Raw genomic sequence first — 55,591 nt, forward strand, 5'->3', positions numbered from 1 at the left:
AGTTACGAAAGTGGCGGGGGAACTCCGTCACTCAAAAAAGCCTTTGAAAAAAAGGAAAAAGAAGCCTGCGGTCTAACTGTACCCAGTTGACCGTCAGGTTAGTTCACGCTAACTTATTTACATCCCATTCTCGATTTTAGTATTTGCCCTCAATGAACAAATTCTCGTTCTTGAGGGGAGCGAATCCACAAAGTACAAAATCCTTTTTGTGCAGGTTTACCCTCTACAGTCAGCGTCACCCCCAATCGATTTATTTCAGTTTCACACAATTTTTTGCCACCTTTCTCGCTCAACAAAGCTTGATTCCAGCTCATTAGTTGGCGAGCATATTTCCCTTCATTGCTTGTTGCCCACTGAATTGTATCCGCGTTCTTGCGAGCAAACTGACCCTCTTTGCTCAGCCCCCATTCGAGAGCTACAGCTTGTTCTAAAGTGAGCTGGCGCGGCCCTTTTGGGTCGAGTTCAGGCGGTGGAATGAACCGGGGCAGCGCTAACCCGATAAACGCGCCGATCGCCATTGCCCCTAACACTACCCCGCTCCCAAAAATCACCGACCAAATATCGTGAGCAACTTTCTCTAAAGCTGCTTGTCGCACTAGGGTGTAAACTGAGTTAGAAATGTGGCGATGTTGCACCTTAACAGCCGCTTTTCCCTGCCGTTCTAAAAACTCCCTGCTTTCTTTTTCCCAATTTTCAGTAAGCTGCCGAACTTGTTCCAGTTCTTGAGAAATAACAGCTTGAGAATCTTTCAAATCACCTTGCCATTGAGATTGCCAATTCTTAAAAAACTGGTCAATCTCTTGCGGTTTTTTTTCTAACAGCAGTTCTAGTTGACCTGTCGCCAGCAATACGATAAAAAGTGGGTCATTTTTATTGAGACCGTATCGGTAAGCTGTCTGAATGACATGAGAGCGAAATTTGGAGTCTTTGCCCTTGAGTACCTGGCTGATTAGTGACTCAGTATCTCTCTCGTACATGGGAGGGGCAGATAAAGGATCTCTGTTCAGAGCTTCTCTTTCCCTCGAATCATCGTCTATGAGTTCCCAAAACTCCTCTTCATTTAGCTTACTCCCATCTGATTTCAACTTTTCTTCTACTGCATCTTCTGGGACTGTATCTGGAGAATCGGGCAAACTTTGCGATTTTTCAGCGGATTGTATGGAATTATTTTTGGTATTATTAAGTCTGCCCTGTTCCCTTGGCGTTTCCAATATCTCGCCAAACTCTTCAGAGTCAACTTCGGAAAGTTCTTCTAAAAGTCGATCGGACATTTAACCTCCTACCTAATCAAAATCCTAATCTTTATGCTGTTCTGCATCGCGCATTCTATAGTGTGAACTCATATTTTGTCCGTCTCCTAACGAGTTCATCACCCATTGATCTCGTTTCCGGCTGCATCGTCAGGTGATAAATTAGAGGGCAATTTATGAATGATTGTTACAAGTCGCCACCTATCTCGGCGCAATTTTCAGTTGTTCGATTCACAGTCAACAGCGTCGCCCTGCCCTTCGACTACGCTCAGGAACCGCGGAGCGTTGCCCTGCCCTTCGACTACGCTCAGGAACCGCGTAGCCGAAGGGTCGAAGGGTCAACAGTCAACATCATGTCTGAGTGCAACCGGAATTGATATGACTGTAAAATTTACACGAATACCCGCAAATTATCGGTTTAGACACTATCTGTAGTATTAAGATGTGTTTCGGCACACCCACCCCGCTGGCCCAGTGGTGAAGAAGTTTTTGAAACCCTGGAAATCTCGTAGCGGGCGATCGATCAATCTTCTTACTTTCAGAGTTTAAACGCAATAAACAACGTTTATTGCTAATATCCAACGCCTAGGATAACACAACTGCGTTGATTGTCCTCAGCCAGCGGGCTGGTTTCGGCACACCCTATCAGTAGAGTGTGTGCGTAAGCCTTAATTTAGATTCTTAAAAGCTTACGATACCTTTTTTACAAATTACAGCCTCCTGAGACTTTACAACCTGTTGCTTATTTGGTTACTCATTTTGTTGCTCATTTTCTATCTGCATTTCCTCATTTTTTTTTTGTTCATGGGGCGCGATGGCTTCTTTTTTATTGCGATTGGGTACGTTGTTAAACAAACCTACATCTTCTATCAGACGGAAACAGTCTTCCAGAAAAGTATGCAATCGCTGCTGACTAATCAAGAAGAATTCAGAGTGTTTCATTGCTTGAGAAAATGACAACCGCTTCGTATCAATAAACTTGCGCTCTCTTGCACTCAGAGCCGGCAAATCTACCACAGGAATTCGGTAATTATTAATGAGCTTGTTCATTTCTTTATGGCTTTGTACGTGCGACCAATCTTTGCAAACTCCAAAATTGCGGACAAAAATGTGATTGAGCTGACCTTCAAAGTAGTTGAAAGAGTCAATAAACATTTCAATGCTGTCCGTCGTGCCCCCGCAAATAAACCACTTGCATACATCAACTCCTGACTGCTCTTTAAAATCGGGAGAAGTTAAATTAGCTTCATCAATCCATTTGTTGATAATGCCGTAAACCCGAGCTGGTAAATTGACAATTACAGGAGTTTCTACTGCTGTTTCAAAAATAATATCGATATCGAAAAACTTCTCTTCATCCTCAACTAAAGCTACGATTTTTGCATTGTGTTCAGGATAGCGCTGCTGCACGTCAGGATTTTGAAAATCGCCATCAATTAACGTGTACAGCAGTTCATACTTCTGATTGAATTCAACCAGAATCCGAGTTAGCATCGACTTGCCAACGCCACCTTTCTCGCCGTCAACCAAGTGAATCATGTTAGTCATTTCATTCCTCCTTGCTGGATGTCGATTTCTATTCAAGACTTAATAATTTTTAACTAAAGCTAGGCCCGACCATTGCTGGATCGAAACCAGCTAAGTTAAACGCGCTGTTTTCAAACTCAACTTCTCCCGAAAATTCCTCTGCTTCTTTTTCTTCGGGCAAACTTGCGGGATTTGAACTCTCAGGGGCAGTTAATTCCGTAGCAATAGATGTACTTGGATTCGACAAGTGAGAGAAAGTAGCTAAAGGAATTAAACCCGAAGAAATACCAGGGGCAATTACTCCTAACTCGGTACAGTTAAATCCCGCATCTCGGCAAACTTCATCTATCTGCCTAAGCAAAAAATTAATGCTTTCTCGCCTCAAATACTCTAACTCTGTACTAGAATGACTACCGCTATTGCGTAAAGCTGCTAACAGCCACCGCGCTTTTATCAGAGGTAAAATCGTTTCTTTGAAGCTAAAAAAAGGATGATTTTGTAGGTAAGACAGCAAGATAGCGTCTTCGGAATCTGGCAAAACTTGACAGCGCCAGCAAAATTCCTTGTAGCGTTTTCTAGGCATAATTCCTCACCTTCTTTCCAGCACCTCGGTAGGGCCCTCCCAATAAGAGAGCTGCATCTAAGTTTGCTTCTGATTCCTCTAATGAAGGTTCTGTATTGGACGACGGCTCATCACTCAATTTGTTAGAATCATCTAAGCAGCTATGTTTGATACTTGAATCAGCCTTTTGTTGAGCGCCAATTTCAGTGTTTTGTTCAGTAATATCTTCAGTCTTTTGTTCAGCGGGTTCCTCAAATTTTTGTTCAGCGGGTTCCTCAAATTTTTGTTCAGTAATATCTTCAGTCTTTTGTTCAGTAGATTCCTCAAATTTTTGTTCAGTAGATTGCTCGGATTGAGCGTGAGTAAATTGCTCAAGTTTTAATTTAGTAGGTGGCTCGGATTTGGGGTGAGTAGGTTGTTCAGATTTTGGCTTGGTAGATTGTTCAGATTTTGGCTTGGTAAATTGTTCAGATTTTGGCTTGGTAGATTGTTCAGATTTTGGCTTGGTAGATTGTTCAGCGCCTTCTTTTACACTCTGTAGATCGGTTGGAGGGAGTGGAGCATCTCCTGAAGTGGAAGTTGTATCTTCTGCCCTCTGAGAAGTTGCCGCAACAGACCTTTGCCTCAGTACCTCACACTGAGATTTGAAGTAAGAAAATAGTCCGTAAACATCAGCTATGCGGCAACCTAAACCATCAGGGTCAAGTGTTTTTGGCACTGTTATACCTGCGTGCCAAGATAGCGAATAATGAGAAAACTGATTTCGCAGTTCTGGCTTCATATATTCAGAAGTCCCCCCGCAAAATACAATTTCATCTAAATCGGGCGGCAGCACTTCATTAATCCAATGAGATAGCATTCGAGCGTAGTCGAAGCGAGACAGCTTGACTGCTTCAATCAATTGGTCAACTTCTCGATCTTTAGCTGTTTCCTCTCGATTCCGAGCAATTCGGTAAAAGTAAGGGCGGTTGTAGCTTACGCCCGCTTGAGCGATTGATAAAGCCAAACGGGAAGCATCGTAGTTAGAGGTTCGCTCTTGAACTAGATCCACCAACCTTACCATTCCTAAGTCTGAAGTTTTGCCCTTACCGACAGCACCGCGTGCCGAAACTATTACCGAAGCATTGCGAAATCCTACCATAACAAAGGCAGTTACCCGCTGCTTGAAGGCTGAACCTAAATTACTGTTGTGGATCAAAGCAATGCCGCCACCTTCTTGCAAAGCTTGGGTTTTGTCCAGGGTGACGGATAGCTTGCCGGTGGGTGTTTCAAATGAAGCAGAGTATTGACTTAATAGCTCAAAAAATTGCTTGGAGTCATTAAATTCGCCTGGGGGCAAGAAAACGGAGATCGCAGCGCTAAATTGATTGCCTAAATCTAACTTCCGCGACACTACCCACAAAGCTGCTAGAGCTTTGTACAAAGCGCTACTGTACTTCAGTCCCGCTAAACCGATGTGAGCATTGAATTGCGCTGCTGCTAGGTAGCCAACGGCTCGGCATTCATTACCAATTGCCACCCAAGCAATATTTTCGGGAGATGCTGATGCGAGGTTGGGTTGTGTGAAACAATTGGCTATGTCTTGGCTCACTGGCCCCACCTGCGATTCCATTACAAAGGAGTTTGCTTTACTGCCTGCTTGCGAGCTTTGGCAGAAAACTCTAGTAGATAAGCCGCCAAAATCTATAGCCAGAATCGCATCTGGTATTGAGGATTTTTTCTTCATAAACGCTGGCTTTTATTACGTTATAAAATGATAGTATTGGCTTCAGTTTAAGTCTGACCTCACCAAATCCGGTGGTTTTGGATAATTAAAATAGCCCCCTCCAAATGGCGGGGACAGGCTGCCTTTCAAGGAAAAAATCTTGGGTAGATTATCAGGGAAAGAGCTTTAGAGTTGTAAGAAACGGTGTAGGTATTGTGAGTGAGATACCGAGCAGGTACGCCCAAAGTATTTTCAATAAAGTGTTTGAGTTCGGTGTGGGAGTAGCACTTATCGAACGTACCCCACTTGGTAATTACGCCATCGTTATAAGCAATACCCGCATATCAAGAGTAATTTTAAATATACGAAAAATTTAAAGTAAAGGGCTACCGCTAGGGTGTAAAAAATAGGGAGTAAGCTATGCTCTACGCTTTGATTAATTCAACAGGAATCCACCGGCTGGAAGTAGAAAAAAAGTTGGAACTTGCAGATTTGCAAAACCGAGTGGGCATTGCAGGTAAACCTGCGTTCATAGAATATGTCCCGAATCAATTTCCAGATCCCGCGATAGACCTAATCTGTGATGAGGAATTCTTATACAAGGAATTGCCCTTAACCTGCATTACCCGTCGCAGTATTGCACTTGGCGGTCAAGTGATTGCTACTGCCTGTACGGATGATGGTGAAACAATAGGGTTGACCGAAGCTCAGTTTCAATTAGTCGCGACAAATCTGATTATTGCGAGCAGGATCTAATCTATCATGCCTCAAGTTTGCGCTTGGGGCAACTTCCTTATTTAAAATTTTATAATAATAACGTCTTACTAATAGCTAATAATTATAAAATTAATACCTAAAATAACTTCAAGAAAATGGCTATCGCAATGGTTGTAAATCACAATTAGAACAATTGCGACACCATGCCCAGAAAGAAGACACAATTACCCGCATCTCAAGAACCTGTCACATCGAGTGAATCTACGGCTAATACGCCCAATACGTCCTTATTGGATGTTATTTGCGCTCAATTACTAGCAACCTCAGAGCAGGGAATAGAAGCACTGACCGCCCTCAAAGCTCAACTAAAAGCACAATACGACACCCCCGAAACTCCTGAAGCCGACTCAATTGTGCAGCAAGCATGGCAACACATGAACCCAGACCAACGTGCTCTGATTTCCAATCGCTGTGAGGCTCACCGAGGGCGCACTAAGTCATTGCATTTACTCACTGTAGAACTGGAGGACTTGGATGAACTAATCGACAACATCGAAGGTGAAGAAATCACACCCGAATTAGAAGTAGCGGTGCAACAACTCTTAGAACAACGGGGTAGTGCCTACGAGCAATGGCTTTCCAAGGTTGATAACTACTGCGCTGCCATTACCAACCGCCATGCCCTGAGCCAACAACGTAAATCTGAAGCAGAACGCCTGAATAAACTCGCAGCTACCGACAGCAAACGAGTGAATTGGATGAAAGCGCAGCTCAAAAAGTGTCTCAAATCTCAGGGTGTCAAGAAACTAAGCCTGCATCGCTTCCACTTAACTATCAGCAACAATGGCGGAGTTTTACCCCTCAAACTCCCTTGTGAAGTAAATCAACTTCCTCCCCAGTTTCAACGGATTGAAGTATCGCCCGATAATTCAGTCATCCGACAAGCCTTGGAAGCGGGAGATATCGAAGCTCAGAAAGTTGCACAATTCGGAGAACGCGAAACTCATTTGAGAGTTCTATAGATTGCCATTAAGCAGGAAATAATCACTTTTTACAAAGGACTCTTTTCTGCTTAATGTTAACCTCAAAACAAAAGCAATTTTAATAAGATAGCTGTCGCTAGTGTAGAAAAAATAGTAAGTTAGAGGTACACAATGCACTGCTGTTTAGGGTTAGATTGTACTCAAATGGGTTTAGATGAAGGCGGAGAGTGCATCAACGAAGAAAGTTGCTACCGTTACACAGAAGCTTGGAATTTGTACGAAATAGTGCTACTCAAAGGATTCCCAGGTGCGGTGTATATTTGCTGGCATAGCAAGGATAATGCGAACACCGAATGGACTGATGAAAAGTGGGGTTCAAGCACCTCAACAACTGCGATTGGTTGCTGCACAGCAGCGCATCATTGAATGCCTTTGCAGAATGGCAACACGCCTATTACAAACTAAGCTCTAGAAACAACACCAAGTACGTTCGGAGTGAGTTATTTGATGAGTTTGAAGCGTTGAGAAAGCAGGTAGACCCAGACTACGGGAAACGCCAAGAAAGCAGCGCTCTCATCCTATTTGAATAACAGAACACATAAAAATGACCAGAAACATTCACACATTCCTCAGAACGGCTTGCTTCGTGAGATGCCGTCACCCTTCCCATCACGAACGAGGATACACCTTAAAGCATCATAAACTTGAGGGCATCATTCAAGTTTGGTTCAACTCTTTTGAGCTGTTGGATGAGGCAGAAAAAGTTTTGAGAACAGAAGGGCTTGAACTAAAGATAACTTTGGCTTATCAATCTAACGGCTGTTTTCTTTCGCTCGATTGTTAGATAACTACTACACTCTTGGATTAATGGAGTCATAAAATATGCAGATTTTCTCCGAAGAGAAAGTACAATCCCATGTCTCATTCCAATCGGATGGTATCGCGCTATGAGTATCCCTACTGCTATCACGACAATGTGTATAACTTCAAAAAAATGATTTATCCAATCAACCCGTTTGATGATGGGGTATGGATTGAAGCTAGTCGGGTTCCGCCTGAAGTGTTCGTGCAGTCTATTAAAGTAGAGTTTATTCTGAGAGATGCGAAAAATCCTTGGCTGAATGCCATCAAAAATGATTCATCAGAAATGATGGTTCGTGTTGATGCCCAATGGATTCAAACATTTAAAACACCCCGATATCTGGGAGGTAACTCAAATGAAATAACAACAAAATAAAGAGCAATTCGTTGTTGAGCATTGACTGAAACAACGGTAGATATTGAATACACGAAAGGGCAAAAAACCAGCGTTTCCATACCCTTTTACTTGAACAAGGAGGAATCATGTTAGGAACACACTTCATCGAATTACCCGTAGCGATGCCACCCATGTTACCGGGGATGGTGGGAGTCAACAACACTCAATACTTTGCTCTTTATTACCAAGGAAGCAAAGCCACATGGAGTAATGGCAGAGCAATGGCTACATTTAGCTACTACGCCGTGTATGCGCCACTGATAGAACACATAACTCTAGCAATTCACTTAGAGCCTTACAACTTAGGCTCTGATGATGAATTGCCCGAACACGCAATTTTATGTGACACTGTTCGCCATAAAATGTATGTCGGCGCGTACAAAGAAATTGATTATTTCCTGTTACAGCAGCATCCTCATGAGCCGTCCCAGTTGACCGCCCAAGAGTTTGAAGAAGCCGTGAAAGCGGTGGAAAGTATGACCTTAGAGCAAATGCAGCGTTTGGGAATGTTCGAGATGTTCGGCAACACCAATCCCCAAGCGCGCCTCGCAACCGCAGAATTGGTGCAGTGGCTAGACCAACAAATCACCGAAGAATTGATACAGCAATATATCCAATTAGCTAATCGGGGTAATTGGACAGCGATAATGGCATTAGACACTCTCAAACGTAGAATCTCGGAAGCTAAGGAACACCAACAGCAATTAGAGAATAACTAAATAACCTATGCCGGGAAAGTATCAATATTACAGCCCCGGCATGGGTACAAAACACCCATAGTGTAGCAAACGCGGAGTTAGCCCTTAAACAAAAATACGAAATTTCCTCTTCAACGGCGAACACGCTCGCGCTGGAAAACTGTAAAGCTACCTTTAAACAAAGTAAACGGACACCAGCGGATTCGGAGCGGATACATTGTTTCATGCCGATTCCAGAGAGCACTCCATAATATCCCAGTCAATGCCATCATCGGGGAACAAGGATAATTGCCCTGGCGATACGTTTGATTGACCGCGATTGTGATAGGACAGGTGACACGCGGTACACAGAGCGATTAAGTTTTCTGGGCGATTGTCCTCCGGTATCCGATTGCGATGATGCACCGCTAAAGTTAAAGCACACCGTTCAGATTTGGTTAAGCCGCTTTGTTTACCGGGTCGGAGTTTACCGGGTCGGAGGCATTGTTGATGGCACTTTGCACAACGCCACCCTGCGTTTTCTTTCACCGAGAGTGCAATCTCTTGCCAATTGTCGGGATACCTCTTTGGTTTAGGCATAGCGGTAAAAGCTCATCTTTTCAAAATATGGCGATCGCTTTGTTATCGAAGTGAAAGTAAATTCTAAGTTGTCAGCAGTCAAGGTCAACTTCAACGCTGCCTTGATTCTCCCACAGGAATTCGGCTAATAAGCGAAAATCGGCTCGCGGGCTGCACCGACGCGGCCCTTACCAACTTTTTATACACTGCAACAAACCGCCAGCGGTAACCCTCATAATGTAGGCTCCACTGCCAGAGCGATGTTCTACGACTTCGACTTGTGTCAGGTCGTGCCCCAAAACCCGCACTCGGCAAATCTTCCGAGTGCGGGTTTTGATGGCTCACACAGATGCCGAGTCAATCTCACAGGTGTTTGCGGCTGGCGCGGGTGACTTTATTAGCCTTGCCAGCCGATAAGGATAACGCGGAGCTGGAGTCAGAAAGTCTCCACGTAGAGCTTAATGCTCAAACTTTAGGGTTTCTAATGCTCGTTCGCGCCAATATAAAAATAAAGGCAAAGCACAAGATACACCAATGCCAAAAGTAGCGACAACGTAAACAAACAACCAGCGACGAGACAAACCTAATCGCTTCAGCTCAATAAATGAAAAACAGAAGAAGACATCTGCACAAATGAGCAAATCTATTGCTACGGCAGAAGCGACATGATTGGCGAACGCATTCTGGAAAAACAAATCGAGCTCAAGACCATTCTGGAGAAAGAACTTCAGCAGAAAGCTCCAAGGCGCGATCGCACCAATAATCGTTAGCAGCAGATAAAGCGATTGGGTTGACAGAATTTTTTTGGATGTAGGTACTTGCCGGTGTAGATAAGTTGCATTGGACATAGGTTCACTTTCCTTTTGTTATCAGCACTTCAACAGGGACTTGGTTTGGCGAAGCGTAAAAGTTCGTCATCAACCCTGTTGCTCTGATTGTCACCCTCCGAGATAATATAAACAATTACCTACGAGGTAATAAGGATAGTAAAATGGCGATCGCTTCAACCTCAACGCAATCAACTCCAAACCGAGACGCATCCTTTGGGAATCTGCTCAAACACTGGCGCAATCAACGCGGTTTGAGTCAACTCGATTTGGCTTTAGCTGGTAATGTCTCTCAGCGGCATATCAGCTTCTTAGAATCAGGCAGAGCTAATCCCAGCCGGGATATGGTACTGCAACTGGCGGCTGTGCTAGATGTTCCTCTGCGCGACCAAAACATCATGCTCACGGCGGCGGGCTTTGCGCCAATTTATTCCCAAAGCGATTTATCAGCGCCTGAAGTTGAACCGATCCGCAAAGCCATAGAGTTTATCTTGCGCCAGCAAGAACCCTATCCGGCATTAGTAATGGATCGTTATTGGAATTTAATCCAGAGCAATACAGCCGCGCAACAGCTCACCAATTGGTTAGTTCATCCAGAGAAGCTGCAACACCATTTCTGCATCAACGGCAGGATTAATTTGATGCGGCTGATGTTTCATCCTCAAGGGTTCAAGCCGTTTGTGGGGAATTGGGAAGAAATTGCTAGCCATCTGATGCAACGGGTGTATCGAGAAGCGTTCGTCGATGGACATAGCGACGAATCTATGGCTCTTTTTCAAGAACTACAAGCTTATCCAGATGCCCCCCGCTTGTGGCAGCAATCCCTACCCCGCACCTGGCAACTACCCTTGTTGACGGTACAGTTTGTCAAAGACGGACTGAGCCTTAATTTATTTTCGGCGATCGCCACGTTAGGTACTCCTCATGACATCACGTTGCAGGAACTGCGGATTGAAAGCCTGTTTCCGGCAGATGAGGCGGCGCAAACCAATCTTGCAAACTTTTACAGGGATACACCGGCACCCCACTAGAGATGGGTACTCCCCAGAAAGCCGGGGCCGGTGGGCTAATATGGGCACAGATATCGTTAGCGCACTCAATGCCGAAGTATTCCCCTGAAACAGTCGAGGCCATCTTAGAAACCATCCGCACAACGGGCAGCGCGAGGGTCGGTCGCCCAATGAGTGTCTGGTTGCTCGCGCGTCGCTTCGATATTAGGAAAAAGCCTTAGCCTGATAAATCTTTGTTGGGTGTTGCTGAATCACAGTATGAAAATAGATAAGTTGGAAATTCCGAAGATGTTCTGACGCGCTTGTTTCATTTTTTGCAGATTGAGTCGTTCATACCATAAATGAGCAACGCCCGAAAATCTTCAACGGTGGGCTCATACTCGCAAGCTACTTCCCATGCTTCGGTTAAAGGAGTCCATTGTTCGGGAGTTTCAGGTTTTTGGCGTACCAGTGTCAGGAAATTGGTTTTGATGGGGGCTTCTGCGGTATCAATCCCCGACCTCACCAGTTGCAGCTCGAATGGGGGATGGCTGCTGCTGGCAAGGATGTCGGCGTAGTCGGTGTCCAGCAAATCGAGCGGTTCGAGCGGTGAGTCGGTCATCAGTCAGGCTTCAATATCGGGGACTGTTCCTCTATTCCAACACAACATCCACTCTTAGCGATCGTTTTTCACATCAAAATTCTGCTACTTTATCAGATTTGCCTTCCCCGAAATTCGAGGAGTTTGTCCTCTGGTCGTGAGGAGTTGCCGGAGGGTCTTCTGGGGCTGATTTCTTCTGACTTCGTTCGCTTGACTTGGGGTTGTGGGATGTATTGTCTTTGTTTTGGTTGGATGGCTGATTCTGTGGGTCCGACATTGAAAACCTCCAGCTTATAACATTGAAAGTACAGAAGCTAAGATAACACTACCTGTTGCACAAAAGGCGGCAACACATAACGTATGGATTGCCTGATCGGCCACCTTAGCTTTTTGATCTCGCAACATCTCAAGCTCCTTTAAGGCTTCTATCCAGGTTTTAGTAATAATTAATCGGCAGTCCTCATCAGAATCGTAGTAGTTTTCTTTCATCAACAGGTCGGGTGGGGTCATGCCTCCCGCTGCCCTAGGTCGAAATCCAAGAACGCTTAGATATATTGTTAGAGCTAGGAAAACGCATACTACAATCTTTAGCCACAAGCAGCAATAGCAGATATACTGATGACTTGGACTAGCTATAAATGCTTGGTTAGGTAGGTTAATCGAAAAAATGATTGAGGTGGCGCTAAAAGCCAAAATAGAACTCAATTTTGTATTGAGTGCATTGATACTATCATTAGTAAGTTTAAGTCGATACTCGGTGTAGCTGTATATTAAGCTAATATTGGTATGTTCGCTTTGTTCATCTTCTATTTGAAAATTTTCCATGTCCGATCCTCAACAAGAACCACCTAAGCCACAACGACAGAAAAAAAGTGCTCCCGACGAGCCTCCGGTTACTCATCCACAACACAAAACAGTTTCTAGGAGAGACGGTGCAGATCGCTAGGGAAGCTTGACTGGTAAAAGAAAACCACGAAGAGCGATCGTCAAACGCTGACCCTCCTAAAACCCCCATTATCGCATTCAACCACCGCTCCCTGGGTTTTTTAGTTTGTGACTCCTGGGCTGATGACCGTTGGTGAGGAAACTTGAAAAGCAGCGACCACACAACTTCTGTTAAGCTTGCTAGATTGGGGAGTAGTCTAAAAAATCACCCCTATGAATTCACTAACTTTTTTGCAGAACATCGACAGCAACATCAACAGCGCCATCATCAGCGTTTTGAACTTGGTGCTGTTTATTGAATTTACGATCGCCTGTTGCCAGGGAATCTACCGGGGTTGGACGATCGGTGAAGCAACTGTTGGCAAAATATTCTTACTAACCACGCTCGCTGCAATCATGTTTCGCTTGTGGAAATCGTGGCCGCATGAGTTTGGGGTGTTAAGTGTGTGGCCTCAAGGCGCGTTTTGGGTGTTTGTTGGGGGAGTAGTCGGCTGCACTTCCAAGTGGGGTGTCGAGCGAGTGTTTTCCCGTTGCTGATAATTATCGTTGCGAACCATCGCCTCAAACCGAATCATTCATCCATCCGCATTCTGGGCAATCCCAATGCACCGGAGGGATGTCGGGCGTTGCTGAATACAAGTATGAATTCAAGATTTCCCAATTGCTATAAGCCAAGTATGGTGAGTTCTGTAACATCAAGCGAAAAGTTGATTCATACCCTGATTCAGCAACGCCGTTTTTAGCTTATGGGGCGGTTATTCCGGCGTGGGAAGGGGGTCTAGTCGATCGCCCGATCGCAATAACTGTCTATCTGGAGGGGTTGCTTTGATTTCCTGTCATCCCAGGCATATTTTTCATCATATCCTTGCAACAGCTACATCCGCCTTCAGTAGGCTGCTGCGGAGCTTGATTGGTTTGCGCTATTGTTTGACTAGCAGTCTGGTTGTGAGTGTCTGCAAACGAGGAATTAGCTGTCAAAGCTAACAACGTTAAGCCAGCTATAGTTCCACCGATTACTGTTTTAGCAAGTGTGAGCATACTCATCTTTATCCTCAATTTAGTGACTAATTTTCTTAAAACTAAGTCCATACTAAACTCTCCACCTGACTAGAGAGTCAAGACCTAAATTCAAAAATTCGAGTAAATATGCCTGAAGAATGATGTTGACTTTTCTACTTGACTCTCTACTCGATTTCCGGGAGCTGGGTTTGGTCAGCCTACAATTTCCCTCCCTTCAAGCATATATTTTTATGCGGGTATGGGCATATAGAGCGTTTATAAACAATTCACTTTTTGCTAGCGCTGTAAAAAAAGTTTCCCATCCCCTTGACATTGAAGTCAGGTTCAAGGTTTAAGCTACTCTTATAAGTAGTAGGACACAATTAATTACACAAAACTTTGGGCGATAAGCCTTGTCTAGTAAAGAACAGCAAAAAATCAGTGTGTAATTAATTCTGTCCAATTACTTAACTCTTCAAAAAAGGTTAAGAGAATGGCCAAACGTATAGTCGAAGTCTTCACTGCTGGGTGTCCCTTGTGTGATGAAGCCGTTAAGTTGGTGAGGGAGTTAGCCTGCTCAAACTGTGAGGTGCAGGTTTACGATCTGCGTGAGGGTTGCGCTACCAATGAGTGTCGCGAGAAAGCAAACCAGTACGGCATTAATCGTGTCCCTGCTGTTGTTATAAATGGCAAGCTTGCTGAGTGCTGCTCAAACCAACAGCCAGTGTCCCGCGAAGTGCTTATAGCTGCTGGGATTGGGCAAGGATAAATTACTGAAGGGGGAGGGCAACTCCCCCTGCTGAATTAAAGAGGGGGTAAGAAAGTGAAACAGGGATTGTTTATCAGCCAGTTAAGCCGTCAACTGGGTATACCAGTTCCGACAATTCGCTATTACGAACGCTTGGGACTACTCAAGCCACCTGAGCGAACACAGTCACAATATCGTATCTATTCAGAAGAAGCGTTAGAACGTCTGCGGTTTATTCAAAAAGCTAAGCACTTCGGACTTTCCCTAGATGAGATCAAAAAGCTCATTGACATCAGCGCCCAAGGTATTCCTCCCTGTGCAAGCCTTAAGGCAATGGTAAAGCAGCATCTAGATGAGTTGGAGTGCCGTATTGAGGAAATGGTTGAATTTCGCCAGGATTTGGCTAATCGGTATTCAAAGATTGAGGCTTTGGTTGAAGAAGAGTCAACCACACCGAACAATGTCATCTGTGGTAGCACAATCTGTCGGCTGATTGAGCAAGAAAACGATACCCCCCGAAACATTACCAGCGAAACAGTTGTTAAAGAGCGTCTTAAGCGTTGATATGCGATCGCACTCATGGATTTTGGGCATGGCGGAGGTTTTGAGGTTTTGGTTTGGTGCGATTCGTTGAAACGTGAATCACGGTAATCAACCCGTACATAACGTTTCCAGCCACAAGGCTGAACTCTCGGTCTGATAAGGGTGTAAGTCCCTTCTGCCAGACTCAGGTATGACTCCCTATCTGCCCACACCGACCAAGCTCGATTCTTGGAGAGTGAAGCTGGGAACAGGACGCAATCAGACATCTAATGTGAGATGACACTGGCGTTAACGGGGAGTTCCGATGGTGAAAACAGAGCCTAGAAAAGTAACTAAAAACCAAGCGGGACACAGACCATTAATCCCGACTTCACTGGAGATTATTCCCGCCGAATTTTCTGACCAATATCGGCAAGAGTCCAGGGAATCCAGCAGTTAAGCGCGACCTGAACTGGTCGTTTAGTACGGGAAGCCTACTTCCCTAGAGGATTCACACTCTCTACCCCTACGTAAAAGACTCTTAAACGAGTCCGGTCACGTACCGAGTAAGCAATGAAAGGACGGAGTGCAGACCACGAACGTAGCCGAAACTGGCAGCCCAAACTGGTTAGGAGCAAAGGGGAGTTCTTGAATGGTAAACGCAAGTGAACTATCACTTAAACTGCGTTACTGGATAAGAAGCCAAATAAGGCTGATAGGCTTCGACCAAAAGGTAAGTGAGTAGATTTATGATTTTAACCTTCATAAATCGTGTGAATATAACCCTCACCGCAGAATAGATAGTACCTAAACGAGAACAGACAACTAAGCGATACAACAGGATAAACCCTACTGAGTCTATCGGAGGTCGATACCGATAGTAAGCCAAGGGCAACCGAAGCAGAATTCTTAGGAGGGTAGAGGATGGAAGAAAAAGCGAATGCTGGCTTGTAATGAGCCAGATAGGGGTTGAAACATAATCCCTGACCGAAAGGAAAGCAGACTTCTTCTGGGTCTTATACGAAAGTAAACCCGACAAAGGAATCAAATCCGAGGACAAGTTAGATGATGTCAACTACGACAACAAACGGACTGAAGAAACGACTTGAAGACTGGAACCAGGTTAACTGGAAGAAGGTTAGCAAACTCGTTAGAAACCTACGTCAGAGAATCTTTCGTGCGAGAAAACTTGGTAACTTCCGTAAGCTACGAAGCTTACAAAAATTGATGCTACGAAGCAACGCAAATTTACTGTTGTCTGTGCGACGTATCACCCAGACCAATCAAGGCAAAGCAACGGCAGGAATTGATAAAGAAATTGTCAATACCCCTCAGCAGCGAGTGATTCTGGTAAATAACTGGAATGGGGGAAACCTCAAACCGACTCGGAGGGTGGAAATACCGAAGCCTAACGGGAAGAAACGACCGCTCGGTATCCCGACCGTGCGCGACAGAATCGAACAAGCAATAGTAAAGAATTCTCTAGAACCCGAATGGGAAGCCGTATTCGAGCAACACTCGTATGGTTTTCGACCAGGAAGAAGCTGTCAAGATGCCATAGAACAAGGCTTCATACGAACCTGTATGAGCAAAACAGGCAGGGACACCTGGGTTCTAGAAGCTGACATCAAGGGATTCTTTGACAACATCGCCCATGAATCCATCCTGTCCATGATGAGTAATTTCCCCAAAAGAGAACTGGTCAAAGGATGGTTAAAAGCGGGTTTTGTGTTCCAAGGTAAACTAAATCCTACGGAACAAGGCACACCACAAGGCGGGGTTATTTCACCCCTATTAGCCAATATTGGATTGCATGGCTTAGAAACTTACATAAAAGCCACCAACTCAAAACTTGGTGTGGTGCGATATGCCGATGACTTTATTGTTACGGCTAGAGACAAGGAAAGTCTCGAAATTGCCCAAAATCTGATACAAGCATGGATGTCAAAACGAGGTCTTGAACTAAGCGCTGAGAAGACGGCTATCACGTCAATGGAAGATGGTTTTGACTTCTTGGGATTCAACTCCCGACACTACGATGGAAAACTTCTCATCAAGCCGTCCAAAAAGAAGGTATTAGCCTTCTGTAAGCGCCTAGGAGAAGAAATCAAAAACCTCAGCAGTGTAGAACAAGAAGTTTTAATCAAAAAGCTTAATCCAATTCTCAGGGGTTTTGCTTACTATTACAAAGGGGTGGTAAGCAAAGAAACCTTCGGTTATATCCATCATCGGATATGGCAATACCTTTGGCGTTGGGCGAAGCGTCGGCATCCCAACAAAAACTCAAAATGGATACGCAAACGTTACTTCAAGACTATTAAAGGCAATCGATGGACATTCGCTTGCACCACAAGCGACAGACGGGTAAAGGACAAGGAACTTATCCTTTACCAAATTGCATCTACTTCTATCGTGCGCCATATAAAAGTCAAGGGTGACGCTAGCCCCGACGACCCCTCGTTAAAAGAATATTGGGAAAAACGCCACCAGAAGCTTGGAAAAACCCGCTTTGATAAAGGGACTAAACTTTATACGATAGCAGAAAACCAAAACTGGAAGTGTCCAGAATGTGGCGAACCTTTACTCAATGGGGAAGAAATCGAAACCCATCACATATTACCTGTCGCTGAGGGGGGAACTGACGACGTGGAAAATCTTCAGCACTTGCATAAACCATGCCATAAACAGGTACATAAAACCCAAGTCAAATCTCGCTTGAAATAAGGCTTGAGCGCAGTGAGCTGGAAACTCTCATGCTGCGTTCTTAGGGGAGGGGAGAGAGGTGACTCTCGAACCTCACCCGACACTGGCTCCACCTAAAGGAACGAACAATCTAACCGAGGGAACGAAGAAAAACGAACTGAGGGTCAAAGGGAAGTCGAACCCTTTCGTAGGCTAGACGAGCAGCGGAACCCCCTTAGTTCGGGTAGGACAGACCGTAATTGGTCTGAGGTGTTCAGAGTACACAAACGGGAGCAGAGCATGATTAGACACAACAGCAATGTTAGTGAATCTTGGAAAACGTTACCGTGGAAGAAATTCCGCCGTGACTTATTCCGCCTACAAAAGCGCGTGTATAAAGCGATTCAGGTTGGAGACAAGCAGAAAGCAAAGTCCCTTCAAAAGCTAATTCTGAAATCTCGGGCTGCAAGAATGCTGGCGATACGTCAAGTAACTCAACTAAACGCTGGCAAAAAGACTGCGGGAATCGATGGGAAAGCCTCACTCACAATTGAGGAAAGGCTTACTCTGAGTGAAGAACTCAGAGTCAAAAGTAACAACTGGAAACACCAGAAATTACGTTCAATACCAATCCCTAAAAAGGATGGGAGTACCCGCCTCCTCAAGATACCGACTATCGCCGATAGAGCGTGGCAATGCCTCGCGAAATACGCGCTAGAGCCAGCACACGAAGCAACTTTCCACGCTATGAGTTATGGATTTAGAACAGGAGTGCGATTCGTTGGGTAGAAACTAACCCTGAAATGGGTAGAGGATTACCCGCAAGCTACACAAGAATCTTCTCCCAAAGGGAGAGGCTTCGCCAAGACAATTTGATAGTCATGTGGGTGAGGTAAGTATCCTAGAAAACTAAGTCCCACCCTCCAGGTGCAGGAGTGAAAGCACACAGAGCGCAGTCAAGAATTGCGTCCCCCAGGGTAGCGACTAGCCATCAATCCCTGAAGCGGGGGTGAAAGGTGTCAATACTGGAAGCCTAACCTGGTAAACACCGAGCAAGAGTTCATGAGTAGGAATACAAAGGTACATTTGAACCATCGTCATGAATAACCAGCGAAATCAGGCTGTTTACGTTGGGAGTCCCAAAATGGGCAAGGATAATGGGGAGTTGGCAAGTTCCTGGTTGACCAACAAGCACTTCCTCTAAACCCGGTGGATAGTACCGCTCTAAAAACTCAAACAATGACTATCAGAAACGAAGTAACCTCTCGTCTGTTCTCAGTCTTCAATGATTGAGTAGGTGCTAACTAATACGAAGAGTAGGCAAGATTGATTCAAAAGCAAAACGCCTGACTGTAATGGTGAGGATAGGCAGACAGAATCACGGTGATTTGGAAGATGAAGTTTCCAGTAGCAGTAAATATGTCTAATACGAGTTTAAAGACTACGGTGGAATGGCGTTCTATTAACTGGCGAAAGCTAGAACGTAGAGTGTATAAGCTGCAACAGAGAATTTATCAAGCCTCTCAACGTGGCGATGTAAAAACATATCGCAGACTCCAAAAAACGTTGATGAATTCTTGGTCAGCAAGAGCCATTTCGGTTCGTAGAGTTACCCAGGATAATTGCGGCAAAAAGACGGCAGGTGTAGACGGCGTTAAATCGCTGACTCCTAATCTCCGTCTTGCCTTGATAAATCAAATAAAACTGGGTTCTAAGGTCAGCCCGACCAGGCGTGTATGGATTCCCAAGCCTGGACGTGACGAGAAGCGACCTTTAGGAATACCTACAATGGATGACCGCGCCTTGCAAACGCTTGTCAAACTGGCATTAGAACCAGAATGGGAAGCGCGATTTGAACCAAACTCATACGGGTTCAGAGCCGGAAGGTCATGTCATGATGCAATCGAAGCAATCTTTAACTCCATCAGGTATAAACAAAAGTTTGTACTTGATGCTGACATATCGAAGTGTTTCGACTGTATCGACCATGAAACACTGCTTTTAAAACTGAATACATCTCCCACCATTCGCCGTCAAATTCGTGCATGGTTAAAAGCGGGGGTGATGGATGGTAAGCAGTTGTTTCCTACATCTGAGGGAACGCCACAAGGCGGATGTCTTTCGCCGCTTTTGGCAAATATAGCCCTCCACGGGATGGAAAACCGGATAAAAAGCGCCTTTCCTAGTGGCACAATTGTCAAGAAAGGTCAATACGCTGGCTATCAGCCAGGAGCTACTTTAATCAGGTACGCCGATGACTTCGTGATTCTCCATGAAGACATAACCGTTGTTCAAAGATGCCGGGAAATAATCTCGGAATGGTTAATGGGCATAGGCTTGGAATTAAAACCCAGTAAAACTCGGCTGACGCACACTCTTTCAACTTTTGTTGAGGAAAAGCCAGGATTCAACTTCCTTGGATTTAATATACGTCAGTTCCCCAAAGGGAAACACCATACAGGTAAAAATACGAAAGGGGAATTACTCGGTTTTAAGACCATCATTACCCCAAGTCAAGAAAAAGTGAAGGCACATTATGACCGTCTGTCAGATGTAATTGACTCCCATAAGTCAGCACCGCAAGCGGCGCTAATTAAGCGACTAAACCCTATCAGTAGGGGTTGGGCTAACTTCTATTCGACTGTCATAAGTAAGGAAATCTACGCTCAGTTAGATGACCTAGTGTATCAAAAGCTTGTCTCTTGGGCACAATTCCGCCACCCAAAGAAATCAAAGGGATGGGTGTCAAAGAAATATTGGCACTCCATAGGCGATGATAACTGGGTATTTGCAACCACTGAAGTTGGGAAAAACCCACTTCGGTTACTTGACCATGCCCGCATTAAAATAGTGCGTCATGTAAAAGTCAAAGGCAAATTGTCCCCATTTGACGGGAATCTGGTTTATTGGAGTACAAGAATGGGCAACAACCCAGAAATGCCTACAAGAGTCTCATCACTCTTGAAATGGCAAAAGGGAAAATGCGCCCACTGTGGATTGTTTTTCCGTGAAAACGATGTGATGGAAATTGACCATATTATCCCCAAATCGCAAGGTGGAAAGGATGATTATAAAAATTGGCAACTTCTACACAGACATTGCCACGACACAAAGACTACCAGTGATGGCAGTCCTGGCAGAAAATCTGGCTGTAACAGTGCCGAGCCTAAACCACCCTCCGAACTGAATTGGTTTTGGGATGAGGATATGTTGGTAATGAGGAATGCGTGACAAGCACCAAGTCACTGAGGAGCCGTGTGAAGAGAAATTTTCACGCACGGTTTTGGAGAGCGGCGGCTCTCGTGAGAGGGTCGCCGACTTTAATAGGTCGGCGCACGACGCACAAAAAATTCTGTTCAACAATCTACGCTCTTACTGCAATGGAATAGAGAAGCGAGTTATCGAACTCGATATCGAAAAATGCTTCGACAGGATAAGCCACACTAGCATAATGGAACGACTCATCGCCCCAAAAGGCGTCAAGACCGGAATATTCCGCTGTCTAAAAGCAGGAGTCAATCCAGAATTTCCAGAACAAGGAACCCCGCAAGGGGGCGTGGTAAGTCCATTATTAGCCAATATCGCTCTCAATGGGATTGAGGAAATACATCAATCAGTCCGTTACGCGGACGACATGGTAATAATTCTGAAGCCTAAAGATGACGCAGTGGCAATACTTGATAAAGTCAGCGAATTTCTGGCAGAACGAGGCATGAAGGTTAGTGAAAAGAAAACTAAGCTAACAGCTACGACAGATGGATTTGACTTCCTCGGTTGGCATTTCAAAGTGCAAAACAACGGGAAATTTAGATGCGTTCCATCAGCGGACAATTTTAAAGCATTTCGTCAGAAGGTAAAATACATCGTTAACAACTCGAATTATGGTGCCACGGTCAAAGCTGAGAAATTAGCCCCTGTGGTTAGAGGTTGGAGAAATTACCATCGCTACTGTAAGTTAGATGGGTCACGGTTCTCGCTGTGGTTCCTCAACAATAGAGCCTTCAAGGTATTCAATAAGGAATCGAAACAGAACCGTTATACTGTCACGAAATTGATAGAAAAAGCTTTCCCGGCGGTTCCTTACTCCGAACACAAATTTGTCAATGTCAAAGGGGAGAAATCTCCCTACGACGGAGATATAGCCTACTGGAGTGAGCGTAACAGCAAGCTCTATGACGGCGCAACCTCTAAAGCTTTAAAACGGCAAAACCATAAATGTGGAAAATGTGGCTTAAAAACGCTAGGCGATGAAAAGGTACATCTGCATCATGTAGATGGTTGCCATAGTAATTGGAAAATAAATAACCTTCTAGCGGTTCACTCTCATCTGCCACGATTATCTCCACATGAGCAAAGGCGCAAGCCAAGAACATCGGGAGCCGGATGCGGGGAAACCAGCACGTCCGGATCTAATTGAGAGGTGCGGAGAATAATATCTCCCATCGACTCAACCGGTTTAGTTTCCCAAAAATTGAGGTGTTGGTGGCGATCGCGGAACCATGATTGCAATCTTCGAGATTTCACAACAAATCCCCTCTGATTGTTTGCAGCTTAAATTCCCTAGCATTCCGCATCTGCCAAGTTAAAAAATTCAAATGCTTCAAATTGGTAGACGATTTGATCGTATTTTAGTAAGCAGTTCTAAAACTTTCCTCTCTCTACAGGAATAAGTTGAAGGATAGGATGCGATCGCTTGCATCAGATTTCAGACTATAAATCTAGCGGTACACTTCACTCTCCAAGCATTGGTCTTACCTGCAATCTCTAGAAGTTCTAATTAGAACTGCTATAAATAGATATCCGAACAGGACTATACTGCTCTTTTTACCGCTCGGCTTGTTCACGTGTTAATAACAAAGCTTTTTGGATGGCTGCTTTTCCTTCTTCCGTTCTGTCTACAGCATTGAGTACAAATCCCAGGTTATAGTAAGCTGCCGCATAGCTTGGATCGAGGTCGATCGCTTCTTCAAATGCTGCAATTGCTGCATCAAATCGACCTTGATTACCAAGTATTTGTCCGAGGTATTGATATACAACAGCCGAATTGGGTGCCAGTTCTGTGGTGCGCTCAAGTACGGTGATAGCATCTTCGTATCTGCCCTGCTTATTCAAAGCAATACCTAAATGGTAATGTGCAGCAGCAGATTGAGGAGCAACCTGAATTGCCTGTTGAAAATTAGTAATTGCCTCGCCGTATCTCTCTAGATTTACAAGTACCATACCAAGACCAACAAAAGACTGTGGTTGGCTCGAATCAATCTCGATCGCTTTTTGATAGACTGTCATAGCCTCGGAAAATCTTTGCCGCTCGGCTAGTGTGGCAGCCATATTCAGGTAAGCTGCTGAATAATTAGGGGCAATCCTAATAGCGTTTTGGTAGGCCCAGATAGCTTTCTCACCTTGACCTTGATAATCCAAAGCCATTCCTAGCTTGAGGTAGACATACGCATTATCAGGATCGTGCTTCAGAAAACGCCTCCATATTGACTCAGCCTCAACATATTCACCAGCTTGCTGTGCTAAATCTCCGGCTTGAAATAGTTTTTCCCAATCCATAAATTTTCTCCCCCATGCAAAAGACCAATAACAGCATCAAGGTGGTGAGGGTCGTAGGGTTCAATTTGCATTCCCACATGAACTCCTGTTAAATCTGAAAGCTTTATCGAGCATACTACAATACTCTACAATGTCTGATAGCTTGGCTTTGAGTGCTTACAGATAACTTTTAGGCTACTTTCGCTGATTAACTAGCAATGACCCCTGTGGAGGGCGTGATGAAAAAAACAGGATTAGGTATTCAAGAATTACTGTATTATGAGCGATCGCAAATTCTCGCCATTGCCCAAAAGCACGGAGCCTACAATGTGCGCGTATTCGGTTCAGTAGCACGGGGCGAAGCGACCCCAGAAAGTGATATTGATTTGTTAGTGGATTACGATTTAGAGAAAATTACGCCTTGGTTTCCAGGTGGGCTTTTGCTTGATTTAGAACAACTGCTCAATCGCAAGGTCGATATCGCCACAGTAGATATGTTGAAAGAACGCATTCGCGAGCGCGTTTTGCAGGAAGCTGTACCACTTTGACACTCTCAGGGCTAAAGCCACTGAGATTCTGCTGACAGAATAACTCTAGTTATTACTAAAGTCTAATTCTCGCTACGGTGGCCAAACACCGTCTACCCAGTCGGTCAAGTTTTACACCTAACTTACTGGCTACTTTTCTTAGAATATTGCCCGCGCCATTCAGATCCGCGTTAATTATAGTTCCATCGGCAGAGCAATACAGCCCACGTTTAATGCGCTTTCCAGATGCTTTCCACCCAGACGGTTTTTCACCGTATTTGGGTAGGGAATCTCCATCAATAAAGCTAGCCTTGGACGTATACGCTTCTTCTGTTTCAGTGAACTTGATACCGTGCAAATTGCAAAGTTGCTTTAAGCGATCTTTCAATTTTCCCAAAGGCATTTGAACAAACTTTTGATTATTTAGTTTGCCCATATCAACATTGGACTTAAACCCTTGGTTCCATCCGATTACTAGATTGCCGATACCGTGTTTCAAACAATGGTCAACGATCAACTTTGCAGCTTTGTTGATACCATCGCGCATCTGGTGATTGCGCTTGCGGGTTACGCGGTCTAACCAACTGTCCCAATAACCCGTGGGCTTTCCTTCTTTTCTAGTCGCTACTTTCTTATTCCAAAGTTGATTCCTTGCCTTCATGGCGCGAGCATCAATCAAGAAAGAATTTCCGAGCGTGTCAATACAAGCTGCTAAGTTGTCAGCCGTCCCCAAGTCAATTGATAGAGCTTGATTGTAATCTAAATTATGTTGCTTACATTCTATTTCGTAAGACATTTCTAAGTAGAAAGCGCCATTCTTAGGGAGAATCGTGAACTCTTTAACCTTTGTGTAGTCAATATTTGACGGCATAGGTAAAAGGAAATCCGAAATTTCAAACCAGCGTCTAACTGTCAAGCCCAAGGAAAATCGCAACTGATTGCCAATTAATGCTGGTTTTAATCCTCCAGAATTTGGGTATGCCACTTTGAACAATTTAGATCCTGTTAGATAGCCCGGAGGTTTAGGTCTAAAGTGCAATTGACCTTCGTTATACAAGGATCTTAACTCTTTGAAACCTTTAAAAGCCTCTGCAACCGACATTAAAGTTTGTTGCATGGGTGTCGAAGGCAGAGACTTGGCAACCATCGACTTAGAAATTGATGGCTCAAAAGACAAGTCAAATTTTCCAGTCAACAGTTTTCCTGTTTTGAAAAGTGTTTGACGAGCGAAGTAAACAGCACTATTGTACAGCTTGCCGGATTGCCGACAAAGATATTGTAATACGGCTTCAACTTCTTTGGTGGGAGACAGCAATACTTGCTGCACTCCCATTGTTTTTTTGACTTTAGTCACCTCTTTTTCCCGAAATTTAGTTGATTTATTTAGTTTAGGTGAGTATAGTGGATAAGTCAATTCATAACAACAAAACTTTATGTTGCTACTTCCTGAGTACCAGACTCACAACCACGTCAAATTCCTACTTAATTACCATTTTGTGTTTATCCCCAACGCCGGAAAAAAGTTCTGGTTGGCAGTGTAGCAACTAAGCTGCGTGAAATATTTTTAGCACTTTCAATCGAGAAAGGTTGGGATATTTTAGCTCTGGAAGTAGCGCCAGATCACGTACACTTATTTGTGGCAGTTAAGCCGATGGACACACCCGCATTGGTTGTTAAAGCCTTTAAGGGACGTTCTAGTCACAATTTAAGGGCTGAATTTCCCGAATTAAAAAAGCTGCCATCTTTATGGACGAGCAGCTATTTTGTTAGTACCGCAGGCAATATTAGTAGTGAAGTTGTTAGGAAATACATCGAAGATCCGCATCACTCTGCTAATTAAGAAAGACACGGGGACTGAAGTCCCCCGAGTCGCTTCCCACGAGCGGGCTGAAGCCACTGAGTTTCCCGCATCCCGTATTAATTTTTATGAGGCGGGAAGCGGAACGGCTGCAAGATATATTAGATGCAATAGCCGCAATTGAGCGATATGCTAGCCTTGGCAGGCAGGCATTTGACAACCAAGAATTAATCCAAATTTGGATTGTTCATCACCTGCAAATTATTGGAGAAGCAACAAATGCGTTATCCTCCGAGTTAACAGGTCGATATTCGTCCGTGCCTTGGGCGCAAATTGTAGCGTTTAGAAACCTTGTAGTGCATGAATATTTCAGAGTCTCGCTAAACCTAGTTTGGGCGATCGTACAGAATAATTTACCTCCGTTGAAGGTAACAGTAGAACAGATTTTACAGGAGTTGCTAGATACGTGAGTTTAGCACTATTGTATTGTAGGGAACGAGCGCTCTCGCAGTGTTTGGTCGTTCAAGCTCCTATTAATTTTCTCACTCCTTCAAGATAGAAAAGCCGGAGACGTTCGCTAAAAGTAGTAAAGTCAGGCTCGCCGTTTAAAGGAGTCCTTAACAGTTCAACTTGCTCTCCATTTACCTCTGCCAACAAAACGAGTTCGTTTCCTGTTGCAGATCCTATAAACTTAGGAAAAAAAATATTGGGTAAAAATTCGTTGGTAATGCCGTGACTTTGCGAGAACCTTAGTTTAGCCCAGTCTATTTTAACCCGAACAATACCGCGATTTTTAAAGTTTATTGCCTCTGCATCGTGAATTGTACCAAAGCCTTTGCCAAGTTCGCCTGCAACAGTTAGACTTACGTTATAAAGCTCTTTAACGAGCTGTTGAGCAAGTATTTTAAAAGACTGGCGTTGGGCGTAATCAGATGAAGTTGATACTTTATTTTGGATGTGAGCAATATATTGTTCGGCATTATGAATGCTCTGATTTGCAGAAATGCAATCTGTTAAGGCTTGTTGTAGCTCGGGTATAGATTGCCAGCGGTAGTCGATTTGAGTTCCAAATGCTCTGTCAAAAATTCTATTCACTTTAGCCAGTAAATCGGAAGGGATTTTCGACAAAGCTTTTTGACTTTCCGGTCTTTGATGGGGCATTCTTCCTTCATGGTCGAGCAAAGTGACCGGAGGTGAGCCGACGATCGCAAAAAATAAAATCCCGCAGCATTGTGTAATATCCGCTCTGGGGTCGCGCTGCATACTGCTATTTACCTGAAGCTCGGGAAGTGCTAAGAATCTGTTTCCAAGCTGCTGCCAAGCGGGCGTCAAAGTAGTATTGTCAGTATCAGATTCGTTAAATGATATGCCAAAATCTATAAGAACTGGAGCGCTGATGTCATTGCAGCGGATGATAATGTTGTCCGGTTTGATATCTCGGTGTACAATGCCAAGTTTGTGACAGTATTGTACAGTCTCTAAAAGTTTCAGAACAAGATTAACAGCATCCGCAATTCCCATAGAGGGAGCGGGGTCTAGAATTTGTGAAAGTGTTTTTCCTTCAATAAATTCACCAATCATGTAAAGCGGAACATCGGAATCAAATTGATCGGAATTCGATTCAATCAAACGCGGGATGCCGGGGCAATCGAGGGTATTTAACGCAGCAACCTCTCTGTGCATTCTCCTGCGCCTTTCAGAAGCTTTCTGATTTTTGAGTATTTTCAATACAAAAGTCTGATGCGGAATAGGAGAATCTTTAGGTTGAACGAGAAAAGTATCTCCTTGCCCGCCGCCTCCAATCGGCCTGACAATTTCCCATTTTTCATCCCAAGGTTTGTTTTTCTGTTTGCTCATAATCTTTAAAGTGTGGGTTGAGGCAGATGATTGCTTAGAACCGAATTAGCAGCATTCATATAAAAATCTTCGGAAGCTTTGTCTTGGCATAATACAGTATATACTACACACTCCTGGGTGTCAGCAACGCTGACGAGGGTATCGGATCGATCGGTGAGGAAAAATTAATTGCTACTTTTTAATTTTGGTAATAGCTGTGGCGATATCTTTAAGTTTTTCCACAATAGCATCAGTTCCTTTGTCCGAACTGAGATTTGGTCCCAATTGACGTTCGATATCAACTTCAAAACTTTGGTTATATGTGCGGTTTGCAATATCAGAATAAGTCAATTTTAGGTTGAATGGGGGCAATTCGACCCGGCCTATCATCATCAGAGAAATATCAAAAAATAAAGGAAATTGTTCTGATATAAATGGACACCGTAGAGAAAAACTTTCGTCTAATTGTGCGACGGTGATGGATTTTGGCAGCATATCAGCTTGAACGCAGACATTAATCGCAGAGGCCGCGTTCAACGCAACGATACCGAGTTGAATGACTTTGCTATTTCCCGGCTTGAGGCGGACAATGTGGCTGAGTAACGGTGTTCTCAATCCCCGCCGAGCGCGAATGGCTTCGACAATAAAGTGACCCGCCGGAACAGTATGCGCTCCCGCCCTAATGTAGTAACAGTGGTCGTGAGCCATGTGCGGGCCTATTTCACTGTCGCCAAAGCCAATTAGAAATACTCCTTTTCCAGATTCAATATTAAGACCACAGCCACTATTTTCAATGCTGTGTATCACATAACAAGATTTAGGCATTACTTGTGAAATTGCCTGATCGATCCAATCCCGTCGTGACTGCCGACCCACGTTAAGAGATATTCCTCCATCAGGCTGACCGTTCTCATCTACTCCGACAACAAACAATCCACCCCCGCTATTCCAAAACCCCGAAGCTGCTTTGGCAATCTTATCGCCGAGTTCTTTATCCTTTTTAATTGCACTGCTTTTATACTCGTGTCGGTCATCTTCGGCATCAGGAAGAAACTCAGATAAATCTTGGTCTGAAAGTGTGCGAATATCGTTGGGCTTGTGACGGGTCAAACATTCAAGGTACTTTGAGGATAAAATAAACAAATTCAAAAAACTAGCGTAGTTGTATGAGCGATCGCACTTCTGGTCAGTTAATCCCATCTGGCAAGTACAAATCGTCACCGGGCAATCTCCTGCCCGTAATCTCTTGCCGGTTCTCCAACATAACTGACTCAAAAAATTCCCCAAACCGCAGATTGTACTCAGGTTCAGTACGCTTGATGCTGAATGCTGCGTCAGCCCGCCGTTCGATAGATTCTGCCATGCTAGCTTGAACTAAAGCTTGAGCTTTTACGTTGCCTTTGGTTGCTTCATTGAGCCAGTATGCTGTAGCTAATGCAATGGGAATAGGCTTGATTAATTGAGCGTTGCCTTCCACTGGAATGCTTTGGGCTTGTGTAAAATTGTATCCGCCAAAAGGCAGAGCTAAAGCCGATTTCCCAGCGAGAAACTTAGTTAATGCGTTACCCTTTTTATCCACCGCGTTCATAACTCCAATCGCATCGACTTTGTAGCCGCCGTCGGGTAGTTGATAAACATGAAGCGGAATCGCACCTAAAAGGATGGTGGCAGAAATAGCTTTAACTGTCATTTGTTACTTCAAATAAATTACAATTGCCAAAGATTAGCCTGTTTTTGACTAATTAATCAACGATATCTCTGAGCAAATAATTTAGTTTGCGGACTACCGAACCTAGCAAGTAGTGTTTGCTCTACATAGAGCAATCCACCGCAGAAAGCGATGACTTAAAACTTCGCGTTGGCTGTCCTAGGTCGCAGAACTTCGACATTCAGCTCTAGTTTTTCTCCCAGCCACAAAGAATGTAGAGTATGGTCTGCCACATCGTCCCCTGTTTCGGGATGGACGAGAATATCTAACCCCTCGCGGTGGAGCATCAACCAAGGAACGACTTTGCCAAACTGCGGGGGTAAAAACGCAACTTGATACATCGCTTGAGAGTGAGGGCCAATGGGTTTATCGTGCCAACGCCCTAGCTGCACCTCAAACTGAGCCAATCCTTCGCGTACACGCTCCGCAGCATCACGGCTATCGCTGTCAAAGTAAATATGTGCGTGAAAACCAACAATTTCGATGGTGTCTGCTTTCATGATTTTCAGTGGGGTATTATGGGGAGGTTCATTGCAGCCAAATCCAACAAAGAAGTATACCTTAGCTTATTAATTTTACTTGCGAGTAAACATTACTCTTTCACAATACCGCCTATATTTAAGGGTGAACTAATGACTCAAGAAAACAACTGGTTTGAGACAGCACGATTGGGAATGTTTGTTCATTGGAGTCACAGCAGCCAGTGCGGGTACGAATTATCTTGGCCCTTGGTCGGAGGCGTCTTTAGCTTGCCGTACTGCCAAGATGTCCCGGTAGCGGACTATCACCGCACCGCCCAAACTTTCAATCCGACTGAATACAACCCTCAAACTTGGGCTAATTTAGCAAAACGCTTGGGGATGCAGTATGTGATTTTGACGGCTAAACATCATGATGGGTTTTCCTTATTTCATACCCAGCAATCCGACTTTTCTATCGAGTATGCGCCGTATAAAAAAGATATTGTCCGAGAATTTGTGGACGCGATGCGGGCGGAGGGTTTGCGAATTGGGTTGTATTTTTCCTTGATTGACTGGCATTACCCTGACTACCCGGCTTTCACAGAAGCCGACAAACCGTATCAGTTTGGGAAGTTTCGACAGCCGACGAATTCTCAGTGGGAGCGCTACCTTGAATTTATGTTCGCTCAAGTCAAAGAATTGTTGAGCAACTACGGAAAGATTGACTTGCTTTGGTTTGATGGCGGTTGGGAGCGAAAACCAGAACAATGGCAAGCTAGACAGCTAAATGAAATGATTCGCTCGCTGCAACCGCATTTGCTAATCAACGATCGCCTCCCTGGATTTGGAGACTTCGATACCTGCGAACAATTCATTCCCCCCCAACCGCCTCAACGTACTTGGGAAGCTTGCCTAACTTTGAATGAAAGCTGGGGTTACAACCCTCTATGACACCCAATTCAAGTCACCTCGCCAACTTATTCATACCCTCTGTGAAGTTGCAGGTAAAGGCGGCAATCTGCTGTTGAATGTCAGTCCTATGGGCAATGGGCAGATTCAATCTGAACAATTGGATTTGTTGCAATTGGTAGAAGCATGGATGGCTGTTCATGCCCAGAGTATCGTAGGAACACAGCCTGGACTGGAACCTTGGCAATTCTACGGCCCTTCTACTCGGCGGGGCAATTGCTTTTACTTATTCTTGCTGATGAAGCCCTACGATTCAGTAACAGTAAGAGGTGTACCCATTAAACGGATTCAAGCCGTTTCTAAAGTCGCTGGAGGGGAATCATTACAATACTCAACTCGCTGTGCCATTGTCGATTCTATGTTAAGTCCCGATCCTCTTGGGGAGTTAACGATTCAAGTGCCCTCGCTTGCCCTCGATTCCTATGCTACGGTGATTGCAGTTGATATTGCTCCAGCCAACGATACAATCCGCAAGATTTGACCAGTTTCGCGATCGCACTTCTTCACTTCCTACCCCCGTCGCCTTTGGCATCCAACTCAACATCACTCAGCATTTTGGGTGCCCTTTCGTACAAACCCCGCAGCACGACCTTGACATTAGGACACGCGAAATAATTAGTTAGTTTGCCGATGCAATGGGGGCTCGGGTTGCGTTCATATAAAGTGTAGCGACCGCATTCTTCGAGATTGGGGGCATGGTTGGTGTTGGGTTTGGTTCGGTTTCTCCCAAAATTGGCGTATTGGTGGCGATCGGCAACAAGTTTGGTAATAGATTGGTCATGGTGACAATAGAACTTGCCAAGCCTGACACTCCGCTTATTTCCGAATATGTTAACCGTGGATAAAAACTTGAAAACTTTGTCGGTTTTTTTACCGATTCTAGCACTGGGCATGGCTGCCACACCTGCACGCGCAGGCAGAATTGAGGGAGCATCTGTTTCCTGTTGGTTGCTTCGTCAAGACAAAGTAGAACTTAAACAAACCTGCATCTATGAGTCGGTTTCTTGGGCTGGAGGCGGAGGAAGGACTTTGCGTTGGGAAGATGGCGTACAAACAAAAATGACGTGGGGATTACAAGGGCGTGGAGAAAAACCTTGTGCCGAGGATAGCATGAGCATAGATGGTGTCTGCGGGGTGGTATATTTCCGCCATCCCACCACCTTACAACGGATTTCTGAAGAAGAGAGCTACAAGCGCGCCATAAACCGCCAACTGGCCGTGACCTGTGTCCAAGTACAAGATAAATCAATCTGCTGGCTATTTAGATTAAATTAATCACAAAGAGAGAGGTGAGTGTTAAAGTTACATTCGCCGAAGTACCAAAAATATATCAAATCTCATACCAAGTTGCGTTCAGACGTACAATCATGAGTGATACCAAGTTGGGGTATAAACTATAATTCCATGAATAAAAAACACTTTTTGCTGATACTCTGTCTGTTGCTACCAAGCCTAGTCATAGGCTGCAAGCAGCCAGAAACCTCTCAACAAACATCAAGTCCGTTTGCCGCCACACAAACCACCACCATCCCAGGTTGGAAAAAGTTTGAGGGACGCGGTGCCCAATTGCAGTTACCGGAGAGTTATAGGGGCGGAGATATCAGCAAAAATCTGGACGTGGTGGTTCAAGAGCTGGAATCTTGGGGACCCTACTATCAGCAGGTAGCTCAGTCTCTCAAACAGAATCCATCCGCATACGCCATTTGGGCTCATGACTCGAAGGTGGGTAAAGCCGGTTTTCTGACTAATGTCGCTATTGCTGTAGAGTCAGTTGGATCTACAGTGACGACAGATACATACTTGGATATGATTACCAAACAATTACCTAGCGAAATTCGTGTCGTGGAGCAGAAGAAGGTATCGCTTGGCGGCTATCAGGCAGGTCAGATTGGGACAGAAACAATAATTCCGAATGGAACATCTGTCAAACAGATAGTCTACACGATTAAGCAGGGAAGCAATATGTGGACTGTTGCATTTACTACCAGTGCTGAGGAATTTGAAGAGCGCATACCCTCGTTTCAACAAAATATTAACACGTTCTCAGTGAGCGATTAGCTCAACTTTTTTTCCAGCGAACATTGTATGCCTGTTGTATAATCAGATGGGGTGCTTTATGGTAGTAAATTATTGAGTCTTTGCACGAGTATACTTTTTGTTTCGGAGTGAAAAGTGTTTCATAATTACCTAAAGTTTTTTAGGGATAGTTGCTTAATTAACACTTGTAACTGTACTGTAATCAATTATGTTTGTAAGTGCGAGCGCACTTATCTAACCCGCTGCTCTCTCGATGTTAACTCACATCCTCTTCCACGCTGCCGCCGATCACCTCCAACTCAACATCACTCAGTATTTTGGGTTTCATCTCATACAAATCATTCAGCACGGCTTTGACATCAGGAAACACAAAATACTCCGTCAGCTTGCCAATCCGGTAATTAAAGGGTTGATATCGGTGCTTGAAGTACAGTTCGACATTCCCCCGGTGTTCCCACAATCCCAGCAAATTGACAACCACATCCGAGTAATGCGCTTTCACATCCCGCTGCACTTCGGCGATTCTCTCCTCGATCGATCGAGTTGTCACCCCAATTTTATAGAAGCAGTGGCCGTCCGCTTTGACCTCCAGGAAATAGAGCGAATTCACCAGAATCCGACGAAGCTGCGCTCGATAAATCAGCAAATCAGCCCGCCGTTCTTCCAAGCAAGATAACCCCGCAGCTTCAGCAATCTCTACAGAGCCTTCTAACTTCATTAACTCTGATAGCAGCAAGGGTTCTTGGACTTTGTTGAACAGCGCCAGGGGAAGCGCGCCGACGGGGATTTTACCCAAGTCGGTAAAGTGATAAGAGCGATCGCCCTCCGACTCCACCAATCCTTTGAGTTCCCACCGAAAGTTTACCAAGTCTTTGGGAATCGATCGCTTTTGGGCCCCGTACTCTTTCCACAGCACTTTCAATTGCTCCAATTCCTCTCCCTTAAGTTGCACGTTGAAATTATCGTAGAGGGGCAGCGAGGGAAACGCTTTGGTTTTAATCCGCTGCGAGACTGGTTTGCAAGTTTCCTCAGTGTGCGCGAAGTGATGTTCTTTCACTGACCCCTTTTTTGCTGTCAATCCGCCACCGCAGTAGAGACAAGTTAGCTGAGTTTTTCCGCGCACAACCTCATCAATGCTCGTCAGTTCGCCACTGAGAGCAACACCAAATTTTAGCCACATTGTCAACAATTCTCCTAAAAGCAGGTTTCGTAGATGCACCCGCTCCACATGACCGACAATTCTAACAACAAATCCAGGGGTTAGGGCTTCTGCCTTGGGGAAAGAAAGCTCTAGGCACTCGATGCTCTTGATGCGTGACTTTAATCCTTGCATCCAAAATCTAAAATCTAAAATCTAAAATCTAAAATCTAAAATTGCTCGTCACCAATCAGGAATTTCTTGGGCCGTGTCGTCTGATAGGTCTTGTGACAGTTGCTCTTTCGGTAACGGCACAGCAGGCAATTCATGCTCTAGACCGGGAAATGTACCTTTTCCGGTGTAGGAAAGCATCGATAAAGAGGCGATCGCTCCTTTGACTTGATCCGGCTTCACTTCTAAGTAGTGCTGCAACTGTTCGAGGTTGTTGTGACCGCTGATTTCTTGAATAATCCGCAGCGGAATTCCGGCGTTGCTCATCTGGGTAAGGGCGGTGCGACGGAAGCTGTGGGTGGATGCTCCCTCGATGTCAGCTCGCTCGAACGCTTTTCTCAAAAGCTTGTCCGCTGAGTCGGGGTGCAAATGCTTCCAGTGGTGGGCAGGGTGGCGGCCGGGAAATAAATAAGTCTGGCCAGCGTTGGGTTTCCAAGATGTCAGAAGCGATCGCAAATCTTCAATGACGGGAATCGTTCGGGTTTGGATCTTGCCTTTGGTGTTGGCTTTGCGGAAGTTGATTGTAGGTCGGACTGTACCTCTGGCAGTGTAAATATCGATGACTTCCAGGGAACAAGCTTCGGCAATCCGACAAGCGGTATAGAGACAAACCCCAAACAAGGTGCGATCGCGCGAGGTTTGCAAACCTTTGTTGAACAGCAGTTCGATTTCCTCCTGCGTAAGGATTTTTGCTTGTCCGTGCCGTTCTATCTTCATGCTTGGTGTATACCGACCCTACACCTGAGAGTTTGCCGCAAATACTGCATTACTGCATCGTTCGGGGTATTTCTTAATGCGGTGGGTAAGCGGGGTCAAGGGGAAAGAAGAGGCGATCGTAGATTCGGTGAGGAACAATCGCTATCAGGTATTCTAAAAATAAATGATGTTGGAAAGTTCATCGGAAAACACCCCTCGAATGATTGTTCGCGATCGCCAGGGACAAGAATACCGATTGCAAGTAAACGGGGACGAAGACTCATATTTTCTTGCCAAACTCTTGTACCGCAACAGCGAAGTCGGTAGTCTTCAATGCGTTTTTTATCCACCTGATAAGTTGATGATAGGCGATATCTTGATTCGCGACGATGTAATTCACGCTCCAGAGCACTTAGGGGCAGCTCTTTTGAGGGTGCTAGTTAAGCCCAAACCAATCGATTACCGTCGCAGCTACAGATCTAACCCTATCGGTACTATTGTTAAACCCAGAGAGTTAATGACTGATTATTGGTACAATGAGTCCGATGAAAGATGCAGAGCTTATATTACAAATACTTGGGTGGAAGCTAGAGAATTATTTGAGGAAGCTGCAATCAAGAAAGGTAAACGTCTAAATCTTTCCATCTGGTTATTGGCTCTAGCAACTATTGCCTTTGCTCTGAATATTATTATAGCAAGTGTTTTTACGGGTTCAATTTTTCATAATAATTAAAAAAAGACATCACCTTTTTCAATCCGCCTGAAAAACTTCGCTCCTGCAATACAATTGTGGAATCTATGCCCTCGATCGAGATTGCACCATGCCACCAATACCAACAGTCACCGTCAAATCGGGATACAAGCCGCAATCTATCGATACCAGCATTGAAGCTGACGTGCTGGTGTTTCAACTACTGCTAGACAAAAAAATAGACACAATGCTAAACAATAAATTAGTGGCTGAGTTCGCAGAGTTCGAGGAGCGGCTGGGAAAATTGAGCGCCTGAACGATCGCAACGAAGAGACATCGCGAGGGCAACAACTCGCACAAACTCAAGAGATATAAGACCGACTTGACAGAGGTTGGGGAAATCTTAGAAATACTAGGAGGGGATATCAATTAATGAATAGTAGATTTTCTTTCTGGCTTTGTTATGTCAAATTACTGGTTTGTGATTCAGCTAAAAATTCCGGTCATGGGGATTTAGTCTATTGCTCACTGCCCGCAGAAAACTATAGGGATTTAGTGACTTTCCAGAATGAAAAATTAAAGATAATTGCTATTTTTAATTTTCATCCTATGAATCATTGTGCTATCGCAGAGATTGAGGAACCCGAACAACTTGCAGCCTCTATAAAGGTTTTAATAGTTGGAGATAATCGTTTAAATTTTAGCGGAGCGGCTATGCGGTTTATTATAAAATTTAATTTGGTTGCATATTATGGGTTTGATGTAGAAACCACAATGCAAATCGCTGTTAATAAGCAAGTGGATATAATTATGGTTAATACAGCTTATTCGGGTAAATACAATGATAAACAAGTGAATGGGGTAGAGATTGCCAAAATGTTAAAGCTTAACCCGGAAACCGCACAACTTCCCGTTATTTTAAACCTGCGCGGTCAACTCATGGTAGGTGACCAGGAGAGATACTTCGCAGAAAGTGGTGCTGATGATGCCATTCGATTACAGCCTGAGAGTTGGGAACTCCTTGTCAAAAAAATAAAAGATAACCTCCCTAAAGATAACCTCCCTGCGGACGATTCTAGTCTAAACACGAGAATTAATAAAAACAGAGTTAGCGGTTACCAGCCAGTTAAAATACAAGAAGAAAAAGAATCTGTATTAGACTTTATAGCTTTTAAAATCTACCAACTCATGCTGATAACTGGTGGATCTATTTATTTAACTTATGCTTTTTTACAACGTTACAACCCATTTAGGAAATGATGTAAATAACTTGTTTAAGTTTAACTTAGGAGTTAACTCATTTACCATAGCATTAATATGTCTTGCCGGCGTTGGGTTTCCAAGCTGCCAAAAGGCTTCGCAAGTCTTTGATTGCGGGAATGGTGCGGGTTTGGAGTTTGCCCTTGGTGTTGCCCTTGCGTCCGTTGATTTCGGGGCGGACTTTCCCTTTGGCAGTATCAATATCTGCAACGGACAGCGAGCACGCTTCGGCGATGCGGCAGGCGGTGTAGAGACAAACTCCAAACAAGGTGCGATCGCGTGAGGTTTGCAAACCTTCGTTGAACAAGAGTTCGATTTCCTGTTGAGTGAATATTTTGGCTTGTCCGTGTCCCTCTATTTTCATGCAGGCGTGTATACTCGACCCGATGCTCCAAAGTCTTGCATACTTACTGCATTACTGCATCTGTCGGGGGTAGTTCTTAACGGGACTTCAACAAAAGCCGCGACTAAAATAGCTTCTAACCAAGACCGAGAAAGACTTTCAGATTGAATCGGCATGAATCTCTTGTTAATATTGAACCTAATGATTGACTGAAATCAGCATTAATCCGGTCTTATTTACTTATGAGGTAATTGCAATGGCAACATTTAGGGAACGCTTTGAAACTAGAATGACTCAATGGTTAAATAACGAAAAAAGCGATACAGAAGTGTTTCCGCTGGACTATGACCGTGTTAGGGCTTATTTATGGTCTAGTGTCGAAGCTAGAAAAACCGAAGAAGCTAGTTCTAATATCACACTGTTTGGAGGTGCAAATTACAGAGCACTTGGCAGTGATAACTACAATAATATGCTGAGAAAGCGAGAATGCTGCACTGGTTGCGTTGAAACTTACAAACTAGAAAACTTATCAATGTGTGTCGAATGCGATCGCGTCTATTGCTATCGTTGTGCGGATAGTTCTTGTTACTGCGGTGGAGAATTGGTCGGTTGAGCATACCTGAATCTGCTTGAAGGTGAGACAACTTGGAAGCAGCAGAGACGTTCCACCAGAACGTCTCTACTACCCGGTTTTGATTGAAAAGAGAACTTCTTGCTTCTGGCAGGGATGGCGATCGTTCTCGTCTTTATTTGCGTTGCGCTCGCATTCCCACTGTCCCGTCATATTGAGTGCAGACACTTTCTTCGCTACCTGTAAAAGCAGGAACGTGGTGGGAACCTTCATTTACGCCAAGATATGATGCGGAGTATCAACTTATCAAATAAGTTTGCAACAAAAACTAATACAATCCTGGACTCACCAACTCTATCTATTTTGGGAATAGCAGCTCATTCCTTGATATACTGGGTTTCATCAGGATTGAAAATTAATTGTGGTTTGAAGTCTGACGTTATAGTAAGAATGCACACACCGGAAGCAAGCTAGTTCAGATGAAATTTTCGTTGGAACAGATGTACCCTAACATAGCCCGTTGGGTATACGAACATGAAGGCTGGATTGAAATCGGCGCGAGCGCAGAGAGTCCTTTAACATCTTTTGTGCGAGCGATCGATTGTGGTGGGATGCTGTGGTTCGGAAAAGATAGCTATGAGAGCCTAGATGAAGCGCTGCAAGATTTAGACGCGGGATTGGCAGTTGTACTGAAAGAGATTTACGGTGAATGAAACAAAACAACCAACAACGTGCTACTGCCAATAAAATCAAAAAGTGGATTCAAGCCACTAAGGAAGTTGAAAAAGCTCGACTTGCTATACCGATAACCAGGTTGACGAGTATCAAAAGTCTGTGTACCGATACAGTTGCTGCCCAAAAGTTTGCGATCTACATTGCTCAACGGGTACAACAACAGATAAATCAGGCGACTTGTCCCGAACACTTCACCAGTGAAGAATGGGCACAGCAACAACAGTTAGTGGATGAGGCAATTTCACTGATGCAAAGTTACTTAGAAAGTCCTAGTTACGAAAGCAGGCAATCTCTCAGAAACTTATTGAGAGACATTGATGGCTTGTAAGGGGATGACTACCGTAATTTTAGGTGGGCAACGGTGCGCTTTGTCCGCAGCGGAGATTTATTAAAGCTAGAGTATGCACTGCGGTGTTTCGTAGAGACAGATTTTCCCTATTGGACTTACAAACTAGCTAGAGAATATGTAGAAGGCTATGGATTGCAGTCTGGTTCGGGTATCGTGGCTGAATCAGTACCCATGTTGTTGGAGGTAGCAGAATTTTGGTGTCAGTATTATTTCGATCTGAGTTTGAGCGAGAAATTTCCCGATGGGGGCGATCGCTCCGATCGACCCAACCCGTGAGAATTTTCAGATGCAGATTGAGGGTTTGTTAAGCCTGCAACCCCTAAGATTGTCAAACTTGCCATTAAACTAAATCGTCTGAGTCACACTTTAGAGTTTTCCTATATTTTCCAAGCGTAAGAAATGCAGTCGTTCCGATGCTTCACCAGCTACAATTGTGACTTTATCGGACGCAACGGTGCAGCAAAATAAGGCTGAAAGTAGCGAAGCGATCGCCTCCCCACTTTCTCTCATCCCAGACTTTTAGGGTGTTAACGAAGTTAGTCAATTGAGTGTCCGTGACTTTGACCCGATGAGTAAGACGCAAGCGGATATGGGGTAAAAGACGCGGCACGAGCGTCGGAAGTAGTGGACTTGGGCGTGGCGACTGTTCGGGCGATCGCCGATTGGTTAGAAGCAAGGGGAAGTTGCGCGCACGATAGCCCGCTTTTTATAGCACTTGACTCCGCCCACAGCGGACACAGACGCAAGTGACGATGGTATCTGCAAGATGGTTGTTCCTCACAGGGAAAATGCTGGCTCTTGCAGAAATGCAAAATTTAGTAGGAAATCCAGGTTCATCTGCTTACATTGAAGTTGCTTCCCATAACAGTTTCAGCGATAAGGCAATTAGTTTGATTTGTGACAATGAGTTTTTAAGGAAAGAGATAAATCCTACTTGCAAAATTTGTAATGGAGACATTATCTACGGTTAAGTTGTGATTTTAGGCACTTCGCTCGAAGCCGAAGATTTCGCTCTTTTAACCAAAGAGCAAACTGAAATTATCCAAGCTGAAATTCGATGAGTTTGTCGTAAATAAAGCGCTTTACCGGGTCGCTCCCGGCTACTGATTATGCAAAAGTTGGGATAAAATAGAAACTAGAGAATCTATCAACAAACTTTGCTCAGAAAAACGGGATGCTTCCCAGCAAACAGTTTATCTCGACTTGGCATAACTGCCTAAGTCTTCATCCAAAATTATCTTGCCAATTTTCTGATATTCTCGTCGGGTAGCGCGAAGGAGATGGGACATCGTGACCTCTACACCTTCGGCAGCAGCAAGAAATGCGGCAGCTAAGGCGATATTGCGGATATTTCCGCCAGCTATCTCGAAGCGACGCGCCATAAATTCCAAATCTACATCTGCACTTCGAGGGGTAGAAGCGGGAAAAATCTTTTGCCAAATTTGGTATCGTTCGGCTTCTTTAGGAAAGGGAAATCCGATAATAAAACTCAATCGGCGGGTAAAGGCATCGTCGATATTATTGCCTAAATTGGTGGTGAGAATGGCGATGCCTTCATATTCTTCCATTTTTTGCAGGAGGTAGCCGATTTCTATGTTGGCGTAGCGATCGCGCGCGTCTTTGACTTCGGAACGTTTGCCAAATATGGCATCGGCTTCGTCAAATAACAGGATGGCGTTGGATGTGGCGGCGGCGGTGAAGATGCGATCGAGATTTTTCTCGGTTTCGCCGATATATTTGCTGACGATTTGGGATAAATCTATTTTATAGAGGTCGAGCTGCAATTCGCGGGCGATCGCTTCGGCTGCCATTGTTTTACCTGTTCCGGGCACCCCTGTAAACAGCGCGTTTATCCCTTTTCCCATAGAAAAGTGATTGTCAAATCCCCACTCGGACAGGACTTTCGATTGATGTTGAGCCCGATCGCAGATTTCACGCAAGTGCGTTTTTTGCTCCTCTGGCAGGACAATATTTTCTAAGCGATATTTGGGCTCGACTTTGCGGGCGAGTAGGGTGAGGTCGTGACCGGATTGGGTGCGGGCGGCTGCGAACAATTCTGCTAAATTGGGTTGGGTGTCGTTCGTCCCTTCTGTGCAAATGCGATTGCCAGCGATGGCGATCGCATCGGCAATCCGATCGCTCGTCAGGCGAAAGCGATCGGCAATAGCATATAAGTCGGAATCTGTCAAGGAAATTCCCGCATCTGCGAGGTGAGTTTGCCAGATGTGGCGGCGCTGGTGAAAATCGGGGAGTGTGAAGGGTACGGTGACGACTCCCATAGCGCCGGTTGTTGGGTTCCAGTGTTCGGTTCCGGAGAGGATGGTGAGAGTTGCGGGGGTGGAAAGCAAGGAGTCGCAGGCTATAGTGCGATCGCTTCCCGATAAGTTATCCCATCCGTCCAGATAGAGGAGGGCATTCTGAAAGTGAGCTTCTCGCCTCAGCAGTTTGAGGGTGGGTTCGAGTTCGGATTTGAGGTTGGCGGTGAGGCGGGAGAAGTCGGCGGCGAGTAAGGGGGTGTGGAGTTCTCCCGCTAGTGCTTCGGCGGCGCTGCGTTTGCTGCTGGTATCGGTTCCTTGGAAGTAGAGGCAGCGGGGTTGGGGGTTTTGGGCGATGGCGCTGAGTTTGTGCTGGAGTTCGGGGTTGAGGAACTGTTCGCTGAGGGTGTGGGTGGGGGGTATGAGGTGGCAAAAGGGGGCGAGGCGGCGATCGAGTCCGCTGTTTCCCATGAGGTAGCGGACGATTTGGGCGTCGAGGTGGAGGGTGTGGGCGAGGAGGGGGGTGGGGATGTCGGGTTGACTGTGGAGGTGGAGGAGATGGTGGCGGATCAGGGGGGCGTCGGGGGAAAAGCGATCGCGCTGTTGCAGTTTGTCGGCGGCGGTGGTGCAGAGGAGGTTGAGGGCGAGATCGACGGTGGGTTGTTTGGCGCGAACGTCGTCTTGCAGGTAGGCGTAGAGGCGTTCGTAGCGGCGATCGAGTTCGGGGGCGAGGGCGATCGCGAGGATATCTAAGTCGATGGTAGCAAGCTGGTATTGGCGCTGCAACCATGCTAACCGCGATGTTGCTGGGGGGGATGCGGTTTCTGGGGCGGCGGCGGCAAATAAGGGTTCGGCGGGATGGCGTTGCAGCAGGCGATCGACTTCTTCTAGGCTGATTTGCAGTCCTCGGTAGGGTGCGGTGGCGGGATTGGGACTGTAGTGGGACTCGGCGAGGAGTACGGCTTTGTGGATCAGGGTGTCAATGCGGTTGAGCCAGGGGAGTAATTCTTCGAGGGGGGTGGTGTTTGCTTCGCCCATTGTGCGGGGGGTAAGGGATGAGTTTGGGTTGTGCGGATAGAGTTGGATGCGCTTTCTTTGGAATGGGTAGAATAGGGATGGGAGAATTAGCCGTTTTTCTTTCTTGACTCGCGGGGGTTGCTGTGATGCTAATCGCTCGAGTCACCAGCGATGAGGTTATCGAGCGGGCTTATGAGTGGGTGTGCGAACGTCGCAAGCACTACCACCATAATAGTGATGTCTGGCAGTTGCGGCGCTGGTGGGATGAGAAAAAACGGCTGATAGTGGCGCAACTGCGATCGGGAACTTATCGGTTTCGAGAACAGCGGCGGGTGACGGCGCGGGGAGAGGTGAAGGAAATTTGGGCGGCGCAAGATGCTCTGGTGTTGAAGGCGTTGGCGATCGCACTTGAATAGACCCAGTTGAGATGAATCGGTGCGTTACTTTATTAACGCACTTGGCTAGATCGCAATCAAACTAGGCATGTTCTTCCAGCACTCGATTAAACATATATTTTAGGTATGTCTCCGCCGTTTTTACTTCATTCGGATTGAATGCATTCGCATCTAAATAATCCATCAATGCGGCCGCTAAATCCGTCTCTAGCTTCTCTTTTACACTTTGATTGTAGACATCTTCTATTGTCGATTTTAATAAGTCGCTACATGCCTTTCTTCGAGCCTCTCGAGCTAGTGTGTGTTGTTTGTGAATCTTTGATGTAACGCCGATCGGAGCCATTGGATGCGTTAGTAAAAAGTTCGATGCTGTTTCTTTTCCCATCTTTACCCTTCGCAGCCATAGTCGTAGTATGGGCGCTGTTGAGCGTCGTCTGCCTGATTCGATTCCCCTGATTAACAGGCTCGTGCGTTTTATTTTTCTGGCTAAGACTTCAGGCTGGGGAAGCTTGTTTATTTTCTTAGTTCTGTTTGCTATAGTATTTACTTTTTTAGAGACTAATGCTTGGATATCTTTCGTGTCATCCATCAGCAGCATTTCTCCCATCTCCTCGTTACTAAATTCCTTAAATTCGTTTGTCAAGTTTGTAGCTTCTGATATGTATGATCCTACATTATCCATAAACACCTTGGATCTCTCATTAGGTTGACTAAGTGTGATATTTATTGAGTTTTCTATATTGTATTTCAGGTTTTTACCTGTAGGAAATCGTTGAGTCTTAAGTAGACTCGAATTCATATTTCTGAGACGCCGTGTGAAATACATGAGCCACTTGTGTGGTTGATCATGTTTTATACCTTTATTTTCAAAAAAGTCCTCCACGCTTTCCTCGGTTGTTACGGTCATTTTTTTACCCCCACCCGGCTGTTCAAATGTCTCAGCTATATGCTCGTCCGTTGCTTTGGACGCAATTGTGAGAATCTGAGTTAAGTAAGTAACAATACTGGTATTATAAGCAGCAAGGTCAGCATGTTTGGTTGATATCGTTGCTCTCGTTGGCGCACCCCCCTGGACTGATGAATTTGGCACTCGCTTCAACACATCATCAACGGTGTATAAATTAGTTTCCTTATGAAGGTCCATAGCCTTCTGCTTCTGCAAATCACTTAGATTTTTATACCATGAGAGGTTGTTCCCAATCCTCTTGTAATGTTCTCCATCTGCTTTCAAAATTACGCACTGTATAACCTTCTGCTGACACTTCATTAGTGTTGTCGTTAAAGCTCCTCCATTCTGCTGCACCACATGGGTCATCTCGTGGGCGATCAACTCCTGCCCCCCTCGACTCCCCGACTCATACGCCCCCTGCCTAAAGAACACATCCTGCCCCGTGGTAAACGCCTTCGCCTGAATCGATCGCGCCAACATATCCGCCTGCGCCCCCGTATGCACGCGCACGCCGCCAAAATCCGCCCCAAACGCCCGCTCCATCGGCTCCTTCACCGACGGCGACAGCGGCTGTCCCCCGCTTTTGGCACGCTGCAACTCTCCTTCCCACTCGCTAGAGAGTTCTCCCCCAGCATCGCCCGCCGATCGCACTGTTATCTGCCGTTGCACCCGTCCCGCTTCCCCTCCGGCAGGTATCCTCTCCTCCTCCGACTGTGCATTCTGTTCACGGAATGGGGAACTGTGAATTTCGTCTACCACTTGTCGCGCCACCCGATCGGCCTCTTCTTCGTACATATCCCCAGGCGTGCCGAGGGTCAGCTTCCGCTGTACCAGCGCCCCTGTTGCGGGTAGCGCCAGAGTTGCATTTTCCAACCTCATCTCCTGGGACAAACCCCCGAATAAGGGTTGACGCTGAATCCTCCCCTGACTGACCGGCATCATACCCCCCAGCATTGGCATCTCGCCCACCATCGTGGCGTTTTGACTGGATGGGTGAATGTGGGGATGTGTCTCCATCAGCAGTCCCATTTGCCGATTGCCGATCGCCCCTTGCAGGTCGTCCTCTTGGTGTACCGGGGATTTTACGCTAGTTTTGGTGGGGTGCGATCGCGTGGGTGCGGGTTTCTTTTGGTGCGTGCTTTGTTTGTCCATTTGTTCCTCCTTCCACAATGTGTATTGTACGAGTTGACTGTTGACCCAAATAGTCGGGGGAAAATTCGTCCCTTACGTCCCTTCTCCTGCCGATGCCAGTCCACCAAGCGGTTCCACTTCGGCTGGACTATCATCGGGCTGAGACACTTCGCCATTTGCCTCACTGTCTGCTTCGGCGATGACTTCTTCTAGTACCTGAATTGCCCCGCTTATCCGCAGGAGTGTTTCTCTCAAGGTGCGCTGTTTCGTTTCATATTCCGCTTGGAGTTTTTGTCCGGCTTCAAATTCTGCTTTGAGCGCTTGGAGGCGTTGGGAAAGTAGTAATTTCATTTGCTTCCTTGTTTTTGTACCTTTCGTTTTAGAGTAGCCTACTCCTATTTGTTTTCCTTCATTTGAATTTGGATTTGGTCTAACGTTTTCTGGTGTTCTTGTAGCACTTTCGTGAGAATAGGGATGACCTCAAATGGGGATATGGTCTTTCTGTCTTCACTGGCAAGATTTTCTGGCATCTCTTCAGCTATAAATCCTATTGTTTGCCGGAATGCTTGCTCGCTTTTATAGTCATATTTTACTGCATTCAACTGAGCGAGCGTTGTGATGGCTTCCCCGGCTGTGAGGGAAGAAATATTCTCTTTTCTCTCTCGGGAAGATGACATTTCGAGGGTCATCTCTTCCCATGTTTGCTGTACGTCTTTTTCTTTTTGTTGAAACCTTGCATTATCGTCTTCCCTATGACTCAAATATTTATTTTTATAGGAGCGTATAAGAATTTTACCCCCGCATGAGATTTTCCCGTTTACTTTTAGATCTCCTTCGCAGGATATTTCCCTCTTTACTTTTAGATCTCCTGCCCTGCTTATCGTGAGTAATTTGTCGTCGTCTTTTATTCCATAATCTCCATCTTTGTAAAAATAAAAATCGCCGCCATTAGTAACAAATCTCATTGCAAACCCTAGTCTTCTTGAATAGATTCCCATGTCAGAACCTTTGGCTGAGTCAACGGGTGTGTCTCCTTCTTTTTGAATGAAACCGCTCTTCACGAATACCCGCTCTGCGGTAATTATTCCTGCTGTCAGACTGCCATTTGTGTTGATATTTCCTGTGAGGTTGTTCGTCCCAGTTATATTTAAATTTCCGCTGACATTCAAATCCTTCAGTTGCGTGTTCCCTGTCACGGTCAAACCGCCTTTTGCAGTTAAGTTTCCTTGCGGATCAATTTTTACTAAAGGATCTGAACCGTTGCCATATTTTCCAGCCGACGAAAATAAAAAGCCACCTTTGTTTGATACAAATCTGAGCCAGTGGCCTTCCTCTTGTGAATAAAGACCTAAATCTGGGTTCTGTTCTGTGCTTAAATCAATTTCAGACGCTCCTTTTTGGATAGTGCCTTTGGTGATAGTGACTTTCCCATCCGTGATTTTTCGGGCTGTCAGACTGCCTGGTGTTGTGATATCTCCTGTCATGGTAGTTTTTCCTTTTACTTCAAGCGTTCCGCTAATGCTCAAACTGCCAGTAAGAATAGCTAAATTTGGATTTTCAGCGCCATTCGATCGCAGCGCGACACCTGTTCGGTTTTCTCCAAGAAGAATACTTTTTACTGTCAGTTCTTGCTCAATCGTTGTGTTTCCCTTTACTGTCAAAGTCTTGTCCAGTTCCGTATGCTCTGTAACAGTTAGTGTCCCACTAATGCTCAAACCCCCATCGAGAATCGCTAAATTGGGATTCTGTTCGCCACCTGCTCTCAGCGTCACTCCCTTACTATCTCCCGCAGGCAAAAACACCCCAGAATATTGACGATTTGAGGAGGAAACTACAACATTACCATTATTATCAAATTTAATATTTCCCAGGCGAACCTGTTCTTCAGTTGGTTTCCTAACTACTGTAACTTCCGGGTCTTCATACCAGCGCGTATTGCCGGCGCTACCCTGTTTCTCCTTTTCATTGTTTTCTTCTCTTGTCGTGGCTATATCCGATTCTTTTTCTTGATAGAAAATCACCAAACTACCAAAATCACTGCTATTCTCTAGGTTAATTTCTTTTGAGTTAGCTAAAACTATCAATCTCCCTTTTTGATCAATCGCCGTCCCCGGATTGACTATAACTTTTCCTTCCTGATATTGGATATCTAACCCTTCGATTATCCCGAAAACGTGCAATCTATTTTGCAATCGCTGGCGATTGATATGATACTTCTGCTCGTCAACAAAATCCTGGTCTTTTAAGAATTGTCCGTCAAAATAACGGACTCTTTTTTGGATGCGATCGGGTATGTTATAGTCTGCCATTAGTTGCCTCCTTATTGATTTATATTTACCTGTTTGTTGTTGTTCCTAATAGGGTATTTTTCCCGACGCAGATGCCAATTGGTTTATCTTTATCCATTTTATAATCATTAATAATCCGCATTGTTGGAAATAAGATTTTTAAAGCAAATACAGTATGAGCGGGTTTTTCTAAATTTAGAATTGCGATGGCTATATTTTCCTTGCGTCTGAGATTTTCTGAGTCTACCTCGCTTAAAGTCATTTCTACTTGAAAGTAGCCCGGAGGTTCCTCAAATTCATAGATAGAAACTTTTTCGCCTGTGTAGATGTTTAGTATTTCCTCTAGCGCGGCTTTTGTACCCCTTTTACTATACAAAGGGACAATCTTACTGATAAACTTTCGCTTAAACTCTACCTCCCAATCATCTCTTAAACTGAGAGCAACCCAACTCGCCAACCAAGGAAGAAACTCTGTCGGTGCTTGTTCGTCTCTTTTACCTTGAGAATCACAGGGAAGAAAGTAGGTGTGGATGTGATCGAGATACTCTCCAAATCCGAAAGGCTGGTTAACTGAATTGTTTTTATCCTCAGCATCGAATTTGTCTAAGATAGACTCAAAAGCAAGCAAAAAACCATTGATAATAGGATCGGCTTCAACAGTGGCTGGTAGATACTCTAAATAACTGCTCTTTTTGTTATCTGAACTATTAGTTGGCATAACTTTTTTAACCTTCTTTTATTTCTAAGTTTTCAATTTTAATTTTGACTAGCTCATAAGGTTTAATTTTAAATTCTCTAGCAAATTCAGAATTTGTAGGTGAATACGGTTTAAGAGTAACAGTTTCCACATAGTCGATTCCGTCAGTCTCATTCAAAAGTGCGTAAACTTCAGAAATATATACATTTCGACCAAAAGACCAACCCTTGCTGTCTGACCCGCCTTCTAGAGGATGAAAAAATTTTTCAATTTGTTTTTTAAGTTGCTTTTTAACTTCCTCTTTTTGACTTCCTTTTTCCAGGTAAAAGTTAGCTGAAATACTAACTTCAGCATATTCGGGCGCAACAATGTGATGGCGTGTAGTTAAGAGCCGACGCTCATCTATATACTGCCACAATGCAGTGCATAGTTCTGGGCTAGGTTTTGGGGTCGAGTCAACGGAAAGATCGGGAACTACAATGATACTAAAATGTCCGGCTTTATCTCGGTTCTTTTGATTTTCATCCACCAGGGTAAGATTGCGCCGAGATAAGCATCGCGCCCGTTTAATCTTAGGAAAAGATGTAGCATTTTCGCTTTGATTCCAGTCTTCTAAAATTATCCTTTCGTAGTCATCAGGGGTAACAGCGCGATACTGTTGGCGTAATTCTAAGACAGTTTCTCGAATTGCAGTTTCTAAATCTTGTTTGTCTCGCGTCCAGTCTGGCTTGCCTTTAAGCAATTTGAGGAAAGTTTCTGTGTTCCGATCCGGAATGCGATCGACTCGATACAAAAGCATTTCTGTCAGCCATGCTAAAAGCTCGATCAGGATAATTCCGGTATCGCTGGGGTTGCGATCGGTCCATTCCGGATATTCAATGGGAATTTGAGAGTAGGCAAGCTCGACTAACTCCGCATAAGTGCGATCGTCGAGATTGGGTAATGGTATGCTCATGTCGATCGCCCCCCTAGATTAACTTGGTGAGAACCTGAAAAAATTAAGCACTGCTCTTGGCGTTCATCTGGCAGTTTCTCTGGCTTGATAGATAAAGACTCTACATAATCGACCCCCTCAATTTCTTCTAATGCGGCATACAAATCAGATTCGTAAGGATAGCGACCAAACTCCCAACCCCGATGCTTCTTAGCGCCCGTTAAAGGATGCAAAAATTCCTGCAAACGATTGAGTGCGGCTGCTTTCACTCGATCAGCACTTTCCCAAGAGACAGGGACAATTGTAGCGGTGACGGAGACTTTTACCCAATTAGGTTCAGTCACTTGCAATTGGAGAGCAGGAGAGGAGCGATCGCTGATATATTGTTTCACTCGATCTAGTAAGGCAATACTCGGTGTAGGCTGGTTTGCCCTACTATGAGGAACGAGAATCAATTTCACAACTTCAGCATTCTTTTGATAGGGGTTGTAGTCATCTGGGGGAGCATTTCGAGGTGGAATTTGTAAGTTTTCTGCAATTGACCCAGTAGGATAGACGATCTCGACTGTTGCTTTAACCAATTCCTTGTCTTCTTTACTTGAGTTAGTCAAGATCACAGTCCATTCCTTCCCCAGATCTTTCCCCAGATCGTATTGCTCTTGAGTAACCGTGTAGGTAAATGTCTGGCCGTTGTTCAATGTCTGTTCTGCGTAGGGGGTTGCTTTGCCAGAACCGTATATCTGTACGCAAATTGACTTAGAATCTTGTAGCTCGGTTAATGTCACTGTAATATCACCTGACTTGCTCAGAGACAGACGAAAGATGGGTATCCATTGCATCTCTCTAGGATTAAATTTGAGTTCGTTCGCTTTTGCCCTCGCCACATCAGGTGAAGCTTCGTAAGCTAAATCCTCAAAATCTTGAATTGTAACGGCGCGATCGCGGTGACGCAGCCATTTTGGGCCTCGTTCTTTCACCCGTTCTAATGATTCTTGTTCAGAACCACCCCCAGCAGCTTCCAGGTTAGTCACCTTCTCCACATAGGGAACTGTAGTCTTTAGCTGAACAATCATATTGGCATCCAAATTTCCTCTTTTGCCGCCTCCAGTTTGATACTGGGAGAGGCGGATGTTATTGCGTCCTTGAGGCGGCACCATCCCATACTGCCCATTCCCAAACCGCACTTCTCCTGTAAGTCGATCCAAGACATAATGGCGATCGCGCGATCCAGAACCATAAAAGTCTCGCACTTTATGCCAACGTACCCAAACAGCTTCTATCTGTCCTGCCTCATCCTTAACTTCTTTCACCGCATCACCTCCCTCTTGTGACCTAATGACTGCCAGTTCTTCAGGAGAGGGAATTTTGGCTTCCTGCACTTCTAGCTGCTGACCTTTGAGTACAGGTTTCTGTGCGGTACGGAAAATCCGATCGGGATTGCCATTACTCGACCCTAGAAGTTCTTCTTTAATCGTTGTTACCTGACTTGCCCAAATCGTATTGGTCAAGATGCGTCGCAAGCGAGGCTGCACGAGAAATTCATTACCTTCACATCTCGCCCGTATCCAGTAGAGAGTTTGGCCAAATTCACTTCGAGAAGTAAAGTCATGGGGTCCGATAAACTCGATAACGCCCCTTTGAGTAAAAGCGTTGGTTCCGTCTTGAACTTCCAAGGAAACCCAATCTTTAGAATTGTAATATTCCCAGATAATCCGAGGTGAATCAGTTATCAGTTTGTTTCCGTTTTGGGTCGCTTTGGTAATTTCACCGGGTTGGGGTGATTCTACTTGCAAATAAAGTGCAATAGAGCGATTGGGAAAACATTTGTCAAACCCCAAGTATAGCGTTGGACTTTGGTCTGCTGTCGGAGTGAAGGGCGCAAAAGAACGAACGACTTGAGTGCCCTGATTGTATTGACGGTTTAGGGCTTGCTTGAGAGTGACCGTTTTATTCGATAAATCGATTGTCTCAATCTCATAGTCTTCTGGGTTAGTGCCACCCCCATTAATTCGTAGGCGATCGCCTTTAGCCAAACCTGCAATACTAGCAAGTTTAAGAAAATTCCCCCTGGATTTTGCTTCTTCTCTGAGTGTAGTAGTTAATAAATCAACGTAGTGAAAATCGTTATAAGCACAACAAGCTGATAAAAAACTACTCGATTTATACTCATAGCTCAAACTCAACGGCTTCACCGATGGTGGTCCAAAAGCAGAGTCTAAAAGGAGCATTACACTTGTTCCTTCAAGATAGGGGGGGGTGATTTTCCCTTCCAGGGTGAGCATTTTTTTATCGAAATCAATGCTTTGAATAGGCTTGTTTTCTGGATTTCGACCACTAGACACTATCTGGATACTGTCATTAGGCATAAAGCCTCTAACGCTATTGACCGCTAGTACTGTTACAGTTTTACTATTTTCCGTGTGAGTTTGGCTATCTTCAGTTAGTATTGCAATGGTGGTTGCTTGAGATATCGCAGTGCCGTAGTTGCCTTTAATAATTCTGGCACGAACCCAGTAGGTGGTTTCTCCGTTAACTATATTTGGGGGATTTGGTGTTGATAGAGTAAACTGCACTTTGCCGTTGTTTGTAAAGTTGGCAGGTGAAGTTTTTGGTTCTGTAATTGGTTGTCCAGTGAGTATAGTAGTCGTCTCTAGCTTCTTCCAGTTGTGCCCATCCCAAACTTCCCATGCTATTTCGACACCGCCATCAGTTTTGAGAGGTAGTGCATCACTTAATTGCAAATCGATTGTAACTTTAGCCCCAGATATAGCAAAAACTTCCTGACTAGCAATATATAGAGTGTCATTAAACCGAGGTTGTTCGCCAAAAGGGTAGAAGTCCTTGCTGAGATCAATAGGAACTGTGTTGAAGAAGCACAAGTCAGGTGCTATATCACTAGACTTAATCTCTGCCTCAACACTAACACTATCAATGTGCGGGAGTTGGGTTAAGTTTTGGGATAAAGATGTATCCAAACGTACCCGTAGCCATCCAGCCTCTAGACCATTAATTTTGCATTTTATAGGGACTGGCAAATGTAATTGAACCTGCCACTGACTGGTAGTTGGTGGGGATGGAGGATTTGCTGGCTGTAGTTGTTTCCAAGTTAAGCCATCCCAGTATGACCAACTGAGCTGAAATTTTGCTAACTCTGATGCTTGAGGCGAGTTAATCGTCAGAGTAACCGTTTTCGTACCAGGCAAGGTAAAGAGTTCATCACAGGCTAAATACAGACAATGCTCGATAGGCTGTTCCCCTGTAAACGCCTCAAATGCAGCATTTCCTTTTTCGTCTGTTGCTTGTGAGGTGAGATCGCTGTACTTGTCTTTCTCAGGTTCCCGCACAAACACCGCTTTCAGTTGGGCAGTTGTTACAACCAGTTCGCGATCGGTTTCAAACACCACTTCTTCTTCCTGTTCATCAGCAGGTGGGGCAGCTACCTGAGTGTGGGCAGGAACCAGCGCATCTACAGGACTCCTTTCTACTAAAGAAAAAGTCAGAGGCACTTTGGCAGGCTGAGGAGGCAATAGCTGAGTGCCAATTAAGTCGAGGAAAGCCAGGAAATTTTTGTCTGGGGCTTGGTTGAGGCGATCGCTCACTAATGCCGCCATGCGCCCAAAGATGCGAATCAGCCCCATCCCAGCATCGTTTTTCCCTTGCCAACCTTTTACCTTCACCAGTTTAGTTTTGACCTCGGCAATCTTTTTCGCCAAGTCGTCATTCACTGATTCGCCTGTTTTGGCAATTATCTGACCATCAATGTCGATAATGTTTTCGTTTAAAATGCGATCTTTTAGCAATTCGGGTGTGGGCTTAACCGACTCATTACCTTGTTCTTCTGGCGAATCTTTGACCTTCACTTTCACTAGATTAGCTGCTTGGCGTGTAGCGATTTCCTTAGCCAACTGTGGAGTCACCAACGTGTCTGCTGTCGCAATTATTTCATTGTTGTCTGATCCGATGTCGATTATGTCTTCAGCTAGGATGCGGTTTTCCAGCCCTTCAGATGTCCGTTCAACTAATGCAGTCCATATATCTGCGGTAAAGTGCTGTGCTAACTTTACCGTTTGGTCAACTATTTCATCATAACTGCGATTGTCAATTTTTGGAGGCTGAATCGACATAATAATTACTGTAAATAAAACGGATAAACCAAATTAAAACGATTGTTAGTTGTGCGAACCTGATAATTAATTAAAATCAGCAATCGATTCGGCTGAGCTTCATCAGGATTAGCATCTACTTCCAGTAGATCGATACGTGGTTCCCAGTCAATCAGTGCTTGACGCACTTCGTCTATGACTTGTCCGATCGTGCCAGGGCTATTATTGGCAAAGACCAGATCGTGAATGCCACACCCAAAATCAGGTCGCATAATGCGCTCGCCTTTAGCAGTACCCAAAATCATCAAAATCGACTGGCGAACGCAATCTTCATAGCGTGCCATTTCGATTTGTCCGGCTTCGTTGCGTTTCACCGGCGATGTCCATCCCACCCCCAAGAAATCAGCCTTCATTTACATCCCCTTGACGCGAACTTGAGTGACCAAAATATTCAACGACGTGCCAGTAGGTATCGCCACTGCTTTGCTATCCTGTAGCAAAACCGGCTGTCCCATTACCTTGACTCGGAGTGCAGCACTCACCCACTGCGCCATTACACAAGGGCCAACGTTAGCTGGCGGTGGTGGATTGACGCAACCTGCAACGGTATAGGGAAATACCTGAGTCACCACAGGTTGTCCCATCACTTTTACTCTGGGATTAGGGGCTGTGGGTTGTGCTTGTCCCCCATGAGCGCAAATAACACTCGCTCCAGCGTGTAACAAATATCCCGGCATTTCACATCACCTCCAACGCACCATCGTTAATTTTAACACCTGCCATGCACTTCAAAGCCATGCCAGAATTAGCTTGAATATTGCAATTAGAATTGGCTTTTACCTCAACTTTTGAATTGGCTTTAATTTCACAATTTTGCTGAGTTTGAATAGCTAAATTTTTACACTTGATAGAAATATCTCCATCGCTGCTTTCCAGACTGATTTTACCTTTGGCTTTTATCGAAATATCTTTTTCTCCTTCGATGCTAATCGCGTTATTTTTTGAATCGATGACGATCTGGTTTTTGCCAGTACCATCGCAGATAGTAATCTTCTCGGCATTTTCCGTATCGTCCAGAATAATCTGATGACCGCTGCGGGATTTAATTACCCGCAGATTGTTTTTGCCATCGGTATTAGATTCAGGCGGCTTATCCTGACCATTCCAAAGCCCCCCCAATATATAAGGAGAAGAAATATCGCCGCGATCGAAAGCCACTAACACCTCATCATCGACTTCCGGCAAAAAGTAGAGTCCCCGCTGCTTCCCCGCCATCGGCGTCAGTACCCTCGCCCAGTAACTTTCATCTGTCTCAGACAGCCAAGGAAATTTTACTTTGACTCGCCCTAATCCCTCCTCATCTTTGTTATTGGTGACGATGCCTACAGTGACGCCGTAAAAGCGATCGCTTCCCTCATTTGCATCCTGTAAATAAGATAGCATATTCATCCCCATTACGCCGCATTCCTCCTGACAGAAAATTCCGTTCGATATCCTAAATCTTCCGAATAAATATGAGTGACTGAAGTCAAATAATAAAGACCGCTAAAACGTTTACCCAAACCCGTAATTTCGATAGTATAACCGACACGAAACTCAGGATTTCCCTGACAAATCCCTTCCCCCGTAATATAAGCGAGAGCCATATCATTATACTGTCCTTTAGCTATCTGTTCTGCTTCCGCTTGACTTAATACAGGCTCATTAATAATAACATGAGTGGCTTTACCGAAAGCCCGATTAGTATTTTTTGGCCCGCTAGTGCCTCCTTTCATAGTAGTGGTTTCATCGCCAGCACCCGCTTTGCCAACCAGTGCTTTTTTCTGCTTCACATCCCAGGTATGCACTTCTACCTGTCCCACCTGGCTCATCGTACTCAAGCGAGGCGAAAATTCTATTAAATCGTCGCTTCGATTGAGCGTCAAAACCTTTTGAGTATTATTTTGGTGCGATCGAAAGTATAAGGTTTTGCCTTCTACTGTCACCTCATACCCAATGCGCTTAGCCCGTTGCTGGAGAAATTCTAAATCGGTTTGGTTGGCTTGGAAAATATATTCCAATTTTATACTGGTATCTTTAACTTTGCAACTAATTCCCTGTTCCCCAGCTATTTTACTAGCAATATCGCTATCTTTCATCTGAGTAAAAGAGCGAGTTTTACAGCCCCTTAACAGTCGATGGCGCAAATCGTGACCCCGCACCACTAAAATCGGAGTTGCCGTTTGGGAAAATTCCGGTTCTAATCCAGTAATTTCTCCAACAACTAAAGTTTTTAAAGTGTTCCCGTACCCCATTTGAATTTCGATCGTATTCCCAATATCAAACAATTCACTATCTGCCCAAGTAATTTGGCTTTTTACCAGATTCCAGTTCACCAATTCGAGGGTAAACATAGCAGGTATGTCCAAATCTTCGGAAACAGTTACGGAGAGTAGATCCACCTTTGTTTCCATAGGTAAGCGGTTTCCTTTAATCAGGACGTTCAACTTAGGAACTAATGAGTCAACTCCACTAGGGTTAGGCACTGTAATTATTGCCTCCCTTGCGTAATGCTATCCGCACGCCTTGGCGGTATCGTCAAAGATGTACCGGGTTCCAATAAACGCGGATTATCCATGTTATTTTCTTTGGCAATCAACCGCCACAGAGCAGGATCGTTATATTCTTGCGCGGCGATGCTGCTGAGAGTTTCTCCTTGCTTAACAATCCGAATGGGGTCGTCTATTGGATTTTCAATTTTTTTCTGTTGTGTGGGGTTTTGCCACTCCTCAAAATTGCAATTCAATTTAGCAGCAACGGGAGTTCCATCTTCTAAAAAGTGGGTAAGAGTTTTAGTTAAAGATTTAAGGATTCCCAGAGGCAATAAAACATTTTTACCCCAAATTATTTGACATAAAGGGGGTCTGGCATTTTTCCCAATCAGAGTTAAGCTGTAAATGTGCTTAGTATAGTTTTGAACGTTTTCTGGCGGATATTTCCCTAAAGTTGTAGTGTCAAAAAATAACTCAATGGTTAAAGTGGCTGGTGCGCGACTAGCAACTAAGCCCTTGTCGGTATCTTCATGCCAACCTGTTTTGCTAATTGTCACTTGGTTGGGATTGAACAAGGCTTGTATTTCTTTGTTTGGTTTTCCTTGGGTTTGGTCTTCAATTAGAATTTTTAGTTTTTCTAGCGCCATCGTTTTTGTCCTCTTCGCTCACTTTCGATCGCGAGCCGTCGTATCAGTTTACGCTCTACTTTGTCTGCTAAACTATCCAGATCAATCTGAGTTTGGCTGCTTGTCTGAATAGGAGACGAATACTGTACTTGTATAGCTGAACTTGCAGAACTATTGGGAAAAGTCCTGGCAGAATTGTTAGTATCAGT

At 44.8% G+C, this 55,591-nt stretch carries 64 protein-coding genes and 1 pseudogene (1 of these 65 cut by a window edge); 32 read left to right on the top strand and 33 right to left on the bottom strand.

The features are described from left to right. Positions 1-149: 149 nt before the first annotated feature. From QT992_RS12280 to QT992_RS12295, 4 genes are all read right to left on the bottom strand, one after another. Entirely contained in the window at positions 150-1,271 is a 1,122-nt protein-coding gene (locus QT992_RS12280; RefSeq protein WP_333335708.1) for a DUF6753 family protein, read from the bottom strand. Between the two features lie 729 nt (positions 1,272-2,000). Beyond that, positions 2,001-2,798, bottom strand: coding sequence for a mobilization protein MobD-like protein (locus tag QT992_RS12285; RefSeq protein ID WP_333335706.1), 798 nt, complete (start codon positions 2,796-2,798; stop codon positions 2,001-2,003). 49 nt (positions 2,799-2,847) lie between these two features. Next, the gene (locus tag QT992_RS12290; RefSeq protein WP_333335703.1) at positions 2,848-3,360 is read right to left on the bottom strand and encodes a hypothetical protein; all 513 of its coding nucleotides are present in this window, start codon (positions 3,358-3,360) and stop codon (positions 2,848-2,850) included. Beyond that, a complete protein-coding gene (locus QT992_RS12295) occupies positions 3,353-5,065 on the bottom strand; it encodes a hypothetical protein (protein WP_333335700.1) in 1,713 nt (570 codons plus the stop codon). Before QT992_RS12295 ends, QT992_RS12290 begins: the two co-directional genes overlap by 8 nt. Positions 5,066-5,464: 399 nt before the next feature. Here QT992_RS12295 and QT992_RS12300 point away from each other — a divergent pair, with 399 nt between their 5' ends. The 6 genes from QT992_RS12300 (at position 5,465) to QT992_RS12325 (ending at position 8,721) form a co-directional block, all read left to right on the top strand. Next, positions 5,465-5,800, top strand: a complete 336-nt coding sequence (locus QT992_RS12300) for a DUF3846 domain-containing protein (RefSeq protein ID WP_333335697.1) — start codon at positions 5,465-5,467, stop codon at positions 5,798-5,800. A gap of 164 nt (positions 5,801-5,964) precedes the next feature. After that, positions 5,965-6,783, top strand: a complete 819-nt coding sequence (locus QT992_RS12305; protein WP_333335694.1) for a siphovirus Gp157 family protein — start codon at positions 5,965-5,967, stop codon at positions 6,781-6,783. A gap of 329 nt (positions 6,784-7,112) precedes the next feature. After that, complete coding sequence (locus QT992_RS12310) at positions 7,113-7,334, top strand: hypothetical protein (protein ID WP_333335691.1); 222 nt, start codon at positions 7,113-7,115, stop codon at positions 7,332-7,334. Positions 7,335-7,348: 14 nt separating this feature from the next. Continuing rightward, a complete protein-coding gene (locus tag QT992_RS12315) occupies positions 7,349-7,588 on the top strand; it encodes a hypothetical protein (protein ID WP_015179761.1) in 240 nt (79 codons plus the stop codon). Positions 7,589-7,660: 72 nt separating this feature from the next. Next, positions 7,661-7,981 (top strand): hypothetical protein, encoded by a 321-nt coding sequence (locus tag QT992_RS12320; protein WP_333335688.1) that lies wholly within the window; start codon positions 7,661-7,663, stop codon positions 7,979-7,981. Between the two features lie 107 nt (positions 7,982-8,088). Beyond that, on the top strand, positions 8,089-8,721 hold the full coding sequence (locus tag QT992_RS12325) for a hypothetical protein (RefSeq protein ID WP_333335685.1): 633 nt from the start codon (positions 8,089-8,091) through the stop codon (positions 8,719-8,721). A 201-nt stretch (positions 8,722-8,922) separates the two neighbouring features. Here QT992_RS12325 and QT992_RS12330 read toward each other — a convergent pair whose 3' ends face one another. Both QT992_RS12330 and QT992_RS12335 read right to left on the bottom strand, forming a co-directional pair. Continuing rightward, a complete protein-coding gene (locus QT992_RS12330) occupies positions 8,923-9,279 on the bottom strand; it encodes an HNH endonuclease (RefSeq protein ID WP_015179769.1) in 357 nt (118 codons plus the stop codon). Positions 9,280-9,716: 437 nt separating this feature from the next. Then, positions 9,717-10,106: a DUF2834 domain-containing protein gene (locus tag QT992_RS12335; protein ID WP_333335682.1), complete on the bottom strand. Its 390-nt coding sequence runs from the start codon at positions 10,104-10,106 to the stop codon at positions 9,717-9,719. Positions 10,107-10,249: 143 nt separating this feature from the next. On the opposite strand from QT992_RS12335, the gene QT992_RS12340 reads away from it, so the two are divergent. After that, positions 10,250-11,116 (top strand): helix-turn-helix transcriptional regulator, encoded by an 867-nt coding sequence (locus QT992_RS12340; RefSeq protein WP_333335679.1) that lies wholly within the window; start codon positions 10,250-10,252, stop codon positions 11,114-11,116. A 286-nt stretch (positions 11,117-11,402) separates the two neighbouring features. Here the strand turns inward: QT992_RS12340 and QT992_RS12345 are convergent, their stop codons facing one another. From QT992_RS12345 to QT992_RS12355, 3 genes are all read right to left on the bottom strand, one after another. After that, a complete protein-coding gene (locus tag QT992_RS12345; RefSeq protein WP_333335676.1) occupies positions 11,403-11,696 on the bottom strand; it encodes a hypothetical protein in 294 nt (97 codons plus the stop codon). 73 nt (positions 11,697-11,769) lie between these two features. Next, positions 11,770-11,952, bottom strand: coding sequence for a hypothetical protein (locus QT992_RS12350; protein ID WP_333335673.1), 183 nt, complete (start codon positions 11,950-11,952; stop codon positions 11,770-11,772). Positions 11,953-11,966: 14 nt separating this feature from the next. After that, positions 11,967-12,500, bottom strand: coding sequence for a hypothetical protein (locus QT992_RS12355; protein WP_333335669.1), 534 nt, complete (start codon positions 12,498-12,500; stop codon positions 11,967-11,969). On the opposite strand from QT992_RS12355, the gene QT992_RS12360 reads away from it, so the two are divergent. After that, positions 12,499-12,621 (top strand): hypothetical protein, encoded by a 123-nt coding sequence (locus tag QT992_RS12360; protein ID WP_333335666.1) that lies wholly within the window; start codon positions 12,499-12,501, stop codon positions 12,619-12,621. The genes QT992_RS12355 and QT992_RS12360 overlap by 2 nt on opposite strands. Before the next feature lie 212 nt (positions 12,622-12,833). Beyond that, positions 12,834-13,157 carry a hypothetical protein gene (locus QT992_RS12365; RefSeq protein WP_333335663.1) on the top strand — a complete coding sequence of 108 codons (324 nt, stop codon included), beginning with the start codon at positions 12,834-12,836 and terminating at the stop codon, positions 13,155-13,157. Positions 13,158-13,427: 270 nt separating this feature from the next. On the opposite strand, the gene QT992_RS12370 is transcribed toward QT992_RS12365, so the two are convergent. Next, positions 13,428-13,664 (bottom strand): hypothetical protein, encoded by a 237-nt coding sequence (locus QT992_RS12370; protein ID WP_333335660.1) that lies wholly within the window; start codon positions 13,662-13,664, stop codon positions 13,428-13,430. 448 nt (positions 13,665-14,112) lie between these two features. Between QT992_RS12370 and QT992_RS12375 the strand changes: the two genes are divergently transcribed. The 6 genes from QT992_RS12375 to QT992_RS12400 all read left to right on the top strand — a co-directional run bounded on the left by QT992_RS12375 (position 14,113) and on the right by QT992_RS12400 (position 21,988). Further along, positions 14,113-14,388: a thioredoxin family protein gene (locus QT992_RS12375; protein ID WP_333335657.1), complete on the top strand. Its 276-nt coding sequence runs from the start codon at positions 14,113-14,115 to the stop codon at positions 14,386-14,388. A gap of 54 nt (positions 14,389-14,442) precedes the next feature. Beyond that, positions 14,443-14,931, top strand: coding sequence for a MerR family transcriptional regulator (locus QT992_RS12380; protein WP_333335654.1), 489 nt, complete (start codon positions 14,443-14,445; stop codon positions 14,929-14,931). A gap of 1,023 nt (positions 14,932-15,954) precedes the next feature. Continuing rightward, positions 15,955-17,613, top strand: a complete 1,659-nt coding sequence (gene ltrA / locus QT992_RS12385) for a group II intron reverse transcriptase/maturase (protein WP_333335651.1) — start codon at positions 15,955-15,957, stop codon at positions 17,611-17,613. Positions 17,614-17,871: 258 nt separating this feature from the next. Continuing rightward, positions 17,872-18,360, top strand: a complete 489-nt coding sequence (locus QT992_RS12390; RefSeq protein WP_333335648.1) for a reverse transcriptase N-terminal domain-containing protein — start codon at positions 17,872-17,874, stop codon at positions 18,358-18,360. Positions 18,361-18,990: 630 nt separating this feature from the next. Further along, complete coding sequence (gene ltrA, locus QT992_RS12395; protein WP_333335729.1) at positions 18,991-20,802, top strand: group II intron reverse transcriptase/maturase; 1,812 nt, start codon at positions 18,991-18,993, stop codon at positions 20,800-20,802. Further along, on the top strand, positions 20,795-21,988 hold the full coding sequence (locus QT992_RS12400; RefSeq protein WP_333335645.1) for a reverse transcriptase domain-containing protein: 1,194 nt from the start codon (positions 20,795-20,797) through the stop codon (positions 21,986-21,988). Before ltrA (QT992_RS12395) ends, QT992_RS12400 begins: the two co-directional genes overlap by 8 nt. A 407-nt stretch (positions 21,989-22,395) precedes the next feature. Here the strand turns inward: QT992_RS12400 and QT992_RS12405 are convergent, their stop codons facing one another. After that, a complete protein-coding gene (locus tag QT992_RS12405) occupies positions 22,396-23,127 on the bottom strand; it encodes a tetratricopeptide repeat protein (RefSeq protein WP_333335642.1) in 732 nt (243 codons plus the stop codon). 218 nt (positions 23,128-23,345) lie between these two features. Here QT992_RS12405 and QT992_RS12410 point away from each other — a divergent pair, with 218 nt between their 5' ends. Next, positions 23,346-23,654, top strand: coding sequence for a nucleotidyltransferase domain-containing protein (locus tag QT992_RS12410; RefSeq protein ID WP_333335640.1), 309 nt, complete (start codon positions 23,346-23,348; stop codon positions 23,652-23,654). A gap of 55 nt (positions 23,655-23,709) precedes the next feature. Here QT992_RS12410 and QT992_RS12415 read toward each other — a convergent pair whose 3' ends face one another. Further along, entirely contained in the window at positions 23,710-24,987 is a 1,278-nt protein-coding gene (locus QT992_RS12415) for a transposase (protein WP_333335637.1), read from the bottom strand. Positions 24,988-25,066: 79 nt separating this feature from the next. Between QT992_RS12415 and tnpA the strand changes: the two are divergent. Together tnpA and QT992_RS12425 are read left to right on the top strand one after the other, a co-directional pair. Continuing rightward, positions 25,067-25,473: pseudogene (gene tnpA / locus QT992_RS12420) on the top strand (IS200/IS605 family transposase). Positions 25,474-25,559: 86 nt separating this feature from the next. After that, complete coding sequence (locus QT992_RS12425; RefSeq protein WP_333335634.1) at positions 25,560-25,901, top strand: HepT-like ribonuclease domain-containing protein; 342 nt, start codon at positions 25,560-25,562, stop codon at positions 25,899-25,901. 52 nt (positions 25,902-25,953) lie between these two features. Here the strand turns inward: QT992_RS12425 and QT992_RS12430 are convergent, their stop codons facing one another. The 4 genes from QT992_RS12430 to QT992_RS12445 form a co-directional block, all read right to left on the bottom strand. Continuing rightward, positions 25,954-27,288 (bottom strand): serine/threonine-protein kinase, encoded by a 1,335-nt coding sequence (locus QT992_RS12430; RefSeq protein WP_333335630.1) that lies wholly within the window; start codon positions 27,286-27,288, stop codon positions 25,954-25,956. A gap of 171 nt (positions 27,289-27,459) precedes the next feature. After that, complete coding sequence (locus QT992_RS12435; protein WP_333377053.1) at positions 27,460-28,467, bottom strand: ATP-binding protein; 1,008 nt, start codon at positions 28,465-28,467, stop codon at positions 27,460-27,462. After that, on the bottom strand, positions 28,454-28,957 hold the full coding sequence (locus QT992_RS12440) for a hypothetical protein (protein WP_333335624.1): 504 nt from the start codon (positions 28,955-28,957) through the stop codon (positions 28,454-28,456). Before QT992_RS12440 ends, QT992_RS12435 begins: the two co-directional genes overlap by 14 nt. Positions 28,958-29,112: 155 nt before the next feature. Then, a complete protein-coding gene (locus QT992_RS12445) occupies positions 29,113-29,475 on the bottom strand; it encodes a DOPA 4,5-dioxygenase family protein (RefSeq protein ID WP_333335622.1) in 363 nt (120 codons plus the stop codon). Between the two features lie 132 nt (positions 29,476-29,607). Between QT992_RS12445 and QT992_RS12450 the strand changes: the two genes are divergently transcribed. The 5 genes from QT992_RS12450 (at position 29,608) to QT992_RS12470 (ending at position 32,463) form a co-directional block, all read left to right on the top strand. After that, on the top strand, positions 29,608-30,387 hold the full coding sequence (locus tag QT992_RS12450) for an alpha-L-fucosidase (RefSeq protein WP_333335618.1): 780 nt from the start codon (positions 29,608-29,610) through the stop codon (positions 30,385-30,387). Then, positions 30,359-30,886, top strand: a complete 528-nt coding sequence (locus QT992_RS12455; RefSeq protein WP_333335615.1) for an alpha-L-fucosidase — start codon at positions 30,359-30,361, stop codon at positions 30,884-30,886. The genes QT992_RS12450 and QT992_RS12455 overlap by 29 nt, the downstream gene beginning before the upstream one ends. Before the next feature lie 214 nt (positions 30,887-31,100). Next, a complete protein-coding gene (locus tag QT992_RS12460) occupies positions 31,101-31,250 on the top strand; it encodes a hypothetical protein (protein ID WP_333335612.1) in 150 nt (49 codons plus the stop codon). Further along, positions 31,243-31,680, top strand: coding sequence for a hypothetical protein (locus QT992_RS12465; protein ID WP_333335609.1), 438 nt, complete (start codon positions 31,243-31,245; stop codon positions 31,678-31,680). Before QT992_RS12460 ends, QT992_RS12465 begins: the two co-directional genes overlap by 8 nt. A 129-nt stretch (positions 31,681-31,809) precedes the next feature. Then, complete coding sequence (locus tag QT992_RS12470; protein WP_333335606.1) at positions 31,810-32,463, top strand: hypothetical protein; 654 nt, start codon at positions 31,810-31,812, stop codon at positions 32,461-32,463. 235 nt (positions 32,464-32,698) lie between these two features. Here the strand turns inward: QT992_RS12470 and QT992_RS12475 are convergent, their stop codons facing one another. Further along, a complete protein-coding gene (locus tag QT992_RS12475) occupies positions 32,699-33,775 on the bottom strand; it encodes a GIY-YIG nuclease family protein (RefSeq protein WP_333335603.1) in 1,077 nt (358 codons plus the stop codon). A 48-nt stretch (positions 33,776-33,823) separates the two neighbouring features. Continuing rightward, the gene (locus QT992_RS12480; RefSeq protein ID WP_333335600.1) at positions 33,824-34,528 is read right to left on the bottom strand and encodes a site-specific integrase; all 705 of its coding nucleotides are present in this window, start codon (positions 34,526-34,528) and stop codon (positions 33,824-33,826) included. A 199-nt stretch (positions 34,529-34,727) separates the two neighbouring features. Between QT992_RS12480 and QT992_RS12485 the strand changes: the two genes are divergently transcribed. From QT992_RS12485 to QT992_RS12495, 3 genes are all read left to right on the top strand, one after another. After that, positions 34,728-35,240 (top strand): hypothetical protein, encoded by a 513-nt coding sequence (locus tag QT992_RS12485; RefSeq protein WP_333335597.1) that lies wholly within the window; start codon positions 34,728-34,730, stop codon positions 35,238-35,240. 88 nt (positions 35,241-35,328) lie between these two features. Further along, entirely contained in the window at positions 35,329-35,514 is a 186-nt protein-coding gene (locus tag QT992_RS12490) for a hypothetical protein (protein ID WP_333335594.1), read from the top strand. Between the two features lie 116 nt (positions 35,515-35,630). Continuing rightward, positions 35,631-36,458 (top strand): hypothetical protein, encoded by an 828-nt coding sequence (locus QT992_RS12495; protein WP_333335592.1) that lies wholly within the window; start codon positions 35,631-35,633, stop codon positions 36,456-36,458. A 52-nt stretch (positions 36,459-36,510) separates the two neighbouring features. Here the strand turns inward: QT992_RS12495 and QT992_RS12500 are convergent, their stop codons facing one another. Beyond that, entirely contained in the window at positions 36,511-36,822 is a 312-nt protein-coding gene (locus tag QT992_RS12500; RefSeq protein WP_333335589.1) for a site-specific integrase, read from the bottom strand. Then, complete coding sequence (locus QT992_RS12505; protein ID WP_333335586.1) at positions 36,819-36,977, bottom strand: hypothetical protein; 159 nt, start codon at positions 36,975-36,977, stop codon at positions 36,819-36,821. Before QT992_RS12505 ends, QT992_RS12500 begins: the two co-directional genes overlap by 4 nt. An 80-nt stretch (positions 36,978-37,057) precedes the next feature. On the opposite strand from QT992_RS12505, the gene QT992_RS12510 reads away from it, so the two are divergent. The 5 genes from QT992_RS12510 (at position 37,058) to QT992_RS12530 (ending at position 39,427) form a co-directional block, all read left to right on the top strand. Then, positions 37,058-37,414: a hypothetical protein gene (locus QT992_RS12510; protein ID WP_333335584.1), complete on the top strand. Its 357-nt coding sequence runs from the start codon at positions 37,058-37,060 to the stop codon at positions 37,412-37,414. Positions 37,415-37,851: 437 nt separating this feature from the next. Then, entirely contained in the window at positions 37,852-38,085 is a 234-nt protein-coding gene (locus QT992_RS12515; protein ID WP_333054257.1) for a hypothetical protein, read from the top strand. Beyond that, positions 38,082-38,435, top strand: coding sequence for a hypothetical protein (locus tag QT992_RS12520; protein ID WP_333335581.1), 354 nt, complete (start codon positions 38,082-38,084; stop codon positions 38,433-38,435). The genes QT992_RS12515 and QT992_RS12520 overlap by 4 nt, the downstream gene beginning before the upstream one ends. A 33-nt stretch (positions 38,436-38,468) precedes the next feature. Further along, complete coding sequence (locus tag QT992_RS12525; protein WP_333335578.1) at positions 38,469-38,732, top strand: hypothetical protein; 264 nt, start codon at positions 38,469-38,471, stop codon at positions 38,730-38,732. Positions 38,733-39,208: 476 nt separating this feature from the next. Continuing rightward, positions 39,209-39,427 carry a hypothetical protein gene (locus QT992_RS12530; protein WP_333335575.1) on the top strand — a complete coding sequence of 73 codons (219 nt, stop codon included), beginning with the start codon at positions 39,209-39,211 and terminating at the stop codon, positions 39,425-39,427. 222 nt (positions 39,428-39,649) lie between these two features. Here QT992_RS12530 and QT992_RS12535 read toward each other — a convergent pair whose 3' ends face one another. Then, the gene (locus QT992_RS12535) at positions 39,650-41,749 is read right to left on the bottom strand and encodes an AAA family ATPase (protein WP_333335573.1); all 2,100 of its coding nucleotides are present in this window, start codon (positions 41,747-41,749) and stop codon (positions 39,650-39,652) included. Between the two features lie 125 nt (positions 41,750-41,874). Between QT992_RS12535 and QT992_RS12540 the strand changes: the two genes are divergently transcribed. After that, the gene (locus tag QT992_RS12540) at positions 41,875-42,144 is read left to right on the top strand and encodes a hypothetical protein (protein ID WP_333335570.1); all 270 of its coding nucleotides are present in this window, start codon (positions 41,875-41,877) and stop codon (positions 42,142-42,144) included. 61 nt (positions 42,145-42,205) lie between these two features. Here QT992_RS12540 and QT992_RS12545 read toward each other — a convergent pair whose 3' ends face one another. The 12 genes from QT992_RS12545 to QT992_RS12600 form a co-directional block, all read right to left on the bottom strand. Continuing rightward, complete coding sequence (locus tag QT992_RS12545) at positions 42,206-44,224, bottom strand: DUF4157 domain-containing protein (RefSeq protein WP_333335567.1); 2,019 nt, start codon at positions 44,222-44,224, stop codon at positions 42,206-42,208. 72 nt (positions 44,225-44,296) lie between these two features. After that, entirely contained in the window at positions 44,297-44,554 is a 258-nt protein-coding gene (locus tag QT992_RS12550) for a hypothetical protein (protein WP_333335564.1), read from the bottom strand. 44 nt (positions 44,555-44,598) lie between these two features. After that, the gene (locus tag QT992_RS12555) at positions 44,599-46,512 is read right to left on the bottom strand and encodes a tail fiber domain-containing protein (protein WP_333335561.1); all 1,914 of its coding nucleotides are present in this window, start codon (positions 46,510-46,512) and stop codon (positions 44,599-44,601) included. A 25-nt stretch (positions 46,513-46,537) separates the two neighbouring features. Then, on the bottom strand, positions 46,538-47,209 hold the full coding sequence (locus QT992_RS12560) for a phage tail protein (protein WP_333335559.1): 672 nt from the start codon (positions 47,207-47,209) through the stop codon (positions 46,538-46,540). A 7-nt stretch (positions 47,210-47,216) separates the two neighbouring features. Beyond that, complete coding sequence (locus QT992_RS12565) at positions 47,217-48,143, bottom strand: baseplate J/gp47 family protein (RefSeq protein ID WP_333335557.1); 927 nt, start codon at positions 48,141-48,143, stop codon at positions 47,217-47,219. Next, entirely contained in the window at positions 48,140-52,246 is a 4,107-nt protein-coding gene (locus QT992_RS12570) for a baseplate J/gp47 family protein (RefSeq protein WP_333335554.1), read from the bottom strand. Before QT992_RS12570 ends, QT992_RS12565 begins: the two co-directional genes overlap by 4 nt. Positions 52,247-52,251: 5 nt before the next feature. Beyond that, positions 52,252-52,638 carry a GPW/gp25 family protein gene (locus QT992_RS12575; RefSeq protein WP_333335551.1) on the bottom strand — a complete coding sequence of 129 codons (387 nt, stop codon included), beginning with the start codon at positions 52,636-52,638 and terminating at the stop codon, positions 52,252-52,254. Beyond that, the gene (locus QT992_RS12580; protein ID WP_106333757.1) at positions 52,639-52,962 is read right to left on the bottom strand and encodes a hypothetical protein; all 324 of its coding nucleotides are present in this window, start codon (positions 52,960-52,962) and stop codon (positions 52,639-52,641) included. It abuts the gene before it with no gap. Position 52,963: 1 nt separating this feature from the next. Continuing rightward, positions 52,964-53,668, bottom strand: coding sequence for a phage baseplate assembly protein V (locus QT992_RS12585; protein WP_333335547.1), 705 nt, complete (start codon positions 53,666-53,668; stop codon positions 52,964-52,966). Between the two features lie 11 nt (positions 53,669-53,679). Continuing rightward, positions 53,680-54,750, bottom strand: coding sequence for a contractile injection system protein, VgrG/Pvc8 family (locus QT992_RS12590; RefSeq protein WP_333335544.1), 1,071 nt, complete (start codon positions 54,748-54,750; stop codon positions 53,680-53,682). A gap of 5 nt (positions 54,751-54,755) precedes the next feature. After that, entirely contained in the window at positions 54,756-55,403 is a 648-nt protein-coding gene (locus tag QT992_RS12595) for a CIS tube protein (RefSeq protein ID WP_333335541.1), read from the bottom strand. Beyond that, positions 55,394-55,591, bottom strand: partial view of a hypothetical protein gene (locus QT992_RS12600; protein ID WP_333335538.1) — the 3' portion only. Its footprint extends 1,116 nt past the window's final position; only the last 198 of its 1,314 coding nucleotides appear in the window; its start codon lies beyond the right edge, outside the window; the stop codon is at positions 55,394-55,396. The genes QT992_RS12595 and QT992_RS12600 overlap by 10 nt, the downstream gene beginning before the upstream one ends.

The sequence above is a fragment of the Microcoleus sp. T3_D1 genome (genome assembly GCF_036700405.1).
Taxonomy (GTDB): Bacteria; Cyanobacteriota; Cyanobacteriia; order Cyanobacteriales; family Microcoleaceae; genus Microcoleus.

What these genes read in the sequence shown, in the direction of transcription:
- QT992_RS12470 (WP_333335606.1), top strand. Translation starts at nt 31,810, where the DNA reads ATGAATAAAAAACACTTTTTGCTGATACTCTGTCTGTTGCTACCAAGC.
- QT992_RS12510 (WP_333335584.1), top strand. Translation starts at nt 37,058, where the DNA reads ATGGCAACATTTAGGGAACGCTTTGAAACTAGAATGACTCAATGGTTA.
- QT992_RS12595 (WP_333335541.1), bottom strand. Translation starts at nt 55,403, where the DNA reads ATGGCGCTAGAAAAACTAAAAATTCTAATTGAAGACCAAACCCAAGGA.
- QT992_RS12330 (WP_015179769.1), bottom strand. Translation starts at nt 9,279, where the DNA reads ATGCCTAAACCAAAGAGGTATCCCGACAATTGGCAAGAGATTGCACTC.
- QT992_RS12560 (WP_333335559.1), bottom strand. Translation starts at nt 47,209, where the DNA reads ATGCCAACTAATAGTTCAGATAACAAAAAGAGCAGTTATTTAGAGTAT.
- QT992_RS12400 (WP_333335645.1), top strand. Translation starts at nt 20,795, where the DNA reads ATGCGTGACAAGCACCAAGTCACTGAGGAGCCGTGTGAAGAGAAATTT.
- QT992_RS12490 (WP_333335594.1), top strand. Translation starts at nt 35,329, where the DNA reads ATGCCACCAATACCAACAGTCACCGTCAAATCGGGATACAAGCCGCAA.
- QT992_RS12495 (WP_333335592.1), top strand. Translation starts at nt 35,631, where the DNA reads ATGAATAGTAGATTTTCTTTCTGGCTTTGTTATGTCAAATTACTGGTT.
- QT992_RS12565 (WP_333335557.1), bottom strand. Translation starts at nt 48,143, where the DNA reads ATGAGCATACCATTACCCAATCTCGACGATCGCACTTATGCGGAGTTA.
- QT992_RS12280 (WP_333335708.1), bottom strand. Translation starts at nt 1,271, where the DNA reads ATGTCCGATCGACTTTTAGAAGAACTTTCCGAAGTTGACTCTGAAGAG.
- QT992_RS12305 (WP_333335694.1), top strand. Translation starts at nt 5,965, where the DNA reads ATGCCCAGAAAGAAGACACAATTACCCGCATCTCAAGAACCTGTCACA.
- QT992_RS12405 (WP_333335642.1), bottom strand. Translation starts at nt 23,127, where the DNA reads ATGGATTGGGAAAAACTATTTCAAGCCGGAGATTTAGCACAGCAAGCT.
- QT992_RS12345 (WP_333335676.1), bottom strand. Translation starts at nt 11,696, where the DNA reads ATGACCGACTCACCGCTCGAACCGCTCGATTTGCTGGACACCGACTAC.
- QT992_RS12360 (WP_333335666.1), top strand. Translation starts at nt 12,499, where the DNA reads ATGTCCGATCCTCAACAAGAACCACCTAAGCCACAACGACAGAAAAAA.
- QT992_RS12515 (WP_333054257.1), top strand. Translation starts at nt 37,852, where the DNA reads ATGAAATTTTCGTTGGAACAGATGTACCCTAACATAGCCCGTTGGGTA.
- QT992_RS12575 (WP_333335551.1), bottom strand. Translation starts at nt 52,638, where the DNA reads ATGAAGGCTGATTTCTTGGGGGTGGGATGGACATCGCCGGTGAAACGC.
- QT992_RS12375 (WP_333335657.1), top strand. Translation starts at nt 14,113, where the DNA reads ATGGCCAAACGTATAGTCGAAGTCTTCACTGCTGGGTGTCCCTTGTGT.
- QT992_RS12350 (WP_333335673.1), bottom strand. Translation starts at nt 11,952, where the DNA reads ATGTCGGACCCACAGAATCAGCCATCCAACCAAAACAAAGACAATACA.
- QT992_RS12365 (WP_333335663.1), top strand. Translation starts at nt 12,834, where the DNA reads ATGAATTCACTAACTTTTTTGCAGAACATCGACAGCAACATCAACAGC.
- QT992_RS12500 (WP_333335589.1), bottom strand. Translation starts at nt 36,822, where the DNA reads ATGAAAATAGAGGGACACGGACAAGCCAAAATATTCACTCAACAGGAA.
- QT992_RS12285 (WP_333335706.1), bottom strand. Translation starts at nt 2,798, where the DNA reads ATGACTAACATGATTCACTTGGTTGACGGCGAGAAAGGTGGCGTTGGC.
- QT992_RS12530 (WP_333335575.1), top strand. Translation starts at nt 39,209, where the DNA reads ATGGTATCTGCAAGATGGTTGTTCCTCACAGGGAAAATGCTGGCTCTT.
- QT992_RS12585 (WP_333335547.1), bottom strand. Translation starts at nt 53,668, where the DNA reads ATGCTATCTTATTTACAGGATGCAAATGAGGGAAGCGATCGCTTTTAC.
- QT992_RS12570 (WP_333335554.1), bottom strand. Translation starts at nt 52,246, where the DNA reads ATGTCGATTCAGCCTCCAAAAATTGACAATCGCAGTTATGATGAAATA.
- QT992_RS12485 (WP_333335597.1), top strand. Translation starts at nt 34,728, where the DNA reads ATGATTGTTCGCGATCGCCAGGGACAAGAATACCGATTGCAAGTAAAC.
- QT992_RS12440 (WP_333335624.1), bottom strand. Translation starts at nt 28,957, where the DNA reads ATGACAGTTAAAGCTATTTCTGCCACCATCCTTTTAGGTGCGATTCCG.
- QT992_RS12325 (WP_333335685.1), top strand. Translation starts at nt 8,089, where the DNA reads ATGTTAGGAACACACTTCATCGAATTACCCGTAGCGATGCCACCCATG.
- QT992_RS12505 (WP_333335586.1), bottom strand. Translation starts at nt 36,977, where the DNA reads ATGCCGATTCAATCTGAAAGTCTTTCTCGGTCTTGGTTAGAAGCTATT.
- QT992_RS12320 (WP_333335688.1), top strand. Translation starts at nt 7,661, where the DNA reads ATGTCTCATTCCAATCGGATGGTATCGCGCTATGAGTATCCCTACTGC.
- QT992_RS12455 (WP_333335615.1), top strand. Translation starts at nt 30,359, where the DNA reads ATGAAAGCTGGGGTTACAACCCTCTATGACACCCAATTCAAGTCACCT.
- QT992_RS12295 (WP_333335700.1), bottom strand. Translation starts at nt 5,065, where the DNA reads ATGAAGAAAAAATCCTCAATACCAGATGCGATTCTGGCTATAGATTTT.
- QT992_RS12340 (WP_333335679.1), top strand. Translation starts at nt 10,250, where the DNA reads ATGGCGATCGCTTCAACCTCAACGCAATCAACTCCAAACCGAGACGCA.
- QT992_RS12480 (WP_333335600.1), bottom strand. Translation starts at nt 34,528, where the DNA reads ATGAAGATAGAACGGCACGGACAAGCAAAAATCCTTACGCAGGAGGAA.
- QT992_RS12300 (WP_333335697.1), top strand. Translation starts at nt 5,465, where the DNA reads ATGCTCTACGCTTTGATTAATTCAACAGGAATCCACCGGCTGGAAGTA.
- QT992_RS12435 (WP_333377053.1), bottom strand. Translation starts at nt 28,467, where the DNA reads ATGGGATTAACTGACCAGAAGTGCGATCGCTCATACAACTACGCTAGT.
- QT992_RS12335 (WP_333335682.1), bottom strand. Translation starts at nt 10,106, where the DNA reads ATGTCCAATGCAACTTATCTACACCGGCAAGTACCTACATCCAAAAAA.
- QT992_RS12430 (WP_333335630.1), bottom strand. Translation starts at nt 27,288, where the DNA reads ATGAGCAAACAGAAAAACAAACCTTGGGATGAAAAATGGGAAATTGTC.
- QT992_RS12550 (WP_333335564.1), bottom strand. Translation starts at nt 44,554, where the DNA reads ATGAAATTACTACTTTCCCAACGCCTCCAAGCGCTCAAAGCAGAATTT.
- QT992_RS12535 (WP_333335573.1), bottom strand. Translation starts at nt 41,749, where the DNA reads ATGGGCGAAGCAAACACCACCCCCCTCGAAGAATTACTCCCCTGGCTC.
- QT992_RS12425 (WP_333335634.1), top strand. Translation starts at nt 25,560, where the DNA reads ATGAGGCGGGAAGCGGAACGGCTGCAAGATATATTAGATGCAATAGCC.
- QT992_RS12545 (WP_333335567.1), bottom strand. Translation starts at nt 44,224, where the DNA reads ATGGACAAACAAAGCACGCACCAAAAGAAACCCGCACCCACGCGATCG.
- QT992_RS12390 (WP_333335648.1), top strand. Translation starts at nt 17,872, where the DNA reads ATGATTAGACACAACAGCAATGTTAGTGAATCTTGGAAAACGTTACCG.
- QT992_RS12450 (WP_333335618.1), top strand. Translation starts at nt 29,608, where the DNA reads ATGACTCAAGAAAACAACTGGTTTGAGACAGCACGATTGGGAATGTTT.
- ltrA (WP_333335729.1), top strand. Translation starts at nt 18,991, where the DNA reads ATGTCTAATACGAGTTTAAAGACTACGGTGGAATGGCGTTCTATTAAC.
- QT992_RS12290 (WP_333335703.1), bottom strand. Translation starts at nt 3,360, where the DNA reads ATGCCTAGAAAACGCTACAAGGAATTTTGCTGGCGCTGTCAAGTTTTG.
- QT992_RS12410 (WP_333335640.1), top strand. Translation starts at nt 23,346, where the DNA reads ATGAAAAAAACAGGATTAGGTATTCAAGAATTACTGTATTATGAGCGA.
- QT992_RS12540 (WP_333335570.1), top strand. Translation starts at nt 41,875, where the DNA reads ATGCTAATCGCTCGAGTCACCAGCGATGAGGTTATCGAGCGGGCTTAT.
- QT992_RS12580 (WP_106333757.1), bottom strand. Translation starts at nt 52,962, where the DNA reads ATGCCGGGATATTTGTTACACGCTGGAGCGAGTGTTATTTGCGCTCAT.
- ltrA (WP_333335651.1), top strand. Translation starts at nt 15,955, where the DNA reads ATGATGTCAACTACGACAACAAACGGACTGAAGAAACGACTTGAAGAC.
- QT992_RS12460 (WP_333335612.1), top strand. Translation starts at nt 31,101, where the DNA reads ATGGTTGGTGTTGGGTTTGGTTCGGTTTCTCCCAAAATTGGCGTATTG.
- QT992_RS12370 (WP_333335660.1), bottom strand. Translation starts at nt 13,664, where the DNA reads ATGAGTATGCTCACACTTGCTAAAACAGTAATCGGTGGAACTATAGCT.
- QT992_RS12475 (WP_333335603.1), bottom strand. Translation starts at nt 33,775, where the DNA reads ATGCAAGGATTAAAGTCACGCATCAAGAGCATCGAGTGCCTAGAGCTT.
- QT992_RS12520 (WP_333335581.1), top strand. Translation starts at nt 38,082, where the DNA reads ATGAAACAAAACAACCAACAACGTGCTACTGCCAATAAAATCAAAAAG.
- QT992_RS12315 (WP_015179761.1), top strand. Translation starts at nt 7,349, where the DNA reads ATGACCAGAAACATTCACACATTCCTCAGAACGGCTTGCTTCGTGAGA.
- QT992_RS12355 (WP_333335669.1), bottom strand. Translation starts at nt 12,500, where the DNA reads ATGGAAAATTTTCAAATAGAAGATGAACAAAGCGAACATACCAATATT.
- QT992_RS12555 (WP_333335561.1), bottom strand. Translation starts at nt 46,512, where the DNA reads ATGGCAGACTATAACATACCCGATCGCATCCAAAAAAGAGTCCGTTAT.
- QT992_RS12445 (WP_333335622.1), bottom strand. Translation starts at nt 29,475, where the DNA reads ATGAAAGCAGACACCATCGAAATTGTTGGTTTTCACGCACATATTTAC.